The 55,452-nt window shown below is 70.6% G+C and carries 51 protein-coding genes (1 of these 51 only partly in view); 21 read left to right on the plus strand and 30 right to left on the minus strand.

Annotated elements, in window-relative coordinates; all coding sequences use genetic code 11:
- The first annotated feature begins 163 nt into the window (after positions 1-163).
- Complete coding sequence (locus D7X12_RS03775; RefSeq protein WP_147443512.1) at positions 164-496, plus strand: hypothetical protein; 333 nt, start codon at positions 164-166, stop codon at positions 494-496.
- A 24-nt stretch (positions 497-520) separates the two neighbouring features.
- Here D7X12_RS03775 and D7X12_RS03780 read toward each other — a convergent pair whose 3' ends face one another.
- From D7X12_RS03780 to D7X12_RS03815, 8 genes are all read right to left on the minus strand, one after another.
- The gene (locus tag D7X12_RS03780) at positions 521-1,921 is read right to left on the minus strand and encodes a family 2B encapsulin nanocompartment shell protein (RefSeq protein ID WP_120623896.1); all 1,401 of its coding nucleotides are present in this window, start codon (positions 1,919-1,921) and stop codon (positions 521-523) included.
- 33 nt (positions 1,922-1,954) lie between these two features.
- The gene (locus D7X12_RS03785; RefSeq protein WP_120623897.1) at positions 1,955-3,349 is read right to left on the minus strand and encodes a family 2B encapsulin nanocompartment shell protein; all 1,395 of its coding nucleotides are present in this window, start codon (positions 3,347-3,349) and stop codon (positions 1,955-1,957) included.
- 62 nt (positions 3,350-3,411) lie between these two features.
- Positions 3,412-5,679 carry a family 2 encapsulin nanocompartment cargo protein terpene cyclase gene (locus D7X12_RS03790; RefSeq protein WP_120623898.1) on the minus strand — a complete coding sequence of 756 codons (2,268 nt, stop codon included), beginning with the start codon at positions 5,677-5,679 and terminating at the stop codon, positions 3,412-3,414.
- 214 nt (positions 5,680-5,893) lie between these two features.
- Complete coding sequence (locus D7X12_RS03795; protein WP_120623899.1) at positions 5,894-6,334, minus strand: histone; 441 nt, start codon at positions 6,332-6,334, stop codon at positions 5,894-5,896.
- Positions 6,335-6,496: 162 nt separating this feature from the next.
- The gene (dapE, locus tag D7X12_RS03800; protein WP_120623900.1) at positions 6,497-7,585 is read right to left on the minus strand and encodes a succinyl-diaminopimelate desuccinylase; all 1,089 of its coding nucleotides are present in this window, start codon (positions 7,583-7,585) and stop codon (positions 6,497-6,499) included.
- A gap of 28 nt (positions 7,586-7,613) precedes the next feature.
- Positions 7,614-8,249, minus strand: coding sequence for a cupin domain-containing protein (locus D7X12_RS03805; RefSeq protein ID WP_120623901.1), 636 nt, complete (start codon positions 8,247-8,249; stop codon positions 7,614-7,616).
- Positions 8,250-8,298: 49 nt separating this feature from the next.
- On the minus strand, positions 8,299-9,126 hold the full coding sequence (locus D7X12_RS03810; RefSeq protein ID WP_120623902.1) for a 2,3,4,5-tetrahydropyridine-2,6-dicarboxylate N-succinyltransferase: 828 nt from the start codon (positions 9,124-9,126) through the stop codon (positions 8,299-8,301).
- A 46-nt stretch (positions 9,127-9,172) separates the two neighbouring features.
- Positions 9,173-9,475 carry a hypothetical protein gene (locus tag D7X12_RS03815; RefSeq protein WP_244224332.1) on the minus strand — a complete coding sequence of 101 codons (303 nt, stop codon included), beginning with the start codon at positions 9,473-9,475 and terminating at the stop codon, positions 9,173-9,175.
- Positions 9,476-9,774: 299 nt separating this feature from the next.
- On the opposite strand from D7X12_RS03815, the gene D7X12_RS03820 reads away from it, so the two are divergent.
- From D7X12_RS03820 to D7X12_RS03830, 3 genes are all read left to right on the plus strand, one after another.
- The gene (locus D7X12_RS03820; protein WP_120623904.1) at positions 9,775-11,229 is read left to right on the plus strand and encodes a pyridoxal phosphate-dependent decarboxylase family protein; all 1,455 of its coding nucleotides are present in this window, start codon (positions 9,775-9,777) and stop codon (positions 11,227-11,229) included.
- Positions 11,230-11,285: 56 nt separating this feature from the next.
- Positions 11,286-12,005: a glycosyltransferase family 2 protein gene (locus D7X12_RS03825; RefSeq protein ID WP_120623905.1), complete on the plus strand. Its 720-nt coding sequence runs from the start codon at positions 11,286-11,288 to the stop codon at positions 12,003-12,005.
- 231 nt (positions 12,006-12,236) lie between these two features.
- Positions 12,237-13,271 (plus strand): rod shape-determining protein, encoded by a 1,035-nt coding sequence (locus D7X12_RS03830; RefSeq protein WP_014400170.1) that lies wholly within the window; start codon positions 12,237-12,239, stop codon positions 13,269-13,271.
- 44 nt (positions 13,272-13,315) lie between these two features.
- Here D7X12_RS03830 and D7X12_RS03835 read toward each other — a convergent pair whose 3' ends face one another.
- Positions 13,316-15,577: a tetratricopeptide repeat protein gene (locus D7X12_RS03835; RefSeq protein WP_120623906.1), complete on the minus strand. Its 2,262-nt coding sequence runs from the start codon at positions 15,575-15,577 to the stop codon at positions 13,316-13,318.
- Positions 15,578-15,666: 89 nt separating this feature from the next.
- On the opposite strand from D7X12_RS03835, the gene D7X12_RS03840 reads away from it, so the two are divergent.
- Entirely contained in the window at positions 15,667-15,864 is a 198-nt protein-coding gene (locus D7X12_RS03840; RefSeq protein ID WP_120623907.1) for a hypothetical protein, read from the plus strand.
- A gap of 13 nt (positions 15,865-15,877) precedes the next feature.
- Here the strand turns inward: D7X12_RS03840 and D7X12_RS44035 are convergent, their stop codons facing one another.
- From D7X12_RS44035 to D7X12_RS03860, 4 genes are all read right to left on the minus strand, one after another.
- Positions 15,878-16,717 (minus strand): c-type cytochrome, encoded by an 840-nt coding sequence (locus D7X12_RS44035; RefSeq protein WP_244224333.1) that lies wholly within the window; start codon positions 16,715-16,717, stop codon positions 15,878-15,880.
- A gap of 23 nt (positions 16,718-16,740) precedes the next feature.
- Positions 16,741-17,859, minus strand: a complete 1,119-nt coding sequence (locus tag D7X12_RS03850; RefSeq protein ID WP_120623908.1) for a metallophosphoesterase family protein — start codon at positions 17,857-17,859, stop codon at positions 16,741-16,743.
- Positions 17,860-17,873: 14 nt separating this feature from the next.
- A complete protein-coding gene (locus D7X12_RS03855; RefSeq protein WP_120623909.1) occupies positions 17,874-19,187 on the minus strand; it encodes a cytochrome-c peroxidase in 1,314 nt (437 codons plus the stop codon).
- A 158-nt stretch (positions 19,188-19,345) separates the two neighbouring features.
- Positions 19,346-19,948 carry a cysteine hydrolase family protein gene (locus D7X12_RS03860; RefSeq protein ID WP_120623910.1) on the minus strand — a complete coding sequence of 201 codons (603 nt, stop codon included), beginning with the start codon at positions 19,946-19,948 and terminating at the stop codon, positions 19,346-19,348.
- An 83-nt stretch (positions 19,949-20,031) separates the two neighbouring features.
- Between D7X12_RS03860 and D7X12_RS03865 the strand changes: the two genes are divergently transcribed.
- Positions 20,032-20,910 carry a LysR family transcriptional regulator gene (locus D7X12_RS03865; protein WP_208718805.1) on the plus strand — a complete coding sequence of 293 codons (879 nt, stop codon included), beginning with the start codon at positions 20,032-20,034 and terminating at the stop codon, positions 20,908-20,910.
- Between the two features lie 148 nt (positions 20,911-21,058).
- Here D7X12_RS03865 and D7X12_RS03870 read toward each other — a convergent pair whose 3' ends face one another.
- Positions 21,059-22,444, minus strand: a complete 1,386-nt coding sequence (locus D7X12_RS03870) for a DUF2156 domain-containing protein (protein ID WP_120623912.1) — start codon at positions 22,442-22,444, stop codon at positions 21,059-21,061.
- Between the two features lie 249 nt (positions 22,445-22,693).
- Between D7X12_RS03870 and D7X12_RS03875 the strand changes: the two genes are divergently transcribed.
- Together D7X12_RS03875 and D7X12_RS03880 are read left to right on the plus strand one after the other, a co-directional pair.
- Complete coding sequence (locus D7X12_RS03875) at positions 22,694-23,731, plus strand: oxygenase MpaB family protein (protein ID WP_158619949.1); 1,038 nt, start codon at positions 22,694-22,696, stop codon at positions 23,729-23,731.
- 175 nt (positions 23,732-23,906) lie between these two features.
- On the plus strand, positions 23,907-24,185 hold the full coding sequence (locus tag D7X12_RS03880) for a hypothetical protein (protein WP_120623914.1): 279 nt from the start codon (positions 23,907-23,909) through the stop codon (positions 24,183-24,185).
- Positions 24,186-24,270: 85 nt separating this feature from the next.
- On the opposite strand, the gene D7X12_RS03885 is transcribed toward D7X12_RS03880, so the two are convergent.
- Positions 24,271-24,672, minus strand: coding sequence for a spore germination protein GerW family protein (locus D7X12_RS03885; protein ID WP_120623915.1), 402 nt, complete (start codon positions 24,670-24,672; stop codon positions 24,271-24,273).
- 151 nt (positions 24,673-24,823) lie between these two features.
- Positions 24,824-25,729, minus strand: a complete 906-nt coding sequence (locus tag D7X12_RS03890) for a LysR family transcriptional regulator (protein ID WP_120623916.1) — start codon at positions 25,727-25,729, stop codon at positions 24,824-24,826.
- 160 nt (positions 25,730-25,889) lie between these two features.
- Here D7X12_RS03890 and D7X12_RS03895 point away from each other — a divergent pair, with 160 nt between their 5' ends.
- The gene (locus D7X12_RS03895; protein ID WP_120623917.1) at positions 25,890-26,732 is read left to right on the plus strand and encodes an SDR family oxidoreductase; all 843 of its coding nucleotides are present in this window, start codon (positions 25,890-25,892) and stop codon (positions 26,730-26,732) included.
- Positions 26,733-26,810: 78 nt separating this feature from the next.
- On the opposite strand, the gene D7X12_RS03900 is transcribed toward D7X12_RS03895, so the two are convergent.
- On the minus strand, positions 26,811-27,914 hold the full coding sequence (locus D7X12_RS03900; protein WP_120623918.1) for a leucine-rich repeat domain-containing protein: 1,104 nt from the start codon (positions 27,912-27,914) through the stop codon (positions 26,811-26,813).
- Between the two features lie 127 nt (positions 27,915-28,041).
- Between D7X12_RS03900 and D7X12_RS03905 the strand changes: the two genes are divergently transcribed.
- Entirely contained in the window at positions 28,042-28,899 is an 858-nt protein-coding gene (locus D7X12_RS03905) for a glycoside hydrolase family 16 protein (protein ID WP_158619950.1), read from the plus strand.
- A gap of 67 nt (positions 28,900-28,966) precedes the next feature.
- Here the strand turns inward: D7X12_RS03905 and D7X12_RS44920 are convergent, their stop codons facing one another.
- The 3 genes from D7X12_RS44920 to D7X12_RS03920 all read right to left on the minus strand — a co-directional run bounded on the left by D7X12_RS44920 (position 28,967) and on the right by D7X12_RS03920 (position 33,291).
- Complete coding sequence (locus tag D7X12_RS44920) at positions 28,967-29,464, minus strand: outer membrane protein assembly factor BamB family protein (protein ID WP_158619951.1); 498 nt, start codon at positions 29,462-29,464, stop codon at positions 28,967-28,969.
- Positions 29,389-30,981: an Ig-like domain-containing protein gene (locus tag D7X12_RS03915; protein ID WP_120623921.1), complete on the minus strand. Its 1,593-nt coding sequence runs from the start codon at positions 30,979-30,981 to the stop codon at positions 29,389-29,391. Before D7X12_RS03915 ends, D7X12_RS44920 begins: the two co-directional genes overlap by 76 nt.
- A gap of 66 nt (positions 30,982-31,047) precedes the next feature.
- Positions 31,048-33,291 (minus strand): chitobiase/beta-hexosaminidase C-terminal domain-containing protein, encoded by a 2,244-nt coding sequence (locus D7X12_RS03920; protein WP_120623922.1) that lies wholly within the window; start codon positions 33,289-33,291, stop codon positions 31,048-31,050.
- A gap of 157 nt (positions 33,292-33,448) precedes the next feature.
- On the opposite strand from D7X12_RS03920, the gene D7X12_RS42795 reads away from it, so the two are divergent.
- On the plus strand, positions 33,449-33,622 hold the full coding sequence (locus D7X12_RS42795; protein ID WP_158619953.1) for a hypothetical protein: 174 nt from the start codon (positions 33,449-33,451) through the stop codon (positions 33,620-33,622).
- 221 nt (positions 33,623-33,843) lie between these two features.
- Positions 33,844-35,319, plus strand: coding sequence for an ELWxxDGT repeat protein (locus D7X12_RS03925; protein WP_120623923.1), 1,476 nt, complete (start codon positions 33,844-33,846; stop codon positions 35,317-35,319).
- A gap of 27 nt (positions 35,320-35,346) precedes the next feature.
- On the opposite strand, the gene D7X12_RS03930 is transcribed toward D7X12_RS03925, so the two are convergent.
- Positions 35,347-36,213, minus strand: coding sequence for a tetratricopeptide repeat protein (locus D7X12_RS03930; RefSeq protein ID WP_147443513.1), 867 nt, complete (start codon positions 36,211-36,213; stop codon positions 35,347-35,349).
- 191 nt (positions 36,214-36,404) lie between these two features.
- Between D7X12_RS03930 and D7X12_RS03935 the strand changes: the two genes are divergently transcribed.
- Together D7X12_RS03935 and D7X12_RS03940 are read left to right on the plus strand one after the other, a co-directional pair.
- Positions 36,405-36,965 (plus strand): hypothetical protein, encoded by a 561-nt coding sequence (locus tag D7X12_RS03935; protein ID WP_120623925.1) that lies wholly within the window; start codon positions 36,405-36,407, stop codon positions 36,963-36,965.
- A 131-nt stretch (positions 36,966-37,096) separates the two neighbouring features.
- Entirely contained in the window at positions 37,097-37,759 is a 663-nt protein-coding gene (locus D7X12_RS03940; RefSeq protein WP_147443514.1) for a hypothetical protein, read from the plus strand.
- A gap of 86 nt (positions 37,760-37,845) precedes the next feature.
- On the opposite strand, the gene D7X12_RS03945 is transcribed toward D7X12_RS03940, so the two are convergent.
- The 3 genes from D7X12_RS03945 to D7X12_RS03955 all read right to left on the minus strand — a co-directional run bounded on the left by D7X12_RS03945 (position 37,846) and on the right by D7X12_RS03955 (position 40,746).
- Positions 37,846-38,769, minus strand: a complete 924-nt coding sequence (locus D7X12_RS03945) for a biosynthetic peptidoglycan transglycosylase (RefSeq protein ID WP_120623927.1) — start codon at positions 38,767-38,769, stop codon at positions 37,846-37,848.
- 12 nt (positions 38,770-38,781) lie between these two features.
- On the minus strand, positions 38,782-39,480 hold the full coding sequence (locus D7X12_RS03950; RefSeq protein ID WP_147443515.1) for an NlpC/P60 family protein: 699 nt from the start codon (positions 39,478-39,480) through the stop codon (positions 38,782-38,784).
- A 141-nt stretch (positions 39,481-39,621) separates the two neighbouring features.
- Complete coding sequence (locus D7X12_RS03955) at positions 39,622-40,746, minus strand: hypothetical protein (protein ID WP_120623929.1); 1,125 nt, start codon at positions 40,744-40,746, stop codon at positions 39,622-39,624.
- 237 nt (positions 40,747-40,983) lie between these two features.
- On the opposite strand from D7X12_RS03955, the gene D7X12_RS03960 reads away from it, so the two are divergent.
- From D7X12_RS03960 to D7X12_RS03975, 4 genes are all read left to right on the plus strand, one after another.
- On the plus strand, positions 40,984-43,536 hold the full coding sequence (locus tag D7X12_RS03960) for a M1 family metallopeptidase (protein WP_120623930.1): 2,553 nt from the start codon (positions 40,984-40,986) through the stop codon (positions 43,534-43,536).
- Positions 43,537-43,606: 70 nt separating this feature from the next.
- The gene (locus tag D7X12_RS03965) at positions 43,607-44,287 is read left to right on the plus strand and encodes a hypothetical protein (RefSeq protein WP_120623931.1); all 681 of its coding nucleotides are present in this window, start codon (positions 43,607-43,609) and stop codon (positions 44,285-44,287) included.
- Between the two features lie 48 nt (positions 44,288-44,335).
- Positions 44,336-44,938 carry a hypothetical protein gene (locus tag D7X12_RS03970; protein WP_120623932.1) on the plus strand — a complete coding sequence of 201 codons (603 nt, stop codon included), beginning with the start codon at positions 44,336-44,338 and terminating at the stop codon, positions 44,936-44,938.
- The gene (locus D7X12_RS03975; protein ID WP_120623933.1) at positions 44,935-46,293 is read left to right on the plus strand and encodes a DUF6986 family protein; all 1,359 of its coding nucleotides are present in this window, start codon (positions 44,935-44,937) and stop codon (positions 46,291-46,293) included. Before D7X12_RS03970 ends, D7X12_RS03975 begins: the two co-directional genes overlap by 4 nt.
- On the opposite strand, the gene D7X12_RS03980 is transcribed toward D7X12_RS03975, so the two are convergent.
- The 6 genes from D7X12_RS03980 to D7X12_RS04005 form a co-directional block, all read right to left on the minus strand.
- Entirely contained in the window at positions 46,285-47,388 is a 1,104-nt protein-coding gene (locus D7X12_RS03980; RefSeq protein ID WP_120623934.1) for a zinc ribbon domain-containing protein, read from the minus strand. The genes D7X12_RS03975 and D7X12_RS03980 overlap by 9 nt on opposite strands.
- Before the next feature lie 79 nt (positions 47,389-47,467).
- The gene (locus D7X12_RS03985) at positions 47,468-48,982 is read right to left on the minus strand and encodes a tail fiber domain-containing protein (protein ID WP_120623935.1); all 1,515 of its coding nucleotides are present in this window, start codon (positions 48,980-48,982) and stop codon (positions 47,468-47,470) included.
- A 101-nt stretch (positions 48,983-49,083) separates the two neighbouring features.
- Positions 49,084-50,151 carry a DUF2804 domain-containing protein gene (locus tag D7X12_RS03990; RefSeq protein WP_120623936.1) on the minus strand — a complete coding sequence of 356 codons (1,068 nt, stop codon included), beginning with the start codon at positions 50,149-50,151 and terminating at the stop codon, positions 49,084-49,086.
- Positions 50,152-50,257: 106 nt separating this feature from the next.
- Positions 50,258-51,430, minus strand: a complete 1,173-nt coding sequence (locus D7X12_RS03995) for an ABC transporter permease (RefSeq protein ID WP_120623937.1) — start codon at positions 51,428-51,430, stop codon at positions 50,258-50,260.
- Entirely contained in the window at positions 51,427-52,161 is a 735-nt protein-coding gene (locus D7X12_RS04000; RefSeq protein WP_120623938.1) for an ABC transporter ATP-binding protein, read from the minus strand. The genes D7X12_RS03995 and D7X12_RS04000 overlap by 4 nt, the downstream gene beginning before the upstream one ends.
- Positions 52,162-52,180: 19 nt before the next feature.
- Positions 52,181-53,731 carry an alpha/beta hydrolase gene (locus D7X12_RS04005; protein WP_439329344.1) on the minus strand — a complete coding sequence of 517 codons (1,551 nt, stop codon included), beginning with the start codon at positions 53,729-53,731 and terminating at the stop codon, positions 52,181-52,183.
- Positions 53,732-53,867: 136 nt separating this feature from the next.
- On the opposite strand from D7X12_RS04005, the gene D7X12_RS04010 reads away from it, so the two are divergent.
- The 3 genes from D7X12_RS04010 to D7X12_RS04020 all read left to right on the plus strand — a co-directional run.
- Positions 53,868-54,710 (plus strand): LEA/WHy family protein, encoded by an 843-nt coding sequence (locus D7X12_RS04010; RefSeq protein WP_120623939.1) that lies wholly within the window; start codon positions 53,868-53,870, stop codon positions 54,708-54,710.
- Positions 54,711-54,814: 104 nt separating this feature from the next.
- Positions 54,815-55,207, plus strand: a complete 393-nt coding sequence (gene panD / locus D7X12_RS04015) for an aspartate 1-decarboxylase (RefSeq protein ID WP_120623940.1) — start codon at positions 54,815-54,817, stop codon at positions 55,205-55,207.
- 112 nt (positions 55,208-55,319) lie between these two features.
- Positions 55,320-55,452, plus strand: partial view of a hypothetical protein gene (locus D7X12_RS04020; protein WP_120623941.1) — the 5' end (the start) only. Its footprint extends 311 nt past the window's final position; 133 of the gene's 444 nt are visible here — the first part of the coding sequence; the start codon lies at positions 55,320-55,322; the stop codon falls past the right edge of the window.

Here is a 55,452-nt window from a genome sequence, read left to right on the forward strand (position 1 = left end):
TGATGCCGGACGGCGACGCGGTGCTGTACGGCCACACCGACCGGGTCACCGACTTCGGCGTCGACAAGCTGAGGCCGCTGCGCGGCGACATCTTCCTCCTGCGGGTGAAGTACTAGTCACCCGCGGGGCGCGCGACCTGGGCACCGACGCCCAGGTGCAGCGCGTGGCGGTGCACGCGTCCGGCGAGGTGCTGACGGTGGGCTACACGTACTCGTGGCTGGAGAACGGCACCACGAACCAGGACGGCCTGGGTTCAGCGCAGCTGTTCACCCAGCGCTTCGACGCGGCGGGGCAGCCCCTGGTGGCGCGGCTCTTCCTGGGCGTCGCCCCGGAGGCCCGAGGCGAGCTGTACGGCGTGGAGGCGGTGCCGGCGGTGGCGCTGATGCCGGACGGCGACGCGGTGCTGTACGGCCACACCGACCGGGTCACCGACTTCGGCGTCGACAAGCTGAGGCCGCTGCGCGGCGACATCTTCCTCCTGCGGGTGAAGTACTAGTCACCCGCGGGAGGAGGGCCCGCGTCAGCCTCCGATTTCGACGTTCTCCAGGATGCCGAGCGCGTCGGGGACGAGCAGGGCCGCGGAGAAGTAGGTGCTCACCAGGTACTCGGTGATGGCCTTGTCGTTGATGTCCATGCGGCGCACGGAGAGGCCCGGCTCCACCTCGTCCGGCAGGGCCGGGGGGTGCAGGCCGATGACGCCCTGGTCATCCGCCCCGGTGCGCAGCACGAGGATGGAGCTCGTGAGCGTGGAGGAGATGGGGATCTTGTCGCAGGGCAGGATGGGGACGCCGCGCCACGCGTTCAGCATCTGGCCGTGCACGTTCACGGGCGTCGGGTAGAGGCCCCGGCGATTGCACTCCCGGCCGAAGGCCGCGATGGCGCGCGGGTGGGCCACGAAGAAGCGTGACTTGCGACGGCGCGACAGCAGCTCGTCCATGTCATCCGGCGTCGGCGGCCCGCTGCGCGTGTTGATGCGCTGCTTCAGGTCCGCGTTGTGCAGCAGGCCGAACTCACGGTTGTTGATGAGCTCGTGCTCCTTGCGCTCCTTCAGCGCCTCCGTGGTCAGCCGCAACTGCTCCGCGGTCTGGTTCATGGGGTCGTTGAAGAGATCCGAGACGCGCGTGTGCACCCGGAGGATGGTCTGCGCCACGCTCAGCTCGTACTCGCGGGGCTTCAGCTCGTAGTCCACGAAGCCGCCCGCCAGCACGGGCTCACCGTGGTGGCCCGCGGTCAACGGGATGGCGGCCTGCCCCGCCTTGTCCTGGGGCAACTTCAGGCGCGCCTTGTACCGCGCCACGTGGGCGCTCAGCGCCGGGGCCTGGAGGATGAGCGACTCGAACACCTGCTGCGGCAGGGACAGCACGATGCAGGCGGTGGTCGCCTTCACCGTGAAGGGCCACACGTCGTTGGACTCCACCACCGACGCATCACCGAAGTGGTCGCCGTCCGCGAGCGTGTCCAGGACGACGGGGTCGCCGTACTTGCCCGTGCCCAGCTTGGACGCCTTGCCGTGGGCGATGAGGAACACGTGCTCCGCGGGCTGGCCCGCCTCCACGATGGAGTCACCGGCCTTGTATTCCTTCTGCACGAAGCGGCTCGCGAGGGCGCGGACCGTCAGCCCCTCCTCGTCGCCGTCGAAGCCGCGCAAGAGCGGCAGCTTGAGCAGCTCCTGCGGGATGACCTCCACCTTCGCGCCGATGTTGCTGAAGTTCAGGCGGTCATCGCCCGCGGAGTAGGTGAGGCGCCGGTTGACGCGGAACACGCCGTTGGTCTGGACCCACGGCAGCATGCGCAGCAGCCAGCGCGGGGTGATGCCCTGCATCTGCGGCTGGGACTTGGTCGTCGTCGCCAGCTGGCGGGCACCGGCCGTGCCCAGGCTGGAGTGTTCGGTGTCGCCGGTGTGGATGATGGGATTGGCCATGAAGAGTCCTCTGGGGTTGCGGGGGGCCTGGGACTACGAGCGACCGATTTCGACGCTCTCCAGGATGCCCAGCGCATCCGGCGTGAGGACGGCCGCGGAGAAGTAGGCGGTGACGAGGTAGCTCATGATGGCCTTCTCGTTGATGCCCATGAACCGGACGTTGAGGCTGGGTTCAATCTCATCCGGGATGCCCGCCTGGTGCAGGCCGACCACGCCCTGGTTCTTCTCTCCCACGCGCATCAGCATGATGGAGCTGGTGCGCGACTCGGTGACGGGGATCTTGTTGCAGGACACGATGGGGATGCCCCGCCACGCGGGGATCATGTTCCCGTTCATGTCGATGCTGGTGGGGTAGATGCCCTGGCGGTTGCACTCCTGGCCGAACGCGGCGATGGCGCGCGGGTGGGCCAGGAAGAACGACGGCTCCTTCCACACGGTGGCCAGCAGCTCGTCCATGTCGTCCGGCGTCGGCGGGCCGCGGCGGGTGTGGATGCGCTGCTTCAGGTCCGCGTTGTGCAGCAGGCCGAACTCGCGGTTGTTGATGAGCTCGTGCTCCTTGCGCTCCTTCAACGCCTCCACGGTCAGCCGCAGCTGCTGCTGCGTCTGGTTCATGGGGTCGTTGAAGAGGTCCGCGACGCGCGTATGGATTTGCAGCACGGTCTGCGCGACGCTCAACTCGAACTCGCGGGGCGCCGTCTCGTAGTCCACGTAGGTGCCGGGCAGCACGGGCTCACCGTGGTGGCCCGACGCCAGCTCGATGGCCGCCTGGCCGGACGTGTCCTGCTTCTTCTTCGCGAGCGCCTTGAAGGTCTCGATGTGCTTGTGGAGCGACGGGGCCTGGGCCACCACCGCCTCGAAGGCGGACTGCTGGAGGATGAGCGCGGTGACGGGCGTGACGGCCTTCACCGTGAACTGCCAGAAGTCCTGCGACTCCAGCAGCGCCTGGTAGCTGTAGTGGTCGCCGTCCGCCAGCGTCTCCAGCACCGTGGGCTCGCCGTACTTGCCGGCGCCAATCCGGTTCACCTTGCCGTGGGCGATGAGGACGATGGAGTCCGCCTCCTTGCCCGCCTCCGTGAGGATGTCCCCCGCCTTGTATTCCTTCTGCACGAAGCGGCTGGCCAGGGCCGTGAGGACCTCCACGTCCTCGTAGCCGCGCAGCAGGGGCAGCTCGCCCAGCTCCTGCGGGATGACCACCACCTTCGCGCCGGTGCTGGTGAACGTCACCCGGCCGTCGCCCACCGCGTAGCTCATGCGGCGGTTGACGCGGTACGTGCCGCCCGACACCTGCACCCACGGCAGCAGCTTCAAGAGCCACCGGGAGGAGATGCCCTGCATCTGCGGTTCGGACTTGGTCGTCGTCGCCAGCTGGCGCGCCGCCGCGGTCCCGAGGCTCAGTGAGTTCTCATCGTGCGTCTTGGAAATGGACATGGGTCAGCCTTCCCTGAGTTGAAAATTGAAGAGTTGAAGAAGTCAGTGCCTGCTTGATGCCTTCAAGAATCGGAGCGCGCGCGCTTGAACAGCTCGGCGACGCGCGTCGCGGCCATGCCCAGGCCGGCGAGGTTGCCCGTCTTGAGCTTGGGGGTCGCCGCGTCGCGCAGCTCGGCTTCCTTGTAGCGGTCCACCGCCGCGTGCCACTGGGGGATGCCCGCCATCCACTGCTGGAGCTGCACCACGTACTGGTGCAGCTTCTCCTGCGCCTTCGCGTCCAGGTCGAAGCTGCGGATGATGACCGGCAGCTCCTTTTCGACCAGGTGCTCGAACTGCTTCATCCGCGCCGTCATCAGGTGGTTCACGACGAGGACGGCGCTGTCCTTGTCCACGTCCAGGAACTTCTGGACCACCAGCACGCCGTTGTTGAGCTCGCCCTCGAACTCAATCTCCTTCTGGTAGGAGAAGATGTCGTTGACGAGGCAGGCGTAGTCTGCGGCCGAGTTCTCCAGCCCGCGCATCGTGCGCGTCTTGAACACGGCCTCCGGGATGGCGTCGCCCTTGGACAGCCGCGACAGGCTCATGGTGAGGTCCGAGCCAAACGTCTTGCGGCGCATCTCCACGTAGTCCACCGGGTCCGGCACGCGGTTGATGAGCTGGTTGTTCAGCTCCCAGATCCAGCTCTCCGTCATGTCCTGGATGGCCTTGCGGAACAGCTTGCGCCCGTAGGCGGAGAGCGGGCCGGCCGTGCGCTTCCACAGGTCCGCGAGCCCCACCTCCACCGGGTTCAGGGGCACACCAGCGTTGGCGGTCTCCACGTCGTCCGGCATGAACTGCGTGAGGCGCGCGTTGAACACCTTCGCGCCCGGCATGTCGCGGGTGTAGCCGTAGAGCGCGGGGAAGTAGTCGTCCGCGTAGGTGCCCCACACGAGCCAGCACGCCGTCAGGTCCAGCTGTTCGGGGGTGGCGTCCGGGTGGATGAGCGCGCCGCAGAGGGCCACGTCCGCGACGTCGAACTTGTGGTCGTCCCAGATGTAGAGCCCCACGCCCGGCAGCTCGTCCAGCATCCCCATCCGCCGCGCCCAGTCCTTGGAGTTGCGTCGCGCGCGCTCCAGGTGGGGGCTCAGGTACGTGCTGTACGGCATGTAGAACTTCGGCAGCTTCACCGGGCCCACGTGCTGACGGGGCACGTGGGAGAAGCTCTTGATGCGGGTGAGGCCCAGCCCGCCAGACGTCAGGGGCAGCCGCAGCGCGGACATGCCCAGGCCGGCGGGGAGGGGGATGGACAGCTCCCGTCCCTCGCGGCCGGCGGTCTGGTTCATGTAGCGGTTGGAGCGCATGTGCCACTCGTGGCCGCCGGACTGCCAGTCCTGGAGCCCGCGCAGGTACAGCATCACCTGGGCCTGCTCCGCCGGGTTGAGGCCGTACTCCGCGAAGAGCCAGGGCAGCTCCGTCGCCGCGGTGGTCTCGAACTGGTGGAGCCGGGACGTCAGCAGGTCGTTGACCAGGTCCGCGGCGCGCTGCGTGTCACAGTCGAGGAACTTCTCCACCACCAGCACGCCGTTGGAGAGTTCACCCTCCTCCAAAATCTCCCGCTCGTAGGAGAACAGGTCGTTGCGCAGGTGTACGGCGTCGGAGAACGTGTCCTTGAAGACGCGCATGGGGCGGCTGTGGACGACGCGGGCCGGAATCTCCGCGACGGCGTGCTCCACCAGGTCCGACGACCAGGGCGCCCCACCGACCTTGCGGCGCATCTCGATGTACTCGACGGGGTTGGAGACGCGGGCCTCGCTGATGTTTTCAATCTCCCACATCGACTCATCGAGCAGGTGCTGGGTGTTCTCGAAGAAGCGGCGGCGCCACTCCATGGACATGGAGGGCACGGTGCGCTGCCACAGGTCCCAGAGCCCCCGCTCCACCGGGTTCTGGGGCTCCGGCGGCGTGCGCGACAGGTCCAGCGGCATGAACAGCGGGAGCCGGTCCAGGTACGCCTGACCGCCCGCGATGTCCCGCGAGTACTTGAAGACCTCCAGGAAGTGGTCGTCGAAGTAGAAGACCCAGACGTACCAGTCCGTGATGAGGTCCAGCTCCGGGCCAGGCGCCTCCGGGTGCGTGTACGCGCAGAGCAGCGCGTAATCCATCCCGTCGAAGCGGCGCTCGCTCCAGACCTCCTTCTGCGTCCCATCCCGCGGCGGCCCCAGGATGCCCATCTCGTACGACCACGCCTTGGTATGCGCGCGCGCCGCTTCAAGATGGGGATTCAGTCGTGCGGGCCAGGGAACGTAGAAGTCCGGCAGCTGGAAGGGTTGTTTGCGTCGCGCCGTGGACATACGTGCACCTCGTTGGATCCGCGACCTTGTAGCGATGTCGAGAACCCAACTCCACGTACAACCGGCGAGGCACGAAGAATTGCACTTCCTTGCGAAACAGGAATGACCCACCTGCGTGGGCCATGACCCCGTGACGCGGGCACGCCCGTCGCGGCGCGGGGGGTTGCGCATCCCTGCACGGGACGGCCACCTCCCCCGGTCCGCCCGCCAGGTCCTAGCGGCGCGTCGTGCGACGCGACGGGCTCTTGCGAGCGGTCGTCTTGCGCGCGGTGCCGCCACGCTTCGCGGCGGTCGTCTTGCGCGCGGTGCGGCCCGCGGCGGCGCGACGGACCGGCGACGTGCGGCCTCCACGCTTGGCGGTGGCCTTCTTGGCGGCGCCACGCTTCGCGGTGGCCTTCTTCGCGACACCGCGCTTGGCGGCGCCCTTCTTCGCGGCGGGACGCTTGGCAGCGGCCTTCTTCGCCGTGGTGCGCTTGGTGGTCGCGCGCTTCGCGGCGCCCGTGCTGCGGCGGGGCGCGGCCTTGCGGGCGCCCTTGCGCGCACCGGCGGAGCGGCGGCGCGACGGCGTGGCGGACGTCGCCTCACCGGCCAGCTGCGCCGTGTTCGACTGCGACTGGGTCTCGTTCGTGTCCTGCACTCGGGTCTCTGCCGTCATCAACTACCTCCAGGGGGTTTACTTCCTGGATCGTACGCGCATCCACGCAAAGTGCACGCATGCACGCACGTGCAGATGCACTCCACCCAACGAATGCACGCGCAACCGCGGCCCGCGCGAGGCCGAGAATCCGGCCCCGGAGCACACGGTGACAACAGGCCGCTACACCGCGCCCTTGAGGAACGCGGCCAGCTTCTCGTACGCCACCGCGAGCGGAGGGATGGGCGCGCTCTCGTGCAGCTGGTGCGCCTGCGCCGTCTCACCGGGCCCGAAGTTCACCGCGTCCACGCCCCACTCCCCGAAGCGCGCCACGTCCGTCCACGCCTGCTTCGACGCGGCGGGCAGCCCCGTGAGCAACATCAGCCGCTGGAAGAGCGGGTTGCCCGCGGCCACCGGACCACTGGGCGACGCGTCGGTGAACTCCACCTCCGCCCGGCCCGCCACCAGCGCCAGCACGTCCTCTTTCGCCTGGTCCACGCTCTTGCCCGGGGCGAAGCGGTAGTTGAGGTTCAGCTCGAACGCCTCCGGCACCACGTTGCGCGCCCGGCCGCCCTTGGCGAGCGTCGCGCTCATCACCTCGTAGAAGGGGAAGCCCGCGACGTTCACCTCCACGCGCTCGCGCCCCAGCAGCTCCGTGAGCAGCGGGCCCGCCTTGTGGATGGCGTTCTCCCCCTGCCACGGCCGCGCCGAGTGCGCGCTGCGCCCGGTGAAGCGCACCGTCACCTGCATGCTGCCGACGCAGCCGACCTGCACCACGCCGTCCGTGGGCTCCATCGCGATGCCGAAGCGCACGCGCGACAGGTCCGGCCGCTTCTCATACAGCGGGATGAGGCCGCTCTCCGCGTAGGCACCCTCCTCGCGCTCGTACAGGAGGAAGGCCACGTTGACGGGCAGCGCGTCCCGCTTCAGGTCCTCCGCGAGCGCCATCATCACCGCGAGGCCGCCCTTCATGTCGGAGGCGCCCAGGCCGTGCACGCGCTCCCCTTCGATGCGGGGAGCGCGGCCCACGTCGCCGGGGTGCATGGGCACCGTGTCCAGGTGTCCGATGAGCGCCACCGTGGGCCGGGGGTCCTCCAGCGAGCCCAGGAGCAGCGTGTGCCCGACGCGGAAGACCTCGTCGCGGCGGAAGTGGCGCAGCGCCCAGCCCTCGACGTGGTCCGCGATGGGACCCTCGTGGCCAATGGGACTGTCGATGCGGCACAACTCGAGCGTCGACTGGGCGAGGCGGGTGGCGAGTTCGTTGGAAGCCATGCGCGGGACAACATACTCCCGCCGCCCGTCAGGCGTCCCCGTCCGCCAGCTCCTCGAAGGACGTCACGCCGTCCAGCACCGTGAGGCAGATGCACGCGGGGCCCTGAAGCGCCGTGAAGTCGTGCAGGGAGCCGTCCGGCTTCTCCAGCGCGTCGCCCGGCCACACCTCGTGGCCGTTGTCCTCGCGGAAGCCGCCCTCCAGCACCAGGTTCCACTCGCGGCCCTGGTGCGTGTGGCGCGGGTAGCGCGCGCCGGGCAGCAGGCGCACGACGGCCGCCATCATCCCCTCGCGCGCGGGGCCCGTCTCCACCGGCATCAGCTCCACGCCCTCCACCGGACCCGGCATCCACGGGTTCGGGTCCGAGATGGACTCCAGCAGGCAGAGCGCCCGCTCCCGCGTCAGGTCCAGGAACGCGGCCACCTGCTCCGCCTGGCGGGCGAAGCGGCCGGGGCCCTCCATGTGGCCCATCAGCCGGGGAAGCGCGGCGGCCGGAGGCGGCTCCGGGGCGACCAGCGTCCCCAGCGCATCCACGGCCGGCGTCAGCCGGGCCAGCTCCGCCCGGCAGCGCGCACAGCCGTCCAGGTGCCGTGACGCCGCGTCCCGCCGGGCCGGCTCCAGGGTCCCGAGCAGCCAGTCGGGGAGGATGTCATCCAGGTGTTCCATCACGGTTCGCTCTATACGGGCCCGCCGCGCCAGCGGATTTCTACGCCCGTCACACCGGGACCGCGAACTCCCGCAGGGCCGCGTTCAGGCTCGTCTTCTGGTCCGTGGACGCCTTGCGCTGTCCGATGATGAGCGCACACGGCACCATGTACTTCCCGGCCGGGAACTCCTTCTCCCGCATTCCGGGGATGACCACGCTGCGGGCCGGCACGCGCCCCTTGTGGACGACCTCCTGGGAGCCGGTGACGTCGATGATCTGCGTGGACGCGGTGAGGACGACGTTGGCGCCCAGCACGGCCTCCTCCTCCACCACCACCCCCTCCACCACGATGGAGCGGCTGCCCAGGAAGGCGCCGTCCTCGATGATGACGGGCGACGCGGAGGGCGGCTCGAGCACCCCGCCCAGCCCCACGCCGCCGGACAGGTGGACGTGGCGGCCCACCTGCGCGCACGAGCCCACCGTGGCCCAGGTGTCCACCATGGTGCCCGCGCCGACCCGGGCTCCGATGTTCACGTACCCGGGCATCACCACCGCGCCCCGCTCCACGAAGGCGCCGTAGCGCACGGTGCCCGGCGGCACCACGCGCACCCCGGCCGCCTCCAGGCCCTTCTTCAGGGGCACCTTGTCGTAGAACTCGAAGGGGCCCACCTCCATCACCCGCATCTCCGACACCGCGAAGAACAGGAGGATGGCCTCCTTCACCCAGGCGTTCACCCGCCAGCCTTCCGGGCCCTTCTCCGCGACGCGCAGTTCACCGGCGTCCAACCGCGCCAGGGTCTCACGCACCGCGGACACGGAGTCCGCGTCCTTCAGGAGGGCGCGGTCCGCGAAGGCCGCGGACACCCTCTGGGAGAGCTCTTCGATGGAGGTGGCCATGGGCCCGCGTTCAATCACATTTCAGCGCGCCGCGCTGGCCTGGAAGTCACGCGTGTGACGCCCCCGGAACGAACGCCAGCGGATGCGTCATGGACAGGAGCTCTCCGTGGTGCAACCTGTCCGCGAGTACGAGGGTAGCGCCCTCGCGCAGCACCACCGCGCCCTGGAGCACCCGGGCCACGTCGTCCAGGGGGGCCTCCTTCCACCGTCTGCTGAAGGGCGAGCCCCGGACATACAGGTGCCCCTGGCCGATGAAGGCCACGTACCCCAGCTTCGTGCCGTCCGCCGCGCGGACCCGCATCCCGCCAATGATGGAGCGTCGTTCGAAGGGCGTGTCTTCGAAAGCCATCGGTGTCACCTCCCGGTTGCCGTTCAGGAGGCAAAGGTGGGGACGCCCCCGGCGCCGTGAGCCGGCCGGCCCACCGCCGGTCCCCTGCCCGCCCGCTCCCTTTCAGGAGGAGCGGGGGGACGGGGCGCGTAGCCTCAAGCGCTGCAGTAGGTGATGGTCACCGTCGCGTCAGCCATGGAAGCCTCCGGGTGTTTCGGGGTGCGACCTGAAGATGTGCACGCCCGGGGCCCCTGGCGTCAATCCAGGCGGCGGCCGTCCCGCATGCGCGTTCCCCCGCCGCCCGCTACCCTCCCGCCGCCATGACGACCCCGCTCGAAGCCGCCTACGACCCGGACGCCTTCCGCGCCACCGCGCACGCCCTGATGGACCAGTTGGCGGACTACCTGAAGGCGGCGCTCGGCGGGGGCGCGGCGATGCCGGTGCTGCCGTGGGTGCCGCCGGCGGTGAACCACGAGCGCTTCGCCACGCCCTTCCCGGAGGTGCCCTCGCAAGAGCCGTCCGGACTCTTCGCGGCCCTGATGGCGCGCGTGCTGGAGGGCTCGCACCACCTGCACCACCCGCGCTACGTGGGCCACCAGGTGACGGCGCCGCTGCCACTGACGGCGCTGTGCGACGCGGTGTCGTCGCTGCTCAACAACGGCATGGCGGTGTACGAGATGGGCCCCGTCGCCACCGCGATGGAGCACCACGTGCTCGCGTGGATGGCGTCGCGCCTGGGCCTGCCCGCCAGCGCCCGGGGCGTGCTCACCTCCGGAGGCAGCGCGGGCAACCTCACCGCGCTGCTCGCCGCGCGGCAGGCGAAGGCCGGCTTCGATGCATGGAACGGCGGCGCGCACGCGGGCCCCCCCATGACGGTGCTCGTCCCCCGCACCGCGCACTACTGCCTGGCCCGCGCGGTGCGCATCATGGGCTTTGGCGAGGGCGGCCTCACCCCGGTGGACGTGGACGCACGGTTCCGGGTCCAGCCGGACGCGCTGGAGGCGGCGCTTCAGGACGCCACGCGCAAGGGGCGCAAGGTCATCGCGGTGGTGGCCAGCGCGGGCTCCACCACCACCGGCGCCTTCGACCCGCTGGAGGCCGTGGCGGACTTCGCGCAAGCGCACGGCCTGTGGTTCCACGTGGACGGCGCGCACGGGGCCGCCGCCAGCCTGAGCCCGAAGTACCGCGCGCAGGTGCGCGGCATTGAACGCGCGGACTCCGTGGTGTGGGACGCGCACAAGGGGCTCCTGATGCCCGCGCTGGTGACGGCGGTGCTCTTCCGCGACGGGGCGCGCTCCTTCGACGCCTTCGCCCAGGAGGCCAGCTACCTCTTCCACGGCGACGACGACGCGCGCCCCTACAGCGACGTGGCCCTGCGCACGCTGGAGTGCACCAAGGAGATGATGTCCCTCAAGGTGTACACGTGCCTGTCCGTGCTGGGCACGCGCCTCTTCGAGGAGGCCGTGACGGCGTCCTACGACCAGGCCCGGCGGTTCGCCGCGAAGCTCCAGGCCACCCCGGACTTCGAGGTGGCGGTGCCACCCGACTGCAACATCGTCTGCTTCCGCCACACCCCCGCGCACGTGCCCGAACCGGGGTGGGATGCCCTCCAGGCCCGGCTGCGCGAGGCGTTGGTCACCCGGGGGGATTTCTACCTGGTGCAGGCCCGGCTGCCACGGGGCGCGTACCTGCGCACCACCCTCATCCACCCCCTCACCCGGGACGAGGACCTGGACGTCCTGTTGGACACCCTCCGGGAGGCGGCCCGGGGTTGAGTTTTGTGCACAAGGGAGTCGCCCGAGCCCGGGAAATGCGATAGGGGCGGGTCGCCATGCTCGTCTCCCTTGTCATCCCCGTCTACAACGAGATTCCCACCCTGGCGGAAATCCTCCGCCGTTGCGTCGCTGTCGACTTTCCGAAGGAGCTCGTCCTCGTGGACGACTGCTCCAAGGACGGAAGCCGCGAGTTCCTGCGCCAGTTGGCCGAGCAGGGACTGGACGTGTTGGGCGGGGCCCCGAAGAACCGCAACGAAGTGCGCGTGCTCTTCCAGGAGAAGAACCAGGGCAAGGGGGCCGCGCTGCGCCGGGGCTTCGCCGAGGCCACCGGTGACATCATCATCGTCCAGGACGCGGACCTGGAATACGACCCGAAGGACATCCCGCGCGTCATCCAGCCCATCCTGGACGGGGAAGCGGACGTCGTCTTCGGCAGCCGCTTCATCGGTTCGCCGCGCCGGGTGCTCTATTACTGGCACACGGTTCTCAACAACATGCTCACCACGCTCTCCAACATGACGAGCGGCCTCAACGTCACCGACATGGAAACCTGCTACAAGGCATTCCGTGCGGAGGTGCTGCGGTCCGTGCACGTGGAGGAGGACCGCTTCGGCTTCGAGCCCGAAATCACCGCCAAGGTGGCGCGCGGAAACTGGCGCGTGTTCGAGGTGCCCATCAGCTACCACGGGCGCACCTACGAGGAGGGCAAGAAGATTGGATGGAAGGATGGCGTCCGCGCCCTCTACGCCATCGCGAAGTACTCCGTGAAGCGCTGACGCCCGCCTGGCTGCTGTCCTGGGGAGGATGCGGTTCATCCTCCCGGCGGCACGGTGGGGAGTGCGGAGAATGGAACACAGTGCTCGCTGGGGTTGGTTGTCCAGCGAGCGGAGCCCCAAGGCGGCTCCGGGTTTTCTTCCTCCGTATTGCGCAGCGTAGTAGTTTCGCCAACGCACCCCGTCTGAAGGGCTGGGAAGTTTCGGGGCCCTTCCGAAAGTTTCCGCCCCCGTATGTTCGACTGGCTCCACACCCTGTTTTCGCGCGACCTCGCCATCGACCTGGGTACGGCGAACACGCTCATCTACATCCGCGGTCAGGGCATCGTGTCCAACGAGCCCTCGGTCGTGGCGGTGCAGCAGGATTCGCGCGGGGGCAAGAAGGTCCTCGCGGTGGGCAAGGAGGCCAAGGAGATGCTCGGCAGGACGCCGGGCAACATCGTGGCCATCCGGCCCATGAAGGACGGCGTCATCGCCGACTTCGAAATCACCGCCGCGATGCTGCGCTACTTCATCCAGAGCGCGCACAACCGCAAGACGCTGGTGAACCCCCGCATCATCATCGGCATCCCGTCCGGCATCACGGAGGTGGAGCGTCGCGCGGTGCGTGAGGCGGCCGCCAACGCCGGCGCCCGGGAGGTCTACCTCATCGAACAGCCGATGGCCGCCGCGATTGGCGCCGGGCTGCCGGTGACGGAGCCCAGCGGCAACATGATTGTCGACATCGGCGGTGGCACGTCCGACGTCGCGGTCATCAGCCTCGCGGGCATCGTCTTCGCCAAGTCGGTGCGCATTGGCGGCGACAAGCTGGACGAGGCGATCATCCAGTACGTGAAGCGCAAGTACAACCTGCTCATCGGTGAGCGCACGGCGGAGCTCATCAAGATGGGCATTGGCACGGCGTACCCGACGGACGAGGTCATGACCATGGAGATCAAGGGTCGCGACCTGGTGGCCGGTGTGCCGCGCACGCTCACGGTGTCCAGCGACGAGGTCCGCGACGCGCTCGCGGAGCCCGTCAACGGCATCGTGGAGGCCGTGAAGCTGACGCTGGAGCGCACGCCGCCGGAGCTGGCCGGTGACATCGCCGACCGCGGCATCGTGCTCGCCGGTGGCGGCGCGCTGCTCAAGAACCTGGACACGCTGCTGCGCGAGGAGACGGGCCTGCCGGTGTTCCTGGCCGAGGATCCGCTCTCCGCGGTGGTGATTGGCGCGGGCAAGGCGCTGGAGTCGCTCGACATCCTCCGCCAGGTCTGCCAGCCGGGCTGACGTCGCTTCAGCCTTCGTAGCACCGTGACGGCGCCGGACCCGCTTCAGGGGTCGGCGCCGTTCGCTTTCCGGGCCTTCGGCAGGGGCCTGCCCGTGGGTCTGACCACGCGCGCTTCGCAGTCCGGCACCTTCGTGTCCCTGCACGCGTCGAAGGCCCCCCGCAGCCACGCGTCCGCGGCGCGGGGCGCGAAGCCCTGGAGCGCATCCAGCCCCTCGAGCCCCTCGAGCCGCGCGGTGAACACCGGAAAGCCCTCCTTCGACTCGCCGCGAGCGCGGACCAGCAGCGCGGCGGCGCGCAGGCCCTGTGGGAGGCGGGAGAACGCCGGGGTGACGGTGCCCGCCTGGAGGAACTTCAGCAGCGGCTCCCGGGCGAGCACCAAGGGCAGCGAGGCCTGGAAGAGGCGCTTCGCCTGCGCATCGCCCGTGCGCGTGAGCTCCAGGGCGAGCAGCGCGGCGACCTCCGGCTCCAGGCGGGACAGCACCGCTTCGGACGCCTTCGCGGCCTGCTCCCTCGCGCGCGTGGGCCGCGTCAGCACGTCGCGCGTGAGGCGGAGGACATCGCGGTCCGTGGAGGGCGAAAGCGCCGCCAGCTCCGCGTCCTTGGGCAGCCGCTGTCCGGTGAGCAGGTCCAGGAGCAGCATCCGCTCCGGCTGCCGACTCATGGCGGCGGGGATCCAGTCGCGCAGCACGTAGGGCGTGTGCGCGGGCCCGGCGACATTCGCCACGCGGCCCGCCAGCACCAGGAAGTCCCAGCTCCGGTTGCGGGGGTCCAGGCCGAAGCGGTGCACCAGCGCCGTCGCCGCGTCCCGGCGCCAGGCGCGCAGGTAGACGCGGACGAGCAGCTCCAGCGCTTCGACGGTCCGTGGCGGATGCCGCTCCACCAGCGGATCCGCGAGCCGCGCCGTCTCCAGCACGCGCTCCTTGGAGGGGTCCCAGTCCGGCTGTCGCGGCGGTCGCGGGTCTTCCAGCTCGTGGAGCCAGCGGACCTCCAGCAGCGCGAGGCCGGCCTCGGGGGAGTTCGGGAAGCGGCGGGCCAGCTCCTCGTACGCGGGGAGGGCCTGGGCCAATGGCAGCTCGCGCGTGTTCGCGCGTGTCAGGTAGAGGTGCGCGAGGGGGGAGTCGGGGAACTGTTTCGCGTGCTCGATGTAGCGGGCGCGCGCCTGCGCACCCGTGCCGACGAAGCCGTGGAGGTCCTGCGCCAGGGATTGCGCCCCCAGGTCCTCCTGCCACCGCTGCATCAACATGTTCGCGAAGCCCACGGTGTCGCGCGAGCGCAGCGCGTCCGGCAGGTGCGCTGGGGCCTGCGCCTCCGCGAGGAGGAAGCAGCGCGCCGCCAGCTCCCGCGCGCGGGGATTGAGCGGATCCACCTCCGCGACGGCGGAGGCCACCCGGCCCGCGAGCCGCCAGTCGCCCGCGTCCATGTGGGCGCGCACGGTGGACTCCCAGTGCGCCTGCGCCACGGAGAGCACCTCCTCCGGGAACAGCAGCTCCCCGGTGCCCGTCAGGGGGCGCCGCTCCAGGCTCGAGCCATCCGCGGTGAAGGCGCGGTGCCCCTCCAGCATCGCCGCGCCGCGCACGTTGTAGATGAGCCGCTCGCCGTCCGTCGGGAGCACCACGTCCTCGAAGGGCCGGGCCGCGCCGGGCCAGCTCGCCCGGGCGTGCAGCGCCGCGTCCTCCAGCTTCACGCGCCCCTGCTCCTGCGTCCCGGGCGCCACCACCCAGCGCTGCGTGCCGATGCTCACCTCCACCGGGCGCGACAGGCCATTGATGACCGACACGGCGCGCACCTTGCGCGCGTCCAGGAGCACCCCGGCCACTGCCGCACCGAGGCAGACCCCCAGCACCACACCGGCCACGACGCCCGCGCGGCGCCACCCGCGTCCCGCCGGGGGAGGCACCTGCCCGATGACCTGGAGCGGCGCCCCCGTGCCACCGCGCACGAGGTAGTCGTCCAGCGGCCACACCGACAGCCCCAGCACCGACACCGTGCGCGTGGCGACGAAGGGGGCCTGGGGCGCTTCGGGTGGGGGCCGGCCCTGCCACTGGAGGCCCGTGCCCAGCACGGAGCGCATCCGGGGCGTGCGGACCGTGGTGACGAAGGCCGCCCGGTCCTCCACCAGCGCCGCGAGCAGCTCCCGCGTGGGGCCCGGGGGCTCGTGCTGGAGCCTTTGCACCAGCACCGCGCGCACCGTCCACGCGTCACCCCGCGCGAGCGCGGACGCCAGCGCTTCGTCCGGCAGCATCTGGGCCAGCCGGGGGGCGCGCTCCAGCAGGCCGCTGGGGTCGGAGGGAGGGGTCAGGGACATGGGCCGCATTCAACCCGCCACGGGCGGGGTGAAGGCAAGCCCGGGGCACGGATTGGCTACCGCCCGGCGGGCACCCGATGATGCCCGCCATGGGTGCAACGGACATCGGGATCGTCATCGCGCTGGTGGCGCTCGGGCTGGTGCAGTTCCTGCTGAAGCGCGAGATGCGCCGCGCGCGCGCGCCCGGAAGGCCGGCCCGGATGCGGTTCATCGCTCAGGGCCTGGTCGGCTTCGCCTTCGTCATGGTGCTGGCGATGGTGGTGCGCCTGCTCCTGGACCGGAGGTAGGCGCCCCCGCGGCTCAGTGCTTGCCGTACTCCAGCTTCGTGCCCTTGCGCTGCGCGTAGATGTACGCCTCCATCGCGCGCATCTTCGGGTCCCCGTCCGCCAGCGGCTTGCCGCGCGCCGGATTCTCGATGCACCAGTTGATCATGTCGCGCAGCAGCGCCACGCGCCCCAGCTGGACCTGGTACTTCGGATAGGTCTCCGGGTGGGTGTTGGCCGCGTCCGGATGGCACATGTCGCAGGACACGCCCACGGTGCCGCCCACCGCCTCCGCGTCGTGGAACACGCGGTGGCCCTCCTTCACGAAGGCCTGCGTGGACTCCGCCCACACCTTCTCGTCGCGCTCGGAGAACGCGCCGTAGGTGTGGCCCGTCTGGAGGTTCGCCTGCTCCTGCCGGGGCACCGCCTTCGCGCCCGTCTGCGCGCCCACGCCGCCCGCTTGCACGGGGCTGCCCGCGGGCTTCGAGCCGGGGTTGGGCTGCGGCGCGGGCGGAGGGGACTTCTTCGCGCCGGGCGGGGTGGCCTGCGCCAGGGCCGGGCCCGGCACGTCGTCCCAGAGCGCGTCCGGGTTCTTCTTGCGCCAGTCGTCCATCAGCTTCGCGGTGGCGCGCACCGCCTGCTCACGCGTGAGCTTCTGGCCGTCCTTCACGCCCTCCACCTCCAGGGACGTCTCGCCGTCGCACAGGCCCAGCACCAGGTTGCCGTCCTTCGACGTGGGCACGACGTGCTTCGGCAGGGGCGCCGACGCCGGAGGGGACGGCGCGGGCTTCGTGGCGGGGGACGTGGCGAGCGCCACGCCGCCGGCGAAGGACAGGGCCGCGCACGGGACCACGAGCAGCTTCATTCGCAAGGTCATGGGAGGGGGTTCCTCTTCCGGTCCTAGTAGGTGGGCAGCTTGGGCTTGGGGGGCGCGGACTGCTTGCCATTGGAGCCCAGGAAGCTGGCGCGCACGGTGATGGGGTCGCGCTCCCAGAGGTTGTAGACCTTGTCCACGAGCCCCGACTCCAGCACGTCCATGCGGCCGTTCCCGCAGCCGTCGAACTGGCTGAACGGATCCGCGCGGTTCATGGGCACCGTGAGCGCGGGCAGTCCCTCCGGTGCGTACGGCCACGGCCACGCGGTGGACAGCATCCCGTGGAACTGGATGTTGCCAATGCGGTTGCTGAGCAGCTGGTGCGTGTGGCCGTGGATGACGGTGACCTTCTCGTACGGCTTGAGGATGGCCTGCACCTCGTCCGCGTCGTCGGTCCAGAAGTTCCAGGGCTTGTAGTACTTGTAGAGCGGCGAGTGGCTGAAGACGATGAGCGGGGTGTTCTTCGCCACCTTCGCCAGGTCCTGCTGGAGCCACTGGCGCTGCTCGCCGCCGACCTCGAAGCGGGACTGGATGCCATTGTCCAGACCGGCGACGATCTTCATCCGCTCCATCGGCGTGAGCTTGCGCTCCGTCCAGAAGTCCTTCTCCAGGATGGAGTTGAGCACCACGAAGTGCACGCCCTTGTGGTCGAAGGAGTAGTTGGGCTTGCCGAACAGGTCGCGCCACTGCTCGCCCATGTCCAGGAACCAGTCGTGCTCGCCCACCATCATCTTGAGGGGGGCCTTCACGGACTTGAGGATTTGGGCGCCCAGCTTGAGTTCGCCCGCCGTTCCCAGCTGCGCCAGGTCTCCGCCGAAGAGGACGAAGTCCGGCTGCGGGTCCAACGCGTTGACGTCGTCCACCGCCTTGAGGATGGCGCGCACGAAGCGGTCGTTGAGCTTGTTCTCGTACAGGTGCGTGTCGGAGATGTACGCGAAGGAGAACTTCGGCTTCTGTCCCTCCGCGTCCGCCACGTTGACCAGCTGGAAGCTGTTGGGCGTGAGCTTGCCCATGCCCGCCACGATGCCGGCGGAGATGCCTGCGACGCGGAGGAAGGCGCGGCGGTCCAGCTTCTTCAGTCCTTCGAAGAAGGCCTCGCGCTCGGCGTAGTGCTTCGTCTCGATGCTCTGGAACTTGTTGGCCATGGCGCGCCCTTCCGTTACCGCGGCTTGGACTGCGTGGAGGGCGCCACCGGGGTGACGTCTCCGTAGATGCCCAGGTCCGCCGGGTTCTTCACGTGGAGGTCCGGGTTGGGCGCCAGGTCTCCCAGGTGGCCCTTCTTCCCCAGCGCCACTTCCGTGTCCCGCTCCGGCCGGTTGTTCCTGCGGGCGCGCTGCTTCGCGAGCTGCTCCTTGTTGAGCTTGTCGTACTTCGAATCCGTGAGCGCGAAGAGGAACGACACCAGGTCGTCGATTTCAGGTTCGGTGAGCCCCAGCCGCTGCATCCCCCCGTCGAGGAAGGGATTGGGCACGCCGCCCTTGTTGTAGTGGTCCATCACGTCCCACAGCGTGGTGAGCGACCCGTCGTGCATGTACGGGCCGGTGATGCCCACGTTGCGCAGCGTGGGCGTCTTGAACGAGCCCACGTCGTTCTCCTGCTTCGTCACGAGGAAGCGGCCCAGCTCGGAGAACTCCGTCTGGAGCGCCAGCTCGTCGATCTGCTTCTCGTCCCCGGTGCGCACCACCTGGACGCCCTTGCGCGCCAGGGCGATGAAGTCCTGCTTGTGCGCGGCGACGCCGATGTTGTGGAACTTCTGGTCGCTGAACAGCGGCGACACGGCGTTGCCCGCGTGGCAGGAGTTGCACCGCGCCTTGCCGTTGAAGAGCGCCCAGCCGTTCTTCTCCGACGCGGAGAGCGCCTTGGCGTCGCCGGTGATGAACTTGTCGAAGCGCGCGTTGCCGGAGAACTGCATCCGTTCGAACGCGGCGATGGCGGCGGCCAGATCGTCATAGTTCACGTCGCGGCCGAAGACCTTCTTGAACTCGGCGGCGTACTCCGGGATGGCGCGCACCTTCGCCACCACCGCCTCCGGGTTGGGCATGCCCATCTCCCGGGGGTTGAGGATGGGCAGCTTCGCCTGGTCCTCCAGCGTGGCCGAGCGGCCGTCCCAGAACTGGGTGGCGTTGAAGACCGCGTTGAGCACCGTGGGGCTGTTGCGCGTCACCTTCTGGTTGCCGATGCCCTCCGACAGGGCCTTGCCGTCGGTGAAGCCCAGCTCCGGCTCGTGGCACGTCATGCACGCCACGGTGTTGTCCGCCGACAGGCGCTTCTCCCGGAAGAGCTTCTCCCCCAGCGCCACCTTCTCCGGCGTGGGCTCGGAGCCCGGCGGCACCGACAGCTTCCACAGCGTCGCGGAGACGCCCGGCGGCAACGGCGGAGGCGGGGAGCCCTGCGAAGGCGCGGGCGCTGCGTGTCCCACACCGGTGTTCAGCACCACGGCGAGCACCGTGACGACGCCCGAAGGCAGCCGCATGACACCCCTCCCGCCAGCCTTCAGGAGCCCACGCGGGACATCCGCGCGACCTGTTGCCGGATGCCCCGCATTTCACGCAACCCCGTCAATTCTTGCAATGTCACTCCGGCGGGGGGATGGCGGAAGTGTTTGGGATTGGAAGCTCCGGGGGCGAAGGCCTACGCCCAGGCTCCGCAGTCCTTCACGACCACGGCGAAGCGGTCGGCCAGCGCCGCCAGTTCGGTGCGCTGCAGTTCGGCGGCCGGCACCACGCCGCCCGCGGTGCCAGGCAGGTCGCGCGTCGCGGTGGCGGCGGCCACCACCGTGTTGCGGTAACCGAGGTCGAGCGCGGCGCGCGCGGTGGCCGAGATGCACATGTGCGTCTGGAAGCCGGCGATGATGAGCTCGGGGCGCCCGGTCGCCTGGAGGCGCTGGTGGAGGTCCGTCCCGGCGAAGGCGTTGGGCAGGGCCTTCGTCACGATGGCCTCGCCCTCCCTGGGGGCCACCGCGGCGATGATGGCGCTGCCCGGCCCCTGGGGATCGAAGAGCGGGCTGCCGACAGGGCCGTGGTGCACGACGTGGAAGACGGGCGTTCCGTGGCGGCGGGCCAGCTCGAGCAGACGCGCCGTCTCCTCCACCGCGGCGTCGATGCCGACCAGCGGCAGGCTGCCGCGCGAGGTGTAGTCCATCTGCGCGTCGATGATGACGAGCGCCGCGCGGTCGAAGGCAGAGGGGTGGGTCGGGGCTCCGACCAGGGAGAGAAGGGTGCGGGGGGCGGACATGCAGGGCTCCGTGGAGTGGGTGTCAGGCCCCTGGGTAACCCGTGCATCCCTGCACAGCCCGCCGCTATCTTCGCGCAATGGGTGTGCAGAAACGGTCAGGCCCCCTGGACTGGGAAGACCTGCGTGTCTTCGTGGCGCTGGCGCGCGCGGGGAGCCTGTCGGCGGCGGCGCGGGAGCTGAAGGTGAGTCACGCCACGGTGGGACGGCGCATCGCCGCCCTGGAGGAGACGCTCGGCCGCACGCTGTTCGACCGTCGCGCCGACGGCTACCTGCTCACCGCTGACGGGGCGGCGGTGCTGGAGCTGGCGGCGGACATGGAGGAGCGCGCGCACGGCATCTTGCGCATCAGCGGCCAGCAGGCGGGGCTGACGGGCACGGTGCGGTTGACGTCCACGGAGGCGCTGGCGGAGCGCTTCCTCATCCCGCACCTCGCAGCGCTCCACCGCCGCCATCCCGGCATCCACCTGGAGGTGGTGAGCGACTCGCGTGCGCTCAGCCTCGCCAAGCGGGAGGCGGACGTCGCCGTCCGTCTTGCGCGCCCGCAGGTGGGGGAGTTGGTCGCCCGCCGTCTTGCGAGCCTTGCCTACGGCGTCTACGCGGCGCCGGACGGGGACATGTCGGCATGGGTGGGCCTGGACGACTCCCTCGCCCACCTCCCTGAAGCGAAGTGGCTCGCCCGGCACGCGGCCGGTGAGCGCCTCGTGCTGCGCGCCAATACGGTCACGGCGCAGCTCGCGGCAGCCCGGGCAGGCTTTGGCAAGGCCCTGCTGCCGCACTGGTTCGCCCGGGAAGAGGGCGGTCTCATCGCCCTGCCGCCGCCCGCCCAGCCACCGGTGCGCGAGGCGTGGCTTGTCGTGCACCCCGACCTGAAGGACGTCCCGCGCGTGCGCGCCGTCATCGACGCGGTGGTCGGCGCGTTCGAGGAGGAGAAGGAGCGGCTCGACCCCGCACCACTGAAGTGACCCGGTCGTATCAGCGGGCCGTCACACGCAGCGCCGTGTTGGAGACGGACCCGGTGCCGTACACGGAGACGTACCAGGTGCCAGCGGCGGGGTTGGGAACGGAGCTGGATATATCACCTGGCCTTCAAGACATATCATCCAGGGCACGCTACGGCTCGGGGACGCGGAGGTCGCGCGAGCGCAGCAGCATCGCGGACGCGGTGGCGGGCGCGAGCACCGACGCGACAATGACACACCAGTCCCAGGGGCCCCGGGCGCGGGCGGCGTTGTAGGTGAGGGCCTGCACCAAAGTCAGACACGCATCCGCGCTGGTGAGCACGCCCAGCAGCGTGGCCAGGCCGTCGCGCCAGCGGCGCAGCAGGAGCAGCAGGCCCACGATGAGCCCCACATCGAACAGCACCCAGGCCCCCTGCACCCACGGCGAGGGGAACCACGGTGTGCTCACCGGCAGCGCGAGCAGCACCGTCCACGGCACCAGCAGCGCGCTCAGCGTGCGCACGAAGAAGCGCGGCCGTCGCAGCAGCGTGACGAGTCCGAACTTCACCAGGCTGCCCCGCGCGAAGGCTCGCAGCGCGTCGTACACCGCCCAGGGGGCGGGTTCGTCCGCCGGGTGGGAGAGGAACAGGGGCACCCAGGCGTCGGGGCGGAACTTGGCCTTGAAGGCGCGCAGGCCCTCGAAGTCGAACAGGGGCCGGCCGGCCGTGCGCGCGAAGCGCAGCCAGGGACTCACCGGGCCCGCGAGCGGCGCCAGCCCCAGCGTCACGTACCGGCGTCCGTTCGCCGCCGCGGCGCGCATCGCGGCGTCCACCAGCGTCTCCGCGGTGCCGTTGGGCGCGGAGGGTTCGCGCAGCAGGTCCTGGAGGAACCAGCCGTCGCGCGCGAACACCGGCGTCACCGACAGGAAGCCCACCACGCGGTCCCCCACCTCCGCCACGAAGGCGCGGCGCTCGCGGGCGAAGGCGCCCGGTGCCAGCCCCACCAGGAAGCCCATGGTCGCCATCCGCCGCGACGCCAGCCAGTGCTCCATCAGCACCTCCACCGCGGCGCGCAGCGGGTGGCCGGGCGTCTCCATCACCTCGGCGGGCACCTCGCGGACGCGCACGGCGTGGGTCCGGGCGCGGCGGAGCTGTTCGCGCAGGCTGCGGCTCCCGCGCAGCACCGCGTCCCAGTTCGCCGGGTCCCACACCGGCTGCTCTCCAATGGGGAACTCCTCGAACGGGACGAGCTGGGAGAAGCGCGCCTCGGTGGCGAAGAAGCTCACGCGCCGGCCCGCGCTCCGGGCCGCCTGCTGGAAGGCCTCCACCATCTCCCGCACGCGCTCGGGCGCGGTGATGGGGCCGCCCCCCGCCACCCACGCGCCGCCCGTGTCCACGTACGCCACGCACCCGTCCCCTCCGGGCGCGAACCAGTAGCGGAAGCCCGGTTGCAGCACCTGGAAGGACGTCGCGTTCCAGCCGTGGTGCCGCAGCAGCGCCAGCACCCGCGCGCGCTCGTCCTCCGCGTCCGGGGCGGGTTGTTCGTGGGAGGCACCCATGGGGTTGGCGCTCAAGCTACGTCCCGCCCTGCCCTGTCGCCAGTCAAAGCTTCCCGGGGGCACGGGGATGGATCCACTCCGGCCCGAAGGCAATCATTGGCGCGAGAAGGAGGACACACTCCACTCGCCAAGCCCCCGCCTGCCTCCACACCTCACGCAGGACAGAAGGGGGTGTGGTAACCCTCCCGTTTCATGCGACAGACCGCTCGGGCATCAGGCGGCCGCAGTGAGCCGGTCGGAGGTAGAACCGTGAATCAGCAGGAGAGTCCGAAACGGCGACAGGTGTCTCCGGAAGTGCAGCAGCAGATCCACCAGGACAGCGAGCATTTCCGCAAGTGTCTCGACTACCTGCGGGAGCACGCCGCAGGCGAGCAAGAGGGCTTCTACGGCCCCGACAGCATGACCTGGGTGATCTATCGCGAGCCGGTGATCCTCCTCGGCGGGCTGCGCGCCATCCTGCTGCAGATCGCCCATCCGGCGGTGGCCATCGGCGTCGCCCAGAACAGCAACTTCCGGGGTGACCTGCTCGGCCGCGCGCGACGTACCTATACGGCGATGTACCAGCTTGTCTTCGGGGGCCTCCGCGAAGCGATGGGTGCCGCGAAGCGGGTCCACAGCCTCCACAGCCGGGTCAACGGCTCACTTCCAGCCGGGGCCGCTGGCTCGCAGGGTGAGGGCCGCTATCGCGCGAATGATCCCCTGCTCCAGCGTTGGGTGCTCGCCACCCTCATCGACGGCGCCCTCGTGGTCTATGAGACCTTCGTGCGGCCACTCAGCGTCGAGGAGAAGCGCCGTTTCTACCAGGAGTCGCGGCTCGCCGCGGCGCAGTTCGGGCTGCTGCCAGAGCAGATGCCGCCCACGCTCGAGGCCTTCTACGACTGGTATCACGAGCAACTGGCGGGAGATGCGCTGCGCGTGGAAGACACCGCGCGCGAGCTGGCGGGCCTGCTCTTCAATTCACCGTTTACCCGGGGACAGCTTGATGAGTTGCTCACCGCCGGCCTCCTGCCGCAGCGCTGGCGCGAGGCGTACGGGCTGGCCTGGGGACCGGGACAGCAGCGCGCATGGAGGCTCCTGAAGGGCACGATGCGCCGGGCCATCAACCTCACCCCGCCAACGCTCCGCTGCGTCACGGCCTGGCATCAGGCGCAGCTGCGGCTGGCCCAGGCGCGAGGAAAGCGGCCGACGGTCATGGCCCGGGTGCTGAACACCCTCGACTCCTATGTCGACGTGCCGTTCAGCATCCGCCCCGTCGCGACGAAGGCCCCGGCGGCTGACAAGCACTGAAGCCGTGGAGGAAGTGCCGGCGTTGTACCCAGCGCACTCGAAGAACCTGCTGAGGCCTTCCTAACCTCGCCCGGTCCCTCCATCCTCGTGTGCGCCTCCGGTACCGCACATGCGTCACCGCTCGGGTCAGGAGGCGCCGTTGCAGTCCCACTCGTGGAACCCCGGAGTCTGTCCCATGCGAATCACCCTGTCCCTGCTGGCTGTCGTCGTGGGCCTCACCTTCTCCGCGGGTTGCGGCGGCGAGTACGAGCCGGAGCAGGCACCGGCGTCCGGGGCGGTCTCCGTCGAGGAGCAGCTCCCGGAAGGCACCGTCACGCAGCTGGCCATCTGCACGCAGAAGTGGACGTGCAATTACGTCCGCTGGCACAGCACCGAGGCGAACTGTGTCGCGGCCTGTGGCGGCGCGTCCTGCACCAAGGACTACGCCTGCACTGGCGGCTGCCTCTGCCCCTGAGGCATCCCTGACGGAAAGGCTGAGGCCCCAGCGCGTCGCCGCTGCCGCGAGCGTCGAACCCGCGGCTGGGGCCAGGTGAGCGAGCTCAACTCCAAGCGCGCTGCAGGAGGCGGGCGGTACGGCGTGCGCGCAGCAGGCGGTTGATGCCGAAGAGGACGATGGCCGCGCCCGCGAGCAACTGCCCTCCCCGGACGATGCGATTGACGTCCACGGCGGGGACCCAGGTGACTTTGCCCTCGCGGATGACGAAGGCGCCCGCGGGTCGGGCCCTCAGCCCGAAGCCGCTGCCCGAGCCGCTCCCCTTCGGGACCTCGCCCTTCACTCCGGCCTGCTGAGGCGCCGGCCCCTCGCCTCCGCCTCCGCCGCCTCCGCCGACCACCAGGGCCGCGGGAATCACGGTGACTCCATCCTGCTGGATGGCCTCTCCGTAAACGCGCTTCACGTTGATGCTGTCGCGGGCCCGGTCGATAACGTCGTTGACGTCCATGGTGTCCCCCCAGATGGGATGTCGGTGTCCTCACCGCGAGAGGTGGACACGGTGCGGCATGATGACTGGACGTGCAGGCCGACGGGCCGTGGGGCGACACGAGGGACAGGGGCTTCTTGGCTGGGCCCTCAGGCGCAGGAGCCGGCCAGGCTCACACCGTCTTCGCTGCGAGCTCCTTCGCCGTTTCGACGAAGAGACGCAGGGGCCCGGAGCGCTGCGCGCGGCTGGGGTAGTAGAGGAAGAAGCCAGGCAGCTCGGGCGCGTAGGCCTCCAGCACCCGCACGAGCCGCCCGGTTCGCAGCGGCTCCTCCACTGCCGGCTCGAAGGCATACGCCAGCCCCAGCCCCTGCTCTGCCATCGTGAGGATGAACTCGTTGTTGTTGGTGACGACGCTCCCGCGCACCGGCACGCGCCAGCTCCGCTTCCCACGCTCCAGCTCCCACGCGTAGAACGCGCCCGACTCCCCCATCCGGAAGGTGAGGCACTCGTGGCGCAGCAGGTCCTCGGGCTTCTGGGGCGTGCCGTGCTTCGCCAGGTAGCCAGGCGCGCCCACCACCACGAAGCGGAAGGCGTTGGTCAGGCGCACCTGCACCATGTCGCGCTCAAGGGCCTCGTGCAGGCGCACCCCGGCGTCGTAGCCCTCGGACACGATGTCCACGAGGCGCCCCTCGATGACGATCTCCAGCTCCACGCGCGGGTGCCGTTCGCGGAAGGTGGGGAGCACCGGAGAGATGACGAGCGGCACCGCGATGCCCGGCACCGACAGCCGCAGCCGTCCCACGGCCTCTCCCGGCTGGGCCGACACCTCCTTGAGGGCTTCGAACGCCTGGCCCAGCCCGGGGCCCGCGCTCTCCACCAGGCGCCGCCCTGCCTCCGTCAGCGCCACGCTGCGCGTCGTGCGGGTGAGGAGCACCACGCCCAGCTGCGCCTCGAGCTGGCGCACGGAGTGGCTGACCGCCGCCGTGGAGACGCCTAGCTCGCGCGCGGCGGCGCTGAAGCCGCGCAGGCGCGCCACGTCGAGGAACACCTGGAGGTGAGGCAGGACGGCGGGCTTCATCGGGAGCGCCTCCACGGAGCCCCCGGTGGGGGGGCTTTCGCATTGTCAAATGGGGTTTAACAACCCATGCAATCTGTTCGCTCTACCGAGGCCTGGGTGCACCTTGTATTTCTTCTGTCGGGTCGGGGCGCTGGACGCCTCGCGACACAAGGAGCGGTCCATGGGTGCAGGCGCGGACGTGGTGGTCATCATCGGGGCAGGCGGCATCGGACAGGCGATTGCGCGCCGCCAGGGCCCTGGCAGGGCGGTGCTGCTCGCGGACTTCAACGCGGCGACGCTCGAGGCGGCGACCAGGGCGCTCGAGGGGGTGGGCTACCAGGTCGTCTCCCAGCGGGTGGACGTGTCGTCTCGTGAGTCCGTGAGTGCCCTGGCGAAGGCTGCCGCGAGCATGGGGCGCGTGACGCAGGTCGTGCACACCGCCGGGCTCTCGCCTGTGATGGCGCCCGTGAAGGCCATCCTCGCGGTGGACCTCGTCGGCGTCGCCCTCGTCCTGGAGGAGTTCGGGCGTGTCGTCGCGCCAGGGGGGGCCGGCGTCGTCATCTCCAGCATGGCGGGTTACATGCCGCCCCCGCTGCCCCTGGAGCAGGACCAGGCGCTCGCGCGCACCCCGACGGACGAACTGCTGCAGCTGCCCATGTTGAGCGAGCAGGCCGTCCCCAACCCGGGCGCGGCCTACGCGCTCTCCAAGCGCGCGAACCACCTGCGCGTGCAGTCGGCGAGCCTCACCTGGGGCGAGCGCGGCGCGCGCATCAACTCCATCAGCCCCGGCATCATCGCGACGCCCATGGCCCAGCAGGAGATGGCCTCCGAGGGCGGCCCCGTCTACCGGGCGATGATCGAGAAGTCCGCCACGGGCCGGATGGGCACCCCCGAGGATGTCGCGTCCGCCGCGGCGTTCCTCCTGGGGCCGGACTCGAGCTTCATCACGGGCGCCGACCTGCTCATCGACGGCGGCGTCATCCCGGCGCTGCGCGCGGGCCGACTGCAGCTGCTCGGACGCTGAGGCCCCAGCGCGTCTCGAACCCGTAAGCCAGGCCACGCATGCGCGTGATGACTGGCGTGCGGATCCGCAGACCCGGCGTCACGGCGAGTCGAACTTGACGCGAGCACCGAAGCGGGCGCCCAAGGCCTCTCGCGTCTCCGGTGACACCTTGGGTCGCCCCAGTTGGAGCGACTCGAGCGCGGCAAGGAACGGCGAGCGTGCCAGCGCGAGCGCACCTTCGTCGCCCAAGTCGTTGTTGCCCAGGTCGAGCCAGCGCAGCCCCGCGAGGGCCTCCGACCCCGCGAGCGCGACGACCCCTGCATCCCCGATGTCGTTCCCTCCCAGCCCGAGTCGGGTCCAGCGCCGAGGCATGGCGGCGAGCGCGACAGCGCCTTCGTCGCCCAGCGCCCCGCCTGCGAGTTCGACCTCTTCCAGGCGCGGCAGCGCCGCCAGGATGGAGACGACGCCGGGGCCGAACCACCGCCGCTCCATCGAGAGGAACTCGAGGGTGCCAGCGAACGCAGCCCCTGAGAGGGATTGCAGGCCGTCGAGGCTGTAGTCCTGACCCTCCCGGTCGTTCGAGAGGTCGAGGCTCGTCAGCCGGGGGAACGCGCGCGAGCCGAAGAGCGCGGACAAATCCTCGTCATCGAGGCTCGTGCCAATCAGGCCGAGATGCAGCAACGAGCCGAGGTGCGGTGAGCGGGCCAGATGGCCCGCGCCCCCATTGGAGAACAGCGTGTCGCTGAACGAGAGGGCGGTATAGCGGCGCAGCGCCGGCAGCAGGGCGAGCCGTCCCACTGCGTCGGTGGCGTCGCTGAGGATGAGGTCCGCCACGAGCGGCGCCGCGCGGAACAGGGCGTCATGGTGGGCCAGGAATGGCTCGGCCGCCAGCCACAGCGTGGAGACGACGGAGTCACGGCGGCCCAGCGCCACGACGACCGCCCGGAGTTCCTCGGGCAGCGTGTCGAGCAGGCCAGCGAGGACGCTGGCCGGGTCGCCCCTGTCGCAGGCGGACCGGATCCGTGCGGCGTGCTCAGGCAGGGCCTGGGCAATCGCCTCGGCATACTCCCGCCACCGGGTCAGGTCCTCGGGTTGCGCGCGGAGCCCGAGGAGCAGGGCCTCCTCGCGTGCACCCACCCGGTCGGGCTCGATGGCCTCAAGCGCGCGGGAGGCTTCGTCGTCGCGACGGCTGAACGAGGTCATGGAGCGAAGCTAGCAGGCGGGGCCTCCCGGCGATTAACCCGGAAAATTCAGTGGGGCCCTCCTCTGGAGCCTGAACGCTTCACGCGAGGGAGTTGACGACATGAAGAGGCCAGGCTGGAGCTTTCCGTTGGGGGCGATTTCCGCGCTGCTCCTGGGCGTGCCCATGCTGGCGGAAGCAGCCCCCTTCACGGAACACTGGGCGGCGTACCCGTCACCGTATTTCTATAGCTATGGCGGAGCCGCGAACACGGCGACGTCCGTCGCGCAGTCCGGAACGACAGATGGCCGGGCCCTCCAGCTCAAGCTCTCCGCCTACCCCGCGGCGGGAGTCGGGGGTGGCATCACCCAGGAGAGTTCGTCACGGTACCGGTACGGCACCTTCACCACCCGGCTGAAGACCACGAACTGCTCGACGCAGCCGAACACGGGCATCGTCACGGGCTTCTTCACGTACTTCAACGACGGTGGGGACTACAACGGCAACGGCCTGCCGGATAACAGCGAGATCGACTTCGAGTGGCTGTGTGCCGAACCCCAGGTCATCTACCTCACGATGTACACGGACTTCGGCCCCGCCGCGCACCGGCGTGTGTCGCGAATCCTCAACCTGGCCACCGGCACCCTCCACTCCACCTGCTACTACGAGAGCTTCAGTGGGGCGTGCCAGCCGCTCACGGGCAACGAGAACCTCCCCACGACGATTCCAGCGCTCGCGGGGTACAACTCCAGTACGGCGCATTACGAGTATGGCTTTACCTGGACGGCCAGCCGGGTGACGTGGTGGGTGGTGCACCCCACCACCGGGCAGCGAATCACGCTGTGGGACTACCAGGGGCCGGCGTCGCGCATCCCCGCCAACAGCTCGCACTTCCTGACCAACACCTGGCACACCAATGACTGGACGCCGCCGAGCCGCCCGCTGGCGACCCAGCCGCCCAACTCGGCCCGGTATGCCTATGTGGACTGGACGGCGTACGTGCCCTGAGCCGCCCCCGCTTCCCCGGCGGCCGGGCTGCCAGAGTTCATGGCAGCCCGGGATTTCTCCGCGCGTCTCACTTCACCGCGATGGCGGCGACGCTCCCATTGCTTCTCGCGATGAACAGGATGCCATCCTTGCCCATCGCGAGGTATCCGCCAGCAGGATACGTCCAGACGTGCATCCCGGTGGTCAGGTCCACCGCGTACGTGTTCGAAGCGGTGCTGACGAAGAGCAGGTTGTCCGTCACGAGCGTCGTCCCCTGCGGCAGGCCTTCCGGCGGCCCCCAGGTCCAGAGCAGCGCGCCATCCGACTCGGCCCGGGCCTCCACCTTGCCGCTGTTGAAGACATACAGCACGCCGTCCGCGACCGTGACGCTGCCCATGAACGAGGCCTTCAGCGACCAGCCGACCCGCTGGTTCGCCAGGTCGAAGGAGAGCAGCCGGTAGCCCTGGATGGCGAGGACGTTCCGGGAGCCGCCCAGCACCGGCGCCGTGTTCATGCTCCACCCCCTCCAGTCGAAGCCGGGGTCCTTGATCGTGTAGGCCAGGACGCCCGTGGTCGCGTCCACCACCTGCAGCCCTGATTCGGTGTAGGCGAAGACCTGCCCCCCTCCACCGCGGGCGTCCACTGGTCATACTGGCTGGTGCCGAAGAACCACTGCTGCTTTCCGCTGGTCGCGTTGAAGCTGTACATGCCGTCGTAGTAGCCGCCCGCCATGAACACGTTCCCCTTGAGCACCACGGGGGCGTAGTAGTGCGACCACTGGTTGCCGTACGCGCTCTGGAACCGGATGCTGCCGGTGGCCGCATCGAAGGCGTAGAGAAACGAATCCTCGTGCCCCGACGTGGTGAGGTACACCGCGCCGTCGGAATAGGCGGGCGGGTGGGCCGCGTGGATGGTGCCGAAGCTGTGCGTCCACAGCGTCGCTCCGGTCTGGGCATCGAGCGCGGCCAGCAGCTGGCCGCCGAAGTAGCTCTGGGTGGAGACGAAGACCGCGCCTCCTCCTTCGGTGACGGGGTTCAGCGCGGTGGCGCCCGTAACCGCCGGGCGCACCCACAGCTCGCGGAAGACCTCGGGATCCAACGTCGCATCCACCGCGCCGGTGTGCCGGGCGTTCCCCTGGAACGTCGCCCACTCCTCGGTCTGGTTCCACGAACCCTTCGACGCAATCACACGCAACCGGGCCACGGCCGACTTGCCCTCGCGGGTGGCGGTGAGGGTCACCGTGCCCTCGCCCCTGCCGGTGACCTTGCCGTTCGCCTGGACCTCCGCGCGGGAGGCGTCGGAGCTCACCCACTCCACCGTGCGGCCCGTCAGCACGTTGCCATGGGCGTCCTTCAGCTCCACCCGGAGCTGGAGTTCCTGGTCGACAGCGATCACCGCGGAGGATGGCGAGACCGTGACCTGGGCGACGGGGACGTAGAGGTCGAGCGTCGCGGACGCGCTCTTCGTCTCACTGGTCGCGGTGAGGGTCACCTGACCGGCCTTCAGCGCCGTCACCAACCCGGAGTCACTCACCTGCGCCCGGCTCGTATCGCTCGAGCTCCAGGTGACGGCACGCCCGGAGAGGGTGGCCCCGCGTGAGTCCTTCAGCGTCGCCGAGAGCTGCACCGTGGTCTCCACGGGCACCTGTCCCGTGGGAACGCCGTCGAGCGTCACGGACGCCACCCTCGCCACGACCACGCGCACCACGACCGAGGCACTGCTGCGCTCGCTGGAGGCGGAGATCACCACGTCGCCCGGCTTCACGGCCGTCACCAGCCCCTGGGCGCTCACCTCCGCGACCTCGCTGTTGCTGGAGGCCCAGCTCACCGGCCGGCTCACGGGGTTCCCGGCCGCATCCCGGGGGGGCGCGGTGAGCTGTACGGTTTCGTTCGCGGGAATGGGCTCGGCGGATGCCCCGCTGATGAGAATGGACGCCACCCTCTCGCTGGGAACCGTTCCGTTTCCGCAGGCACTCACCGCGATGGCCAGGATGAGCGCGAAGCACCGTCGCGCCAGACTCAATGACCCGGCCATGGTCGACCCACGCGCCGAAGACCCAAGAGGCTCCATGATGTGATTCCCCCTCGAAATGATTGAGCCCATGCGGGCGTGATGCTGCCCGGGTCAGGCGCGGTCACTCCAGACCCAATCCCTGTCATCGACTTCCCGTCAGGGCAGGCGCTCATCCCGCGCCGCACCGTTGAGGACGCCGAGCGTGGCCGGGCCGTACGCCCAGTCGCTCGCGGTGTTGGTGTCCGAGAACGAGACGCGGCCCACCGTCATCGTCCGGGTGCCGCTGGTGGGGAACGCCCAGGACCAGTCGAAGGAGACACCAAAGGCGCTCGGGACGGAGTCATACGTGCAGGGCATTCCGCCGCAGTCGGCCGGGGACCACTGGCCTTCGGCCTGGAGCGCCTGGAGCTGGCCGGGATAGGCGGGGACGGGGGTGAAGCCCGGGATGACGGCGGCAATGGCATCCTGGGTGTTGCCCAGGTTGTCCCGGAGGCGGTGCACCCGCTGCCCCCCGCTGACGCCGAAGGTGCCGCCCTGGAAGTCCCAGGCCGTGTCGAAGTTCGATGCGTACAAGGCCTGGGGCCAGGCCGTCTTGCTCGTGAGCTCCGAGGCCGGGGCGTCCACGTTGCCCGTCGCCCGGTCCGGGTTGAGGTGGATGATGATGAGCTCGCCTTGGAGCACCTGCACGTCCGGCAGGGTGGCCAGGGGCGTGGAGCTGGAGGCGTCCACGAGGGTCATCCCTTCCGTGCTGCCACCCTCGAGCACGACCAACTCCACCAGGTCCCGCTGATTGGCGACACCGGGCGCAAGCTCGGTGATGCGCAGCACGGCAGGCGTCTGCCAGCCCCGGAAGCTGCCATTGCGGCCCGTCGGGTCCACGCCCTTGCCCCGGGTGTCTTGCACCGTGGAGGCCACCGTCACGGTGTAGTCCTGCCGGGGCGTCTGGGGGCTGGTGCCGAGCCACACCTCGCGGTTGTCGACACGGCGGACCTCCGTGACGGCCAGCCCGGCGATGGAGAACTGGCTCCCATCGGCCTGGACGCTGGCCGGGTCGATGCGCCGGTCGAAGCGGACGACGACGGCCTCCGAGTTGGCGGCCTGCCCACCCTTCACCCGGGGCGCGGGGCACGTCGACGAGACCAACTGCTCGGGCGTCCACACGGAAGGCTGGGTTTGCGGCGTCCCCGTCCCCGTCCAGAAGAACCACAGCGGCGAGACGATGCCCACCGTGCAGCCCTGGGCCAGGTCGAGCTGATCCCTCACCGTCTCCACCACGCGCAACCGGAAGTTGAAGGCGCTCGGGGAACCCGCGGTCACCCGGGCCGTCACCAGCGGCGCCTGTTCGTGGCCGGCGCCCGCCAGGGCGAAGGGGCCGTTGAGGGTGCCCGTGAGGGTGATGAGCTCCGCCTCGTAGTCCGGCAGCCGGGCGGGCAGGTCCACCTGGCTCACGTCCTGGACGAACCCCGTCAGCGCATGGCCGGAGCTCTGCACGGTGAAGCCCGAGAGGGTCGCCCGCACCATGCCGTTGGCGATGCGTTTGGTATTGACGACGAGGTTCACACGCATGCCGGCCTGGGGCTGGGGGCTCAGCATCCCCGGGTCCCCTTCCACGAAGAGGGCCGGGCCGCCACGCTCCGCCTGGAGGAAGAAGCCCGCCGGGTCGTTGGCGAGGGTGCCCACGCCCGGCTTGACGAAGGTGATGTAGGCCCCGTCAACGGGCAGGCTCACCTGGCCGTCCGCCGCGGCGCGCACCGCGGCGATCTGCGCCGAGGCGGTCTCGCCGCTGGAGTTCGGCAGCGTGTAGCCCTGCACCTGCACGGGCTCCGCGTGGCCCGCCGTGTCCACGGAGAAGAAGCGCACGGTGGTGCTCCGGGCCAGGGTGAACGGGCCCGTATACAGCGGGGAGGCGCCGTCAGGCATGGAGCCGTCCGTGGTGAAGCGCGTCGCGCCGCAGCCCGTGCCCGGGGCACTACTGCACGTCAACGTCACCGTGACGGTGGGCTCCGGGTACGTACCGCCCGGAGGCGCCGCCACCGTCACCGGTGCCTCGAAGTCGAGGGTGTAGACCGCGGCTTGAGCCGGCTCGGCGTTGCCCGCCTTGTCCACGGAGAAGAACTGGAGCGTGGCGGCGGTGCCCAGGGTGAAGGGCTCGCGGTACAGCGTGGAGCCGGCGCTCGGCGTGGAGCCGTCCAGCGTGTAGTACGTGGCTGAACACCCGGTGCCCATGCCGTCTTCGCACGCCAGCGTCACCGCCACCGCGCTCGTGAAGCTGCCGCCCACGGGGGTCGCGCGCGTGGAGGGCGGCGCCGAGTCAGGTTTGCCACCGCCGCAGGCGAGCATGAGCGGGATGAGGAGAAGGCCCAGGGAGCAGCGAAGGGACCAGGAAGTCTTCAGGGGCATCGTGGCTCCAGGGTGCGGGGCAGTTGCCCCGCGTTGAGGAGCGGGGTCAAAGCCATCCTCCGAAAGGGGCCTCCCGATGAGCCACCGTGGGGAAAAGCGATGCACTGGCGCGTTGTCTTCAGGGGCGACGCGGCGGGCCCAGGCGTTCTGACTGCCATTGCCGTTCAGGGTTCAACACCCCGCGGCCCGGCAGAACAGGTTCATCCCTGACACCTTCTTTGACCCCACGGGCTTCGGCATCCACGCGCCCACCGCCTTCGACGGGGGCGGGAACGTCGCGCGGGACGACGGCGCGGGCGACTGCGTGGGCATCGTCTGCGCCCCCTTCTGACGACACACCCGGTGAAGCAGGCTTCGGGGTGACATGAAGGCCCACTCACGCACCCGGCACCCCACTCCGACACCGTGAAACTTCTGCCACCCGGCTGCAAATGAACCCGGGTGGCATCATCCTGCTGCCCGCCATCCAGCACCCACATGCCCTTCCGGGCCGGTGTCCAGGCACTGCTCGACACCCCAACGTCCGTCGGTTTGAGGATGGAGGGAGTGGACATGCGCGTGAAGGCCTGGTGTGCCCTGTTCGGTGTGGGATTGATGGGGTGTGGCGGCGTGGAGCCCGAGTTGCTGGAGGGGGCGCCGGAGGACGCGACGGTGCACGCCCAGGCGTGCGCGCCCGGGACGGCCACCAAGGTGAAGGACGTGCTTCCGCCGGGGACCGACCTTCCGCCCTGGAGGCCGTCGCCTTCGGGGCTGACGAACGTGCAGGGCACGCTCTACTTCGCGGTGAATCTCTTCCCGAACCACTCCCTCCTGTGGAAGAGCGATGGCACGACGGCCGGCACCGTCCCCGTGAAGGACTTCCCCGCGTATGGCATCAGCGGCTACCGGGACCTGGGCGGGCTCATCGCCGTGGGCCACCAGCTCTTCTTCAGCGTCAATGATCCGACGGTCGGACGGGAGCTGTGGGTCTCCGACGGCACGGACGCGGGCACGCGGCTCGTCGCGGATCTCACGCCAGGGACCGCGAGCACGTCACTGTCGGGGCTGGCGTCGGTGGGAGGCACGCTGAGCTTCTTCCGCCGCGACCCGGCGACGAACGGGCTCTTGTTGTGGAAGTCGGACGGCACCGCCGCGGGGACGGTCCAGGTCCTGGCCCTGGAGCCCCAGGCCTCCCTCGCGTCGAGCGTCGTGCTGTCGAGCGGCCTGCGGGTGTTCATCCTCCAGGACGCGGTGTTTGGCGGCACGCGGGTCTGGCGGAGCGATGGCACGGCCGCGGGCACCTACGCCTTCACTTCGCTGGATGCGGGCGAGCCCCAGGTGCGGGACATGCGCTCGCAGGGCGCCTTCGCGGTGTTCGCGCTGGCGGAGGGCGGCAACACGGAGCTCTGGAAGACGGACGGCACGGCGGCGGGCACGGCGCGGCTGGAGACCTTCGGCCACGACGCGCGGTTGCTCGGGGTGCTCGGCTCCCACGTCTACGTGTCGTATCCCACGACGGATGACCGGCTGAAGCTGGCGCGCGTGTCACTGGCGGGCGGCGGCAAGGCGACCGTGACGACGCTCGCCAATCCCTTCGCGGGCCAGGAGGGTGCCCAGCCGTACGTCCAGGACGCGAAGACGGCGGGCAACAAGCTCTACCTGTCGGTGGCCATCGGCTCGCCGGGGCCCGCGCCGCGCCGGGTGGACCTCTGGGGGACGGACGGCACGGCGGCGGGCACGGCGCGACTCAGCGAGGGCCTGAGCACCTCCGATGAGCGGGCGTCCACGCTCTTCGACTCCGGCTCGGGCACGCTCATCTTCGGCTCCGCGGGCGACAGCGCCGGCGAGGAGCCGTGGGTGACGAATGGGACTGCCGCCGGAACGGCCCGCATCGCGGACATCCAGTCGATGGGGGGCTCGAACCCGAACTCATTCCTGCGGATTGGCACCCGCATCTTCTTCGTCGCCAACGGCGGGCCCCCGGGCAACGCCCTGTGGTCCATGCCCGCCAACGTCACCTGCCCCGCCCTGAGCGCCGAGGCCCGGTAGCGGCCCCCTGTTTCCCGGGACCCACTGCTACGCCGCGCGGAGAAGCCCCCGCCGCTCGATGAAGGCTTGCAACTCGGGCCACCGGGCGGAAAGGAACTCGAAATCGCCGGGGCGCACGGGCTGCAGGGACGCCAGCGCGGCATCAATGGCAGCCGCGTGGCGCACCGGGTCCAGGGCGTCCAGGGCGAAGGCCCGGAGGAGCTTGAGCCGGCGGGCGTCCCGTCCCACCAGCGCATCCGCCTCTCCCGCCCGCGCATCCAGCGCGGTCATGGCGGCGGCGGGATTGCCTTCGCGGCAGAGGAGCGCAACCTCCGGCAACAACGCATAGATGGGAGGCAGGGCGCCGCTGCGTTTGCGTCCCTCCTCCAGCCAGGCGTGCGCGGAGGCCAGGTCGCCCTGGGCCAGGCGCGCTGTGGCAATCAGACCGGGTATCCACCGGTGCATCGCGGGTACGGAGCGGAGCTTGCCGGAGCGCTCCGCCGAGCCGAAGAGCTCCAGCGCGCGTCCGGTGTCTCCCAGCGCCAACTGGCACTGCCCCATCATGGCGACCGACACCGCCCGTTGTACCCCCTGCGTGGCGCGGCGGGCGGCTTCCTCGAAGCGGTGGGAGGCTTCCTGTTCGTCACCCGCGCTGAAGAAGGAGACCCCCTGGTGATAGGTCCCCGCCCAGCGGCGGATCCGCCAGTAGAAGAAGGCGAACAACCCCAGGAAGACCGTGACGAGGAGCGGGATGAACACCCGCGGCCCCAGGGCCTCCCGAGCCCCGCCACGGCTGACATGGTTGTAGGAGACGAGGAAGACACCGACCCAGACCGCCCAGGCGATAGCCCGCTGCACCGAGAGGAGTGGAAAGGGTTTGAGGTGAGACTCTCTTGGCAGGGGAAGTTCGTTCACGAGCTGTCACCCTACCACCCCCCGTCAACCGCGTTCGTCCGGCTCCACGCGTCGAGCGCTTCGCCGACTTCCTTTACCTCCACTCCGTCTTCCAGGAAGCTCTCGGCTTCATCTGGGGGGATGATGCATCAGGGTCCACGTCGCGCGACGCCCGGAGCCCCCTGCGAAGTCTCCCTGTCAGGGAGACGGCAATGAAGCGCAAGCAGGTTGGATTCGGTATCGCGGTCTGGCTTTCGGCCGCTGGGGCGCTGGCGCAGGAGGCCGAGCCGGGCAGCGGCATCACCCCGCAGCTGGGCCTGCAGCTCGGCTATGCGAGCGGGGATGACATCGAGGGCGGCGAGCACGGCGGGCCCGGAGCTCGGGTCCAGCTGCTCGCGCGGTTCAATCGCTTCGTCGCGGCGGGTGCGGAGGGGGCCTACTTCCTCAAGGCCGGCTCGCAGACCCGCGTCAGCCCGAGGCCCGGCGGAGGCGAGGACACGAAGAGCATCTCGGGCGGGCTCATGCTGCTGTCCGGCGTGCTGCGCCTCGGGTTCGACGATAAAGCCGTCCGCCCCAACTTCCTGGCGGGGCTCACCCTGGGCAATGCCGGCGGGCAAACGGACACGTTCTACTTCCTGGGAGGGGAGCTGGCCTTCATGGTGAGCCGGCTCCCCCTGGTCGTCGACGTGCGCTACCTCGCGCCCCTCTCGGGGTCGGAGACGGGCTATCCGAACTACCTCACCCTGGGTCTGGGGACGCGCCTGTCCTGGTGAGCGAAGAAGCTGCCTTCCATGGGCACCGCGCGCGGAACCAAGAATGTCCGCGCCGCGGACGCAAGGCATGCAATCCTTGTCTTTCAATGCGCGGAGCCGTTGCACCCACCCGCCGCCTGGCGACCCCTGACATGACTGCTCATCCTCTTTTCGCTTCGTTGATGCTGCCTCTCTTGTTGTGGGGCGTACCGGCGGCGGCGCAGGAACCGTCTTCTGGCTCCGGAATCGCGCTGGGCGTGCGCGGGGCCTATGGCATTCCGCTGGGGAACATCTTCGACGACAACAAGGTGTCCACCTTCGTTGGCAACACCGTGGCCCCCCAGGTGGACCTCGCCTATTTCCTGCGCCGGCAGCTCTCGTTGGGAGCGTATTTCCAGTACGGCTTCGCAGAGGGGGTCCAGGGCATCGTGAGTAACGAGACCTCGGGCCGCGTGCTGCGGTTCGGTTTCGACGTGGACTACCACTTCGCGCCGGAGGCGTTCGTGGCCCCCTGGGTGGGAGTGGGCATGGGGTATGAGATTGCCTCCGTGGACTTCCGCTTCCCGCAGGCGGGTGAGTCAATCTCCACGGTGGAGTACAAGGGACTCGAATGGGGGCACGCGCACTTCGGCGTGGACTTCCAGCTCACCCGCTCTGTCGCGGTGGGCCCCTACGTCACCGCGACGCTGGGGCAATACACAAAGTACGATGCACTGCTAGGGGGTATCCTGCTCCCGGGAGAAGACTTCCCTGGTGACTCCAGGGCCTTCCACTTCTGGATCCAGCCCGGCGTGCGCGTGCAGTTCCGGCTGTAGGTGCGACCTGCCTGGAGTCTTGTTTCCGCCTTTGCCACGGGTCCGACTCCCTCCGCCTCCACGGCACAACGCACTGCCATGCCCCGCTAGGGAGCGCCGTCGTCCGCTTCGTCCGCGCCGCCGGTGTCCCCGGACTCGCGGCCGAGCAGCCGGTCCACCTCCGCGTGCGCTTCCTCCGCCTGCGCCGCGCTGATGCGGCGGTAGATCTTGAGCGCATCCACCAGGCGGTGCGAGTGATTCAACAGCGCACGGGAGCCGCTCCTGGGCGAGCGCTTGCGCGGAGACGGCAGCATCGATGCGAGCACCGCGCCCTGGGCCACGGAGAGCTGGGACGCGGACACGCCGAAGTGCTCGCGCGCTCCCGCTTCAATGCCATACACGCCGTTCCCCCACTCCACGACGTTGAGGTACAGCGTGAGGATGCGCTGCTTGGTGAGCGCCTCCTCCAGCCGGTGGGCCAGCATCAACTCCTTCGCCTTGCGCAGCAGGCTGCGGTCCGTGGACAGCCAGAGGTTCTTCGCCAGCTGCTGCGTCAGCGTGGACGCGCCCCGGCCCAGCTTCCCCTCCTCCACCGCCTTGCCCACCGCACGCGCCAGCTCCACCGTGTCCACGCCGTCGTGCAGATAGAAGCTCGCGTCTTCAGACAGGAGCACCGCGTCCACCGCGGGCTTGGAGATGGCGGACAGGGGCACCCACTGCTGGCGGCGGCGCGGCTTGCGGCCCGCCTCGCGCGCCTCGTCCGCCCGCTGCTCCATCAGCGCCGTCGTCTTCGGGTTCTCCTTCACCAGCGGACGCGCGTCCGGCAGCGTGACGTACGCGTGGCCGGTGATGCCCAGCCCCACGAGCAGCACGCCCCCCAGCACCCAGCGCAGCGGCCGGCGTCGCCGTGACGGCGCGGGCGTCGCGGCGGATACAGCAGGCCCGGCGTTGGACGCAGCCGGCTCCGCGCCGTCGGCAGCGGGCCTGTCACCCCGGGCGTCTTCTGGACCTTCGGCTTCGACCTTGGACATCGCCTGACGTGTCTAGCGCTGGTGGCTCCTGCCGTCACCCTTCACGGCGAGCTTCGCGGAGGCCAGGCGCTGCGGCTCGGGCGTGCGCCAGCTCTCGTCCACGGAGGCGAACCCCGCCACCAGCTCTCCCGCCATGTACGCGCGCGTCTTCTTGCCCTTGCGTCGCAGCCAGTCATTGAGCACCCGGCCCTTGTCGTCATGACGCGCTTCCGGGTGCTGGAGGTTGAAGCGCGAGCGCTTCACCAGTCCGCCGGACTTGTGCACGAACGTCACCGTGCCGTCCTTGCCCACCCGCTCCACGATGCCGATGTGCGTGAGCCCATCGTTGATGCGGCCATCGCGGTTACGGTCGAAGGTCTCCTTGAAGAACACCAGCGCCCCCGGCCTGGGCGCGTCCATGAGCATGCCCAGCGCCTTCGCCTTGCGGTGGATGGCCGTGACGCCGTTCTCCTCCGGCTGCACGTCGTCCGGCAGCAGGTCCAACCGGCGCTGCTGGAAGGCCAGCCGCGTCATCCCCGAGCAGTCGTCGCTCACCGTCTGGCTCACCGGCGCCAGCGTCGTCATCCCCACCCAGGACTTCGCCCGCCCCAGCGCCCGGTCCGCCAGCACCACCGGCGCGGCCCGCTTCGCCGTCGCCTTGCCCGCGGCCTCCGCTGCGCCCCCCCACACCAGCGCGCTCACCAACGCGCCCACCCACACGCCTCGTCCCATGCGCTCGCGATAGAGCAATGGCCGTGCCCGGCCTCCACGCAGCCGCGCATGTCCACCTCACGACGGACGCGCCAGCGTCACCCGCACGCGGTGGGCAAGGAAGTTCCCACGCGTGGCAGCCGCGCACCCTCCCCCGTGGCTTCAGGGCGCTGAAGGTTGCGGCTCGGGCTGCTGCGCGTTGTTCCACCGCGCGCTGGCCTCCGGCACCTTCATGCGCTCCGAAGCCGTCAGCACGTACAGGTGCTCGTCGTGGACGACGGGGGGCGAGGCCTGGGTGCGGGTGTCGGGCCCGTCGGTTCGTACCGGCCGCGACCTGGAAGGGCGCGGGTGCCTCCCGATTTCATCGCCCCCCACCACGACGTTGGGGGGCTCGCGGTCATTGACGTAGGACTTGCTCGGCCCGCAGCCTCTCGTCGTGCACCCGGCGGTGAAGGTGGAGGTCGGGCGCGGCTGCATGACGGGCCGCGGGGCCGGAGCGATGGGGTGGAGGTCACAGACCGGCCGGTGCCGCGTCGTCGGGTCCCCCTGCGCCTCCGACCGCGCCCGGGCCTCCAGCGCGACCAGCAGCGGCAGCAGCACGCCCAAGACGGCGAGCTGCGCCACCGCGCCAGGCATCCGCGAGCGCGGGCCGGGCAGCACCTCCGAGCGCAGGCTCGTGAGCAGGAACGCCGCCCCGATGGCCGTACACAGCAGGAGCGCCACCACCGCCATGCCCTGCGCCGTCCACTCGATGACCTCCAGCTGCCGCACCTGGAACGCCTCCAGCGCCGCCCTGCGCGCTCGCTCGCCCCAGGCCGCCGCCGGCCCCTCCAGGCCAAAGCCCACCGCGCAGGCCGCCACCCACACCACCGCGCCGTGCGCCTCGCGCCGCAAGAGCGGCCACTGCGCAAGCCCCAGCGCCACGCCCAACCCCGCGGGTGCCATCGCCTGCGTCCACCCCAGGTTCGTGGCCAGGGCGCGCGAGCCCACCATGCCCACCGCGAACCCCAGCGCCGTCACCGCCACCCAGCCGGGCACCTGGAACCCCACCATGCGCAGCGCTCGCGCCTGCACGGTCCCCAGCAGCGCGCCCGCCAACGCGTACGCGCCCAGCTCCGCCAGCCGCCGCACCACCCCCGCCTCCACGGACGACAGCCGCTGGAAGGCCGCCGTGCGCAGGCCCCACTCCAGCCCCTGCACGCAGAGGTCCGCCACCTGGTTCGCGAAGAACAAACCCAGCACCGTGACCAGTGACAGCAGGACTACCTGGAAGAGACGGGGGATCATGACGCTCAGTCTGCGCGAGCATGCGCCCCCATTGCCAACCGCACGCCCCCCGGGATGCTCGCCGGACAACGGCCCTGTCGCCCGGTGAAGGTGCGCCAGGGCGGATGTAGGGCCCGCCCCCGGGCCACGGGTCAGGCTCCGCATCCGTTCGCGGGCGTCCCGAAGCGTCGTGAAACGGCGGACACTGGGAAAGGGAGCACGAGCACAAGGGGCAGCCAGCGGTAGATTCGCGCCCCTATGGCGCATTCCACCGACGACAAGAACTTCCGCCTGCCCACCACGCTCCGTCCGCGCCGTCATGCGGCGACGGTGACCCTGGACCTGGAGGGACGCAGCTTCACGGGCGAACAGCAGGTGGAGCTGGAGCTGTCCCAGCCCACGCAGGAGATCATCCTCCACGCCAACGCGCTGGACCTGGGTGACGTCACCTTCCGCGCCGGCAAGGACACGCGCAAGCCCACCTCCACGCGCGCGGTGCCGGTGAGCGAGACGGTGGTGCTGACGTTCGATGCGCCCCTGCCCGTGGGACAGGCCACGCTGGACGTGCGGTGGAAGGGGCGCTTCTCCGAAGGACTTCGCGGGCTGTACGCGGCGGGCCAGGTGGCCGCGACGCAGTTCGAAGCCGCGGACGCGCGCCGCCTGTTCCCCTGTTTCGACGAGCCCGCGTTCAAGGCCCGCTGGGCCATCACCGTGCGCGTGCCGCCGGGCCACACGGTGCTGGGCAACGGCAAGGTGGTGAAGGACGAGCCGGACGGCGAGCTGCGCCGCGTGACGTTCCAGGAGACGGAGCTGCTCAGCTCATACCTGGTCGCGCTGGTGGTGGGGCCGCTCGTGGGCACGCCCGAGGAGACGGCGCAGGGTGTCCCGGTGCGCACCTGGGCGCTGCCGGAGAAGGCGCACCTGGCGAAGTTCGGCCAGGACGTGGCGCTGGCGGTGCTGCCCCGGCTGCAGGACTACTTCGGCCTGCCGTATGCCTTTGGCAAGGTGGACCAGGTGGGCATCCCGGACTTCGAGGCGGGCGCGATGGAGAACGCCGGCCTCATCACCTACCGGGAGGTGGCGCTGCTGTTGGACCCCGCCACCGCGCCCCTGTCGGTGCAGAAGCGGGTGGCGGAGGTGGTGACGCACGAGCTGGCGCACCAGTGGTTCGGCAACTGGGTGACGATGGTGTGGTGGGACGACCTCTGGCTCAACGAGGCGTTCGCGACGTGGATGGCCTTCAAGATCGTCGACCAGTGGCGGCCGGAGTGGCGCATGTGGCTGGACTTCGACGCGCACCGGGCGAGCGCGCTGGCGCTGGACGCGCTCAAGTCCACGCACCCCATCCACGGGGAGGTGCGCAACGCGGGCGAGGCCGGTGAGAGCTTCGACGCGATCACGTATGAGAAGGGCGGCGCGGTGCTGCGGATGATTGAGGGGTTCCTCGGCGAGGGCCCCTTCCGCGAAGGCATCCGGCTGTACATGCGCAAGCACGCGCGCGCGAACGCGGTGAAGGACGACCTGTGGAACGCGCTGGGTGAGGCGGCGAAGCAGCCGGTGTCGGAGCTGGCCACGGCGTGGATTGGCCAGAGCGGCTTCCCGCTGGTGTCGGTGAAGGTGACGGGGCGCGACGTGGCGCTGACGCAGCGGCGCTTCTATTCGGAGCCGGGGGTGAAGAGCCCGGAGACGTGGCCGGTGCCCATGGTGCTGCGCTACGAGGACGGCACGGGCGTGCACGAGCAGCGCGTGCTGTTCCGCGAATCCCAGACGACGGTGAAGCTGGAGGGCACGGGCGAGGTGAAGTGGCTGTGCGCGAACGGCGGCTCCACGGGCTTCTACCGGGTGGCGTACGAGAAGGAGGCGCTGGAGAAGCTCGCGGCGAACCTGGGGACGCTGGCGCCGTCGGAGCGCATCTCGCTGCTGGCGGACACCTGGGCGCTGGTGCGCACGGCGCAGGCGCCGGTGGCGGACCTGTTGGACCTGGCGGGGCGCTTCGGCGACGAGGAGGACGAGGCGGTGCTGGACGAGCTCGTCGGGCGGCTCGCGTACATCGAGAGCCGGCTGACGGAGGGCGAGGACCAGGAGCGCTTCCGCCGGTGGGTGGAGTCGCTCTTGGGCGGCGGCCTGAAGAAGCTGGGCTGGCAGTCCGCGAAGGGGGAGCCGGACCGGGTGCGGCTGCGGCGCGCGGCGCTGGTGCGCGCGGTGGGTGGGCTCGCGCGGAGCCCGGAGACGCTGGCGGAGGCGCGGCCGCTGGTGGCGCGGATGCTCCAGGGGGACAACACGGCGCTGGACGCCAACCTGCTGGACACGGCGGTGGGCATGGTGGCGCGGGCGGGAGACGCGGCGCTGTTCGATGAGCTGTTGCAGCGGATGCCGAAGGAGCCGGATCCGGCGACGCAGCGTCGGTACCTGATGGCGCTCACGTCCTTCGAGGACCCCAAGCTGACGGAGCGGGCGCAGGCGCTGCTGTTCTCGGAGACGGTGAAGACGCAGGACGTGGCGAGCTTCGCGACGGGCCTGCTGGGCAACCGCACCGGGCGCGACGCGTGGTGGGCGCAGCTGCAGAAGCGCTGGAAGGAGTTGGTGGCGCGCACGGGCGCGGCGCCCATGCTGCTGCGCCGGGTGGTGGAGGGGATGGGCCTGTTGCGCACGCGCGAGCACCTGGAGCAGGTGAAGGCGCTGCTGCAGGCGAACCCCATTCCGGAGGCGCAGCAGGCCACGGCGCAGACGCTGGAGCGGCTGGCGCAGGACGTGGCGCTGCGCGAGCGCGTGTCCCCGGAGGTGTCCGCGTGGCTCAAGCGGCGGCCGTGAGGTGAGGGCGGTCGGGAGGGCGTGCTATCAGCGGACGGCGCACCCTCCCGGTGCCTCTTGAGGAGAGCCGATGTGGAGGTCGCTCCTGTGCTGCATGGCCCTCGGGCTGGGGTGCTCGGCCTCCCGGCCACCGCCGGGCGTCGTCCAACCGGCTCCGGGTGAGCGCCTGGCGAGCATCCCAGGTCCCCTCCCCGGCCATGGGCCCTACAAGTCCTTCTCCGACGCGTTGATCGCGGCCTGCCCGCTGATCCTCAAGCAGCCCCAGGCCACCGCGGGCCGTCCGGCAGACCAGGAGTTTCCGCTGCGATGGAGGCTCTCGCAGGAGTACTGCGCCTGGGTCTATTACACGCCCGACCACCAGTTCGAGCTGGGCATGCTGGCCACCAGCGCGGTGCAGGATGATTCGCGCAAGAAGAGCTGCGCGCTCCCACCCGTCGTCGCGGATCCGCGTCACGCTCCCGAGAGCCTGGGCTACGTCTTCATCCTCCACAACCACCCGTTCGAGAACGAGCTCTCTGATTTCGACATCCGCTTCGCCGTCGCCAGGGCGGACGTCCACGGGCTGTCCGTGAGCACCCGGGCGGGCCCCGTTCCGCTCTCCATCATCGCGTTCTTTTCCCGAGGCCACGACGTCATGCAGCCCACGTGTGATGGGTTCTTCCAGTACGTTCCCAGCACCGGGCAGATCATCCGGTGGACCGCGCGGGAGCAGGGACGATGGCAGAGCAAGCAGATCGCCACGCTGACCTGACTCCATGACACGAACTACCGCATCCAACGGCAGTAGGACGGCCTCCTCATGCGCTTGCGCTCCCTCTTCCTCGTGTCTGGCCTGACGCTCTGCGGTTGCATGAAGGCCCATCGTCCCGCGCTCGTGGAGGCGGAGCCTTCGCTCGGCTTCCCCTCCTCGTTCGACACCCGCACCGTGGTGGCCGAAGGAAGAACCTATGAGCTGGACGGCGCCGTGCTGCGCGCTCTCTCCCTCGCGACCACGGACTTCCTTCCGCCCACCACGCCCTCGACGCCCTGCTGGGACCGGCCGGAGTCGCACCGCTACCGGATCCTCCGTGAGCAGGACGTCATCTTCATCCGCATCGACGAAGACCCTGGCGCCTGTGGTCGGCAGGTGCCTGCCCTGCACTCCGGAGCGAAGTACGCCATCCATGCGGATGGGCGGCTCCTGCGGCGCATCCTTGATGGTGAGCCAGAGCAAGGCCTGAAAGACGGCCCCGGTAAGGACGACACCAGGGAAGAAGCCCCACCCGGCACGCCTTCGCCCCAGGACCCGCTCCACCCGGGGGGCCCTCCTCCCCGCTTCCTGTCACCCTCGCCTGACGGCGGCCCGCATCCCCTGCCGCAGGAACCCCGCCCTCCCTCCGATGGAGGCACTGGAGCCCCATGAAGACCACGCTCACGCCCGAACGCTCCGCCGCCTCCCGCGAAGCCCTGCGCCGCGCCAACGCGGCGTTCGCCCGCGTCTACCCGGGCGAGTCCGCCTCCCGCCAGCCCGTGCACACCGTGTACGGCGGCGCCCACCTCTTCCGCGCCACCACGGCGCGGAAGATGGGGGACCTGGCGCTCGCGGCGCTGCGCGAGTACGCCCCCGACAGCACGGCGCTGGCCCACGGCCTGGGCCTGCCCCAGCGCGGCGGCTTCGCCCAGCGCGTCCATTCCCGCGTCGTGGACAAGCTGGAGCGCGAGCCCGTGGAGGACTTCCGCATCGACTTCGAGGATGGCTACGGCCACCGCCCCGACGCCGAGGAGGACGCCCACGCTGTCTCCGCCGCCGCCGAGGTCGCCCGGGGCCTCGAACAGGGCGCGCTGCCCCCGTTCATCGGCATCCGCGTGAAGTCCTTCACCGAGGAGCTGTACGGCCGCGCCTCGCGCACCCTGGACCTCTTCGTCACCTCCCTGCTGGAGCACACCGGCGGCAGGCTCCCGCCGTCCTTCGTCGTCACCCTGCCCAAGGTCACCGTGCCCGAACAGGTGACCGCCCTGGCCCACCTGCTGTCGGAGCTGGAGTCCGCCCACGGCCTCAAGTCCGGCGCGCTGACGCTGGAGCTGATGGTGGAGACGCCCCAGGCCCTCTTCGACGCGCGGGGCCGCCCCCACCTGCTCTCCCTCGTGGAGGCCGGCGAGGGCCGCTGCTCCCACGTGCACCTGGGCGTCTACGACTACACCGCCGCCCTCAACGTCAGCGCCCACGTGCAGAGCATGCTCCACCCCGCCTGCGACCACCTGCGCGACACCGTGCAGGTGCTGCTCGCGGGCACCGGCGTGCGCCTGTCCGACGGCGCCACCAACGTCATGCCCGTGGGCCCCCACCGCAAGCAGGGCGACACGCCGCTGCTCCCCACGCAGCAGCGCGAGAACACCGACGCCGTACACCGCGCGTGGCAGATGGCCTACCGGCACACGCGCCACTCGCTGGAGCGCGCGTACTACCAGGGCTGGGACCTGCACCCCGCCCAGCTCCCCGTGCGCTACGCCGCCGTCTACGCCTTCTTCCTGGAGGGCCTGGAGCCCGCCTCCCAGCGCCTCAAGGCCTTCGTGGACAAGGCCGCCCAGGCCACGATGCTCGGCAACGTGTTCGACGACGCCGCCACCGGACAGGGCCTGCTCAACTTCTTCCTGCGCGGGCTCGCCTGTGGCGCGCTCACCGAGGAGGAGGTCCGGGCCACCGGCCTGACGCTGGAGGAGCTCCGCAGCCGCTCCTTCCGCGCCATCGTCGAGGCCCGCGCCGCCCCATCACGCTGAGATCGGCGGATCCCGAGGCGGCTGTGGCGGCGGCTCCGGAGGCCGTGGCACGCCCCGGTGCCCCAGCCACTCGCGCGACACCGCCACGTCCACCGCGAGGATGCCCAGCAGGAACAGCCAGGGCCCCAGCCGCGAGGACAGCCCCGTCAGCGCCCAGACGGTGACGAGCCCCGCCAGCACCGGCGCCACCACCAGCGGCAGCGCCTGACGCGCGCGCCGCACCGACGCCAGCACCCCCAACGCGAGCAGCGACAGCACCACGCCCGTCGCACCCAGCCGCGACTGGCCCGACACGGAATGGCGCGCGGAACCGCCCAGGAACGGATCCCGCTGCCAGGTGTGCGTGTCTTCAATCTCCCGCCCGAAGTTGCTGTCCACCGTGACGGTCCGCTCGCGCTGGAGGAACAGCCCGCCCACCGGCGCGCCCAGCCGCGAGGACCACGGCAGCAGCATCCCCACCGCGCACGCGGCCACGCCCGCGAACACCCACCGCTTCAGCCGCACCTCTCCCGGCCGCCGGGGCAACTCCTCCCGCGCCGCGGGCGACGCCCGGAACGCCCGCCACTGCACCGAGCCCACCACCAGCGCCGCCAGCACCCACAGCAGCGGCGCCACGCCCAGGCCCAGCGACAGGAACGCCTCCGTCACGGTGAGCGCCGTGAACATCGGCAGGAACGCCGGGTGCGACGCCCACTGCACCACCGGCGCCAGGACGGCGGGCGGCGGGTGGCCCGCGGCGCCCAGCTCGCGCGCGCCCAGCATCAGGCTCCCCACCAGCATCAGCGCCGCCCACGGCAGCTCCAGGCCCCCGCCCACGAAGGGCAGCACCGGCACCAGCACCGCGGCCGTCACCAGCCCCGCGCCCAGCAGCGGCAGCGAGCCCCCGGGCAGCCGCTCACGCAGCCTCGGGTCATCCAGCACGTCCTGCACCGCGCGGCCCGCGGTGTCCGCGGCCCGCTGCGCCTTGTCCGCCACGTCGTCCATCACCGGCGACGGGGGCGCGTCCCCGGCCCGCGTCACGCTCCGGCCGCAGTGGGGACACGTCCGCGACGACACGCCTTCAGGGAGCGGCTGACCACAGTGCGGACAGGACATGACGCATCATCCTCCTCGGCGACGAAGGGGGGCGTGGAGCCTTTGCGGCGCGCCCCCCTGCTTCCACGAACCCGGGACGTCAGCGCTTCGCGTCCCGCGCATGCACGGCCGCTTCCAGCCGGGCCAGGCTGCGCTGCATCTCCGCCATCTGCGCCTTGAGCGTGTCCACCTCCGCGCTCTTCGCGTTCAGTTCCTGCGTGCGACGCGCCAGCGCCTGGATGGCCACCATGTTCACGCCGTCGATGTCCAACAGGCCAATGCTCTTGTCATCCGTGCCCAGGCCGAAGGCCGCGCGGAAGTCCTGCGCCACCGGGCCCACGTGCCGCACGCCGTCCGCCTCCGCCTTGTAGCGCCAGCTCTCCACCGGCATCGCGGCCACCTTCGCCAGGACCGCCTCCCCGTCCACGCGGCGGAAGTCCTCCTTGGTGGCGCGGTCCGACGTGCAGGAGAAGGCGCCGGAGCCCGCCGGCAGGTCACACCCCGTGAGCATGTCGCTGCGCGTGCGCAGCCGCACCCCGCCCGACGCGCGCACCGTGAACTGGTTGGAGGCGGTGTTCGTCACCACCGCGTTGGTGACGGAGGCGTCGGCCCAGATGAACGACCCGTTGAAGCCGCCCGACGACGCCCGCTGACCCAGCGCCGTGGAGTAGTCCCCGTCCGCCACGTTGCGATAGCCCACCGCCACCGCGCCCTGGGCGCTGGCCGTGTTGGTGTAGCCCATCGCCGTGGAGTAGAGCCCACTCGCGGTACTGAACGCGCCCGAAACGAACGCCACCGAGCCCGAGGCCGTGTTGCTCGTGCCGAAGCATGCCGTGGTCGTACCGGTCGCCTGACACTGGTCGCCGTACGCGAAGCTGCCGTAGCCACTGGCCATCGTCAGGGTGCCGCCCGCGAGGGAGTAGAAGCCGATGTTGGCCTCGTCCCACTGCGTGTCGGCGTTGCCCACGCGGAAGGCCGCCTTGGACGGGTGCCACATCAACCGCAGGCCCTTACCCGTCATCGGGAGGGTGCCGCGGCCCAATTCACCCCGCACCAGCAGCCCGCCCGCGGAGTCCAACGTGAAGAGCTGGAACTGGTCCCAGGTCGGCTGGCTGCCGCCCGTGGTGGTGTTGCGCACGCGCAAGAGCGGCGTGGCCGGCGTCGCGTTCGTGGTCGCGTCGAGGAACACCTCCGTGTTCGCCGTCAGCCGGCCCTGCACCTGCCCCGAGCCCGTCACCGCGAACGACGCGGCCTGCGGCGTCACACCGTTCTGGATGGCGGTCGTCGCGGCCGTCAGCCGCGGATCATTCCCCTCCACCGCCGTGCCCGGGCCGCTGCCGTAGACGACGCTCGCCACGTCGCCGTCCAGCTTCAGCCCCGTGCCCACCTGCACCGAACCCGCGGGGCCGATGGGGCCGATGGGGCCCGCGGGGCCGATGGGGCCCGCGGGGCCGACCGAACCTGCGGGGCCGATGGGGCCCGCGGGGCCGACCGAACCCGCGGGGCCGGTCAGGCCCGCGGGGCCCTCCGGCCCCGTGTCCCCTTCGGAAACACACCCGCTCACGCCCACCACAGCGACACAGCCCAGCGCAACCACCACTCCTCGGCCCCTCATGCAGTGCTCTCCTGGTGAAGGACGCTCACACTGGCAAAGCACCGGGTCGGAGTAAAACCAGGACAACCCCGGGAGTCAGGGTTCCCGGATGAGCGGGGTTCCTACCAGAGCATGTCCTGGTCCTCGGTGACGCCCGGGACGTTGGACAGCTGGAGCTCGCGGCCGGCCACGCGCACGGTGCCCTCGAAGAAGCCCACGGGCTGGGCGAAGTGGCTCACCACCAGGCGCAGGTTGCGCTCCTCGCGGTGCACGTAGATGGGCTTGAAGCGCAGGTCCACCGCGCCGTCGGCCGTCGTCAGGCGCCAGGGGTCGAGCAGCTCCTTCGCGTTGTATTCGAAGTGCGCGCGGCCCACCGGGTAGAGCCGGTCCCCCAGCCAGACGGCGTTCTCGTTGGCCTGGGCATCGCCCTCGTTGAAGCCCTCCACCAGGTTGATGCCCACGGGCGTGCCGTCCGCAAGCCGCCCGGCCGCGAAGGCCCAGCGCCAGGCCGTGTGCCGCGCCAGGTAGCCCTGCGTGTAGTCCATGCCGCCCACGCCACCGTCCAACCGGAAGCGCTTGCCGCCCGCCTCCAGACTGCCGAAGGCCAACAGGCCGCTGCGCTTCTGGGTGACGTTGACCAGCCCGTCGCCCGCCACGGGCGCGATGACGGTGAGGGCCGGAGGGCCGCCCGCCACCAGCAGGTCGCCGTTCCACTGGAACGTCTGGAGCGACTGCGTGCGCATGCGGCTGACGTCCACCTCCACCTGGTAGCGCTCGTCGGCCTCGCCGCGCTTGACGGACATGCGACCGCCCAGCGTGCGGAACGCGGCCACCAGCCCCGCGCCCGGCTTGTCGCTCACCTCCGCGAGCGGCCCGGGCACGCCCAGGAAGCTCACGTCGCACAGGGGGCGCTTCTCCTGCAGGTCCACCGCCACCGCGAAGGCATTGGCCGTGTAGCCCAGGTCCACCACCGCGAAGAGCGCCGCCACCTCCTGCGTGGCGACGAAGGTGTAGTGCCAGCGCTTGCGCTTGAGCAGCCGCGTGGCGCGCCCCGGGGCCCACTTCCCCAACAGTTTGGGCAGGTCCACTTCGGGCAGCTCACCCTGGTACGTACCGAACCGAGGCTCTCCCTGCGAGGAGGCCACCGAGGCCGGCGCGAAGGGCAGGAGGGCTTCACTCTCAGGAGTCATCACGGGACATTGGACGGCACTTCGCGAGCCCTGTCACGCGGACATCGACGGAGGCCCCCCACAACGGCGCCCCGGCGACACTCACGGGGCGCTCCACGCCTGCTCGCTAGCTCCGGCCGAAGATGATGCGCTCTTCGGACAACAGCCGCGTGGTGAAGCGCAGGGCCACCGCGGACACCACCAGGCACGACAGGAGCGCGAGGACGAAGGGCACCGGGCCCAGCGTCTCGCCGCGCATCACCTCCGCCGCGAGCATCTCCTGCCCCAGCACCGGCACCGCGAACATCCACGTCTGCGTCTGGAGGGGCGACAGGGCCAGCATCATCCCCGGCAGCGTGGGCAGCACCATCAGGAGCGACAGGTACGTCTGCGCCTCCTTGTACGAACGCGCATACGTGGACACCCACATCTGCACCGCGGACGCGGCGAGCACCAGCGGCATCACCGCCGCCAGCATCCCCAGCGCGGCCGGCAGGTCGAAGCGGGCGCGCACGCCCAGGTCCTCCAGCGGCACGCGCTTCACCACCAGGAAGTAGCCCACCAGACACAGCAGCACGCCCGCGGCCGCCATGGCGCACGTGGCCAGCCACTTGCCCGCCACCACCGCGCCGCGCGGGGCGGGGTTGAGCAAGAGCGGCTCCAGCGAGCCGCGCTCGCGCTCGCCCGCCATCGTGTCGCTGGCCAGCTGCATGCCGCCCGCGAACGCCGCCATCACCAGGAACAGGGGGATGGTGGTGAGCACCGTGGCCGCGGTGCGCTCCGGCGTGGACAAATCCAGCTCATCCACGCGCACGGGCACCGCCAGCTCCGGCGCCACGCCGCGCGCGAACAGGCGCTGGCTGCCCAGCTGCTGCGAGTACGCCCCCAGCATCCGCTGCGCGCGCTGCACCGAATGCCGCGCCTTGTTGCGCGAGCTGTCCACCACCAGCCGCACCGCCGCGGTGCGCCCGGAGGTGAAGTCCTCCGCGTAGTCGTCCGGCACCACCAGCACCACGTCCAGCTTGCCGGCCTGCACGAGCGCCTCGTAGTCCTGCGGCGCCTCCGACAGCTTCGCGCCGTAGCGCTCCAGGAAGGCCATCAGGCTGGGCGCGTGCGCGCGGCCCACCACGGGCATCTCCAGCGGCCGGTCCTGCCGGTACCAGGAGGCCATGATGTTGAACATCACCAGGAAGACGAGCGGGCCCAACAGCGGCCACAGCAACGCGGAGCCCATCGTGCGCCGGTCGCGCAGGTGGTCCCGCACCTCCTTGCGCAGCACCGTCCCGACGAGCCCCCTCATTCGCGCAACCCCTGCTCGCTGCCAATCACGCTCACGAAGGCTTCCTCCAGGCTGTCCTTGCCGGTGCTCGCGCGCAGCGCGTCCGCCGTCCCGTCCGCCACCACCCGCCCCCGCGCCACCACCACGATGCGGTCACACAGCGCGGCCACCTCCTGCATCACGTGGCTGGAGAACACCACGCAGCAGCCCTGCGCCTTCAGCTTGCGCAACAGCGTGCGCACGGAGCGCGTGGCCATCACGTCCAGCCCGTTGGTGGGCTCGTCCAGCAGCACGTTGCGCGGGCCGTGCACCAGCGCGCGCGCCAGCGCCACCTTCACGCGCTCGCCCTGGCTGAAGCCCTCCGTGCGCCGGTCCGCGATGTCCTTCATCTCCAACAGCTCCACCAGCTCCTCCACGCGCGCGTCCAGCGTGGCGCCGGACAGCCCGTGCAGCTCGCCGAAGTACCGGGCGTGCTCGCGCGCGGTGAGGCGCGGGTAGAGGCCGCGCGCGTCGGGCAGCACGCCCAGCGCGCGCCGGGCGGCTTGCGGATCCTTCGCCACGTCCACGCCGTCCACGGTGGCGGTGCCGCTGTCGGGCTGCACCAGCGTGTAGAGCATGCGCAGCGTCGTCGTCTTGCCGGCGCCGTTCGGGCCCAGCAGGCCCGTGATGACGCCGTCCTCCGCGGTGAAGGTGACATCCTCCACGGCCGTCACCTTGCCGAACTGCTTGTGCAGGTTCCTGGCTTCAATCATGGGCGCGGGAGTCCTGACCCTACGGCACGGGGCCGGCGAAGGAGGTGAAGAAGGGCGGCCGCTTGAGGCCCGTCCCACAGTCGGGCGTGAGGCCCTCCACGCTGCCGCGCGTGAGCACCTCCGCCATCAGCGAGCGCGCGCAGTCCGCGCCCACCGTGTTGTGCCCCAGCCCCGGCACCACCACGTGCAGGCTGCGCGACAGGGTCTGCTTCGCCTGTTCGCCCCAGGCCGGCGGCGTCACCGGATCCAGCTCCCCGGAGAGCAGCAGCGTGGGGATGTCCGACACCACCGGTTCGCGGAAGTTCTTCGGCACGTCCGCGGCGGGCCACTTCTCACACGCCTTCTTCACGTCCAGCGCCATGCGCGAGCCGAACCAGGTGCCCTTCGCCTCGCGCTCGGCGTCCGCCTCCGTGAAGAAGGGCGCGTCCTCCGCGCACACCACCGCGAGGAACATGCCCCGGCTGGTGGTGCGCGCCACCTCGTCGGTGAGCCCCAGCGACAGCGCGACGAAGGGCGTCCAGTCATCCTTCGCGGCGCGGTCCAGCATCAGCGGCACCAGCGACGCGACGTCCGGGCTGTAGAGCAGCGCGAACAGCTCCGACACGAAGATGCGCCGGGTGAGCGTGAAGTCCTCCGGCACGCCCGTGCGCGGATGGGCCACGCGCACCTTCGCGGGCGCGGCGTCCAGCTTCGCGAGCAGCCCTTCCGTGCGGGCCCGCAGGTCCGGGTAGGCCTTCGCGCAGACGCTGTCCTTCGCGCACGCCTCCAGCAGCAGATCCAGGGCGCGCTGGCCGTCGCGCGCGGCGTACAGCGGCAGGTACTGCCCCATGGGGGCCACGCCATCCAGGATGGCCGTGCGCACGCGGTCCGGGTGCTGGCGCATGTACACCAGCGCCGCGCGCGTGCCGTAGGAGATGCCCCACAGGTTCACCTGCCGGTAGCCCAGCGCCGCGCGCACGTCGTCCAGGTCGTCCATGGCGATGGACGTGGTGTACAGCCGCTCGTCCGCGTCCCAGCCCTTGCGGCACTGGGGAAGCACGTCCGCGTCCTCGCGGTCCTCGAAGCGCTCCGCCAGCGACGCGCGCGACGGATTGAGCGCCTCGCAGTCCAGCGGGTGCGAGTCCCCCGTGCCGCGCTGGTCCACGAAGACGATGTCGCGCTGGCGGCGGATGCGGTCCAGGGCCGGGAGGATGCGCGTGCGCGAGGCCGCCTGCCCCGGGCCGCCCGCGAGGAAGAACAGCGGATCCTCCTGGGGCTGCGACGCGAGCGCGGGCACCACCACCACGCGCAGGGAGAGCTTGCGGCCCTTCGCCGCCATCCGGTCCTCGAAGACCTCCAGCGTGCCGCACAGCGTCTGCGCGGCCACCCCGTCCAGCCGGCACGGCGTCAGGGCCATGCGCCGCACCGGGCCGGAGGCCCCCGTGGACTCACCGGACGCGCGCGAGCAGCCCGTGGCCCACGTCAGCGACACCAGCAGCGCCAGCGCGAGCGGTATGGAGGGACCCCGCGGGTGCCCGGCGGGCGCTCCCGGGGAGGTGGCGAGGGGGTGAGAGAAGATGCCACCTGTCACTGCGGGCCAACCTCCGGCACGGGGGAGACCCTGGCCGCATACCACTGGTGTGCCGAAGGTGCACCCACCCGCCAAGGGTCCGCTCGCGCGCCGGGATTGAATCCCGCGCGGACCGGGTGCGTCCTCTGCTACGCCCATGCCCATGAAGAATCGCGCGTTCCTGGTGTTCCTCGCCCTGTCCGTCTTCACGCTCAGCGGCTGTGCCGCGCTCCAGAGCCTGTTCAACAGCGCCTTCAAGAAGCCCACCCTGCGCTTCAAGACGGCGCGGCTGGCCAACGCGTCGCTGTCGGACGCGACGGTGGACCTGGTGTACGAGTTGGACAACCCCAACAGCCTGGGCCTGAAGCTGGCGTCGGTGGACTACGCCTTCTTCGTGGAGGGCAAGCAGGTGGTCGCCGGCAAGCCGAAGAGCGGCGTGAACCTCAAGTCCAACGGCAAGAGCGAGCTCGTCTTCCCCGCCAACGTGCGGTTCGCGGACATCGCGCCGGTGGTGACGACGTTCCTCAACAAGGACGTGGCGGCCTTCAAGGCCCAGGGCTCCCTGGGCATCCAGACGCCCATCGGCGTCATCAGGCTCCCGCTGGAGAAGGAGGGCACCTTCGCGGTCCCCAAGATTCCCCAGGTGCAGTTCCAGCCGCCGCGCATCACGAACGTGACGCTGAGCGGGGCCACGGTGGAGTTCCCGCTGTCCATCACCAACCGCAACGGCTTCCCCCTGCCGGTGTCCGGCATCACCGGCGCCCTCAAGGTGGCGGGCGCGAGCGTGGGCAACCTGAACACGGGCAACCTGGGGATGCTGGACGCCAGCGGGACGAAGCAGGTGACCCTGCCCCTGACCATCAACTTCGCGAGCGCGGCGTCGGCGGCCATGGCCCTGCGCTCGGGCGGCAATGCGCAGGTGAGCCTGAACGGCAACCTGACCTCGGACGCACAGTCCGTGCCCTTGAACCTGAGCCAGCTGCTCAACTTCAAGAAGTAGCTGACGGAGGGCTTGCAGGGGAGCAGGCGGTGCGGACGCCGGGGATGTTGTCCCCGGGCGGGGGAGCCGTTACGGTTGCGCCGCTTCCCCGAGGGCCCCCCGCCATGCGCCGCATCCTCTTCAAGTCCAAGATCCACCGCGCCACGGTGACGCAGGCCGACCTCGACTATGAGGGCTCGGTGACCATCGACCGCAACCTGCTCCAGGCCGCGGACATCCTCCCGTTCGAGAAGGTCGCGGTGTGGAACGTCACCCGCGGCACCCGGCTGGAGACGTACGCCCTGGAGGGTGAGGCGGGCAGCGGCGTCATCTGCATCAACGGCGCGGCCGCGCACCTCAACCAGCCCGGCGACCTCGTCATCCTCGCCACCTTCGCGGAGGTGGAGGAGGCGGAGCTGGCGAACTGGAAGCCCACGGTGGTGTTCGTGGACGGCAAGAACCGGGCGGTTCCCGGCATCACCGAGGAAATCCCCGGGCCCGCGCGCCGTATTGCCTGAAGCCGCGAGCGCCGGCTTGTTTTGCCGGCCCTCTCCCTGTCTGCCATGCTCCCCGCCCTTCCCTGCAGGAGCGGGGGCGCGGGCGGCCCCGTGTCCCGGAGGCGATGGCGCGATGAGGTGGACGTGGGTGGGCCTGACGGCCCTGGCGTGGGTGGCGGTGGGGTGCAAGTCGGTGGGTCCCTACCAGCGTGACCCCAACGAGGAGGACGCCCTGTCCTCGAACGTGCCGGTCATCCGGGCGCCCC

It is taken from the genome of Corallococcus sicarius (assembly GCF_003611735.1).
Lineage (GTDB): Bacteria > Myxococcota > Myxococcia > Myxococcales > Myxococcaceae > Corallococcus > Corallococcus sicarius.

Coding starts and splice junctions, on each gene's coding strand:
- D7X12_RS03780 (WP_120623896.1), bottom strand. CDS start 1,921: ATGGCCAATCCCATCATCCACACCGGCGACACCGAACACTCCAGCCTG.
- D7X12_RS03785 (WP_120623897.1), bottom strand. CDS start 3,349: ATGTCCATTTCCAAGACGCACGATGAGAACTCACTGAGCCTCGGGACC.
- D7X12_RS03790 (WP_120623898.1), bottom strand. CDS start 5,679: ATGTCCACGGCGCGACGCAAACAACCCTTCCAGCTGCCGGACTTCTAC.
- D7X12_RS03795 (WP_120623899.1), bottom strand. CDS start 6,334: ATGACGGCAGAGACCCGAGTGCAGGACACGAACGAGACCCAGTCGCAG.
- dapE (WP_120623900.1), bottom strand. CDS start 7,585: ATGGCTTCCAACGAACTCGCCACCCGCCTCGCCCAGTCGACGCTCGAG.
- D7X12_RS03805 (WP_120623901.1), bottom strand. CDS start 8,249: ATGGAACACCTGGATGACATCCTCCCCGACTGGCTGCTCGGGACCCTG.
- D7X12_RS03810 (WP_120623902.1), bottom strand. CDS start 9,126: ATGGCCACCTCCATCGAAGAGCTCTCCCAGAGGGTGTCCGCGGCCTTC.
- D7X12_RS03815 (WP_244224332.1), bottom strand. CDS start 9,475: ATGGCTTTCGAAGACACGCCCTTCGAACGACGCTCCATCATTGGCGGG.
- D7X12_RS03820 (WP_120623904.1), top strand. CDS start 9,775: ATGACGACCCCGCTCGAAGCCGCCTACGACCCGGACGCCTTCCGCGCC.
- D7X12_RS03825 (WP_120623905.1), top strand. CDS start 11,286: ATGCTCGTCTCCCTTGTCATCCCCGTCTACAACGAGATTCCCACCCTG.
- D7X12_RS03830 (WP_014400170.1), top strand. CDS start 12,237: ATGTTCGACTGGCTCCACACCCTGTTTTCGCGCGACCTCGCCATCGAC.
- D7X12_RS03835 (WP_120623906.1), bottom strand. CDS start 15,577: ATGTCCCTGACCCCTCCCTCCGACCCCAGCGGCCTGCTGGAGCGCGCC.
- D7X12_RS03840 (WP_120623907.1), top strand. CDS start 15,667: ATGGGTGCAACGGACATCGGGATCGTCATCGCGCTGGTGGCGCTCGGG.
- D7X12_RS44035 (WP_244224333.1), bottom strand. CDS start 16,717: ATGACCTTGCGAATGAAGCTGCTCGTGGTCCCGTGCGCGGCCCTGTCC.
- D7X12_RS03850 (WP_120623908.1), bottom strand. CDS start 17,859: ATGGCCAACAAGTTCCAGAGCATCGAGACGAAGCACTACGCCGAGCGC.
- D7X12_RS03855 (WP_120623909.1), bottom strand. CDS start 19,187: ATGCGGCTGCCTTCGGGCGTCGTCACGGTGCTCGCCGTGGTGCTGAAC.
- D7X12_RS03860 (WP_120623910.1), bottom strand. CDS start 19,948: ATGTCCGCCCCCCGCACCCTTCTCTCCCTGGTCGGAGCCCCGACCCAC.
- D7X12_RS03870 (WP_120623912.1), bottom strand. CDS start 22,444: ATGGGTGCCTCCCACGAACAACCCGCCCCGGACGCGGAGGACGAGCGC.
- D7X12_RS03880 (WP_120623914.1), top strand. CDS start 23,907: ATGCGAATCACCCTGTCCCTGCTGGCTGTCGTCGTGGGCCTCACCTTC.
- D7X12_RS03885 (WP_120623915.1), bottom strand. CDS start 24,672: ATGGACGTCAACGACGTTATCGACCGGGCCCGCGACAGCATCAACGTG.
- D7X12_RS03890 (WP_120623916.1), bottom strand. CDS start 25,729: ATGAAGCCCGCCGTCCTGCCTCACCTCCAGGTGTTCCTCGACGTGGCG.
- D7X12_RS03895 (WP_120623917.1), top strand. CDS start 25,890: ATGGGTGCAGGCGCGGACGTGGTGGTCATCATCGGGGCAGGCGGCATC.
- D7X12_RS03900 (WP_120623918.1), bottom strand. CDS start 27,914: ATGACCTCGTTCAGCCGTCGCGACGACGAAGCCTCCCGCGCGCTTGAG.
- D7X12_RS03915 (WP_120623921.1), bottom strand. CDS start 30,981: ATGGGCTCAATCATTTCGAGGGGGAATCACATCATGGAGCCTCTTGGG.
- D7X12_RS03920 (WP_120623922.1), bottom strand. CDS start 33,291: ATGCCCCTGAAGACTTCCTGGTCCCTTCGCTGCTCCCTGGGCCTTCTC.
- D7X12_RS03925 (WP_120623923.1), top strand. CDS start 33,844: ATGCGCGTGAAGGCCTGGTGTGCCCTGTTCGGTGTGGGATTGATGGGG.
- D7X12_RS03935 (WP_120623925.1), top strand. CDS start 36,405: ATGAAGCGCAAGCAGGTTGGATTCGGTATCGCGGTCTGGCTTTCGGCC.
- D7X12_RS03940 (WP_147443514.1), top strand. CDS start 37,097: ATGACTGCTCATCCTCTTTTCGCTTCGTTGATGCTGCCTCTCTTGTTG.
- D7X12_RS03945 (WP_120623927.1), bottom strand. CDS start 38,769: ATGTCCAAGGTCGAAGCCGAAGGTCCAGAAGACGCCCGGGGTGACAGG.
- D7X12_RS03950 (WP_147443515.1), bottom strand. CDS start 39,480: ATGGGACGAGGCGTGTGGGTGGGCGCGTTGGTGAGCGCGCTGGTGTGG.
- D7X12_RS03955 (WP_120623929.1), bottom strand. CDS start 40,746: ATGATCCCCCGTCTCTTCCAGGTAGTCCTGCTGTCACTGGTCACGGTG.
- D7X12_RS03960 (WP_120623930.1), top strand. CDS start 40,984: ATGGCGCATTCCACCGACGACAAGAACTTCCGCCTGCCCACCACGCTC.
- D7X12_RS03965 (WP_120623931.1), top strand. CDS start 43,607: ATGTGGAGGTCGCTCCTGTGCTGCATGGCCCTCGGGCTGGGGTGCTCG.
- D7X12_RS03970 (WP_120623932.1), top strand. CDS start 44,336: ATGCGCTTGCGCTCCCTCTTCCTCGTGTCTGGCCTGACGCTCTGCGGT.
- D7X12_RS03975 (WP_120623933.1), top strand. CDS start 44,935: ATGAAGACCACGCTCACGCCCGAACGCTCCGCCGCCTCCCGCGAAGCC.
- D7X12_RS03980 (WP_120623934.1), bottom strand. CDS start 47,388: ATGTCCTGTCCGCACTGTGGTCAGCCGCTCCCTGAAGGCGTGTCGTCG.
- D7X12_RS03985 (WP_120623935.1), bottom strand. CDS start 48,982: ATGAGGGGCCGAGGAGTGGTGGTTGCGCTGGGCTGTGTCGCTGTGGTG.
- D7X12_RS03990 (WP_120623936.1), bottom strand. CDS start 50,151: ATGACTCCTGAGAGTGAAGCCCTCCTGCCCTTCGCGCCGGCCTCGGTG.
- D7X12_RS03995 (WP_120623937.1), bottom strand. CDS start 51,430: ATGAGGGGGCTCGTCGGGACGGTGCTGCGCAAGGAGGTGCGGGACCAC.
- D7X12_RS04000 (WP_120623938.1), bottom strand. CDS start 52,161: ATGATTGAAGCCAGGAACCTGCACAAGCAGTTCGGCAAGGTGACGGCC.
- D7X12_RS04010 (WP_120623939.1), top strand. CDS start 53,868: ATGCCCATGAAGAATCGCGCGTTCCTGGTGTTCCTCGCCCTGTCCGTC.
- panD (WP_120623940.1), top strand. CDS start 54,815: ATGCGCCGCATCCTCTTCAAGTCCAAGATCCACCGCGCCACGGTGACG.